The following is a 57,671-nucleotide window of genomic DNA, read 5'->3' as shown; positions in this document are numbered from 1 at the left end:
AAACTGATTAAAACTAGAATTAACCATAACTAAACAATTTGGACTATGGCTCGTTGGATTATAATGTTTATTATAGGACTTATATTTTTTGCTATCGGTTTGTATCTAAGAATATCAGGGGACATCGATGATAGCAAAGCATTCGTTACTGTTGGATTGTATTTAACCATTGTCTGGTTAATTGATTCTTCCATCAGTTTAAGAAAGGAGATAAAAAAACTTAAAGAGGAATTGGAAAAGTTGAAAAACAATAATTAGATGGAAAATTCCTATACTGGTACAAAGGTAAGAATGCATTTTTTGATCTTATTAGTAATGTCCCTACTTCTATTGTTTTTGAACAAAAGCTTTCTATTATCTGACTCGCTTTACTTTAATAGTCTTTCTGAGAAATTTAGTTATGAAGAGATAAGTGAGTTGATCAATAGAAGAAATCGATTAGAATTGCTAACCATTCCAATTGTGCTATTGGTTTGTATAATTAAGCTTACCTTATGTTCTTTGTGCTTGACCCTAGGTATTTTTTTTATAGCTGATAAGTTTGAATTTAAGAAAATTTTTGCAGTAACAGTGGCAGCGGAGTTTATATTTCTAGTTCCGTCTGCAATTAAGTTATTATGGTTTTTATTTTTCCAAACCACATACACCTTTCAAGATCTGCAATATTTTTATCCTCTATCTATTCTAAACATTTTTGAAGCAAATACACTCGAACCCTGGCTAATATACCCATTACAAGTCCTTAACATTTTTGAAGTTATCTATTGGATTGTGCTCGCTTATTTACTTACAAAGGAGTTGCCAGAACTGGATATGAATCGATCTATGACGGTGGTTATGGCCAGCTATGGTACCGGCCTTGTGATTTGGGTAGCTTTTGTAATGTTCCTGACTTTGACATACACTTAATTTTTGAGTATAAGCAAAATGAAAATTTTACTACGGACGCTTGGTATCGTTATCGTCATTTCCCTTTTAGGTTTTCTGAGTTACGGAATTTACAAAAAGAAAGAGGAGAAAGCGGATTTAAAGAAAAGGATCGAGTCTCTGCCTGCTTTTTCATTTAATTCATTGAAAGGTGAAAATGTAACCCGCAATGATATTACGGGTTCGCCGCTTTGGCTTATTTTCTTTCATTCCGATTGTGAATACTGCCAGATGCAAGCTGAAAATATTGGTAAAACCATAAATGCAAATGCCTTGCAGATTTGGATGGTATCGCCCGAGCCTGTCGATTCCTTATCTGCTTTTTTAAAAAAATACAAGTTGAATGGCTTATCACATGTCAAACTTTTAAACGACAAACATGATGCAGGTTATCACACTTTTGGTGTTACTTCTTCTCCGTCTTCTTTTTTATATAGTTCCGGCGGGACTTTAATTAAAAGTTATAAAGGCGTTGTAAAAATGGAGACAGTTTTGAAGGATCTTAAAACGGCTTCCTTTTAACTATTCCGACTTATTTTTCTGAATTTATTTACCCACTTTTGCTATGCTTAATCAACAAGCTATCAGGAAAACTTTTGTCCGCCAACAGGATTCTTCCGATTGTGGAGTCGCTTGTCTGGGCTCTGTTTTGTATTATTATGGAGGCGATATTTCACTCGAAAGATTGCGTGAACTCAGTGGTACGAGTATTCAGGGCACAACATTACTTGGGCTGTATGAGGCAGCCCATCAGATTGGTTTTGATGCGGAAGGCTGTGAAGCAGATCTCGCGGCACTTGTTGAACATGGCGAACCGACGATCCTGCATGTTATTATGGAAGGCGATCTGGAACATTATGTACTTTGGTATGGTGTGATGAATGCGGGTTCGAAAAGTGCGTATACAGTGAACCAGGACGGTTTTCGAAAACATATCATCGGAGATCCGGCCCAGGGAATAGTAGAATTAACGGATCAGGAACTATTGAAAATCTGGCAATCGGGAAAATGTCTAACATTAAAACCGAATAACCAGTTTATTAAATCAGATGACCAGTCCGGAAAAAAGTGGGCATGGTTTATAAATCTTATCCGGGAAGATATCAGTTTGTTAATGACGGCTTCCGGCCTGGGTTTGTTGATGGCAATTCTCGGTATGGTAATGGCAGTTTTTTCTCAGAAACTAATCGATGATATCCTGCCATCAAAAAATATGACGAAACTGGTTACCGGCATTTCCTTGGTTGCGTTTTTGCTTTTCGTGAGGATTGGACTGGAAATGCTGCGCACCTATATACTACTACGTCAGTCAAAAGATTTTAGTAATCGCATCATTTCTAAGTTTTATGAGAACCTGCTGAACTTGCCAAAAGCATTTTTTGACAAACGAAAAACAGGTGATATTGTCGCACGGATGAATGACACCTCCCGCATTCAGCGTGTAGTCAGTGAACTGGCCGGTCAGGTATTGATCGATATTTTGGTTGTTACGGTTTCCATAGGTTTTCTATTCTTTTATTCCTGGCAGATAAGTTTGGCTTTGCTTGTTTGTTTGCCTGCTTATTTCCTCCTGATTTTTAGATTTCACAAGCCAATCAGTGCCAATCAAAGGCAGGTGATGCAGCGGTACGCATTGAGCGAAAGTAATTTTATCAGCAGTATTTCCGGAATAAGGCCAATTAAAGCATTTAATCGTCAGGCGATTTTTGGTGAATTGAATAGGTCAATTTACGGTACTTATCAGGATGGAATCTGGGGGTTGGGAATTATCCAGCTTCGTTTAAATCTATATGCTTCCGTTTCCGGCGTGATTATTCTTGTCGGTATCCTTGCAGCTTCGTCTTATATGGTTTTGAACGGCAACCTTAAAACAGGAGAATTGATGGCGATTCTTGGTATGAGCTCATCACTGTTGCCTTCCGTAGCTGGCTTGGCCCTCTTGGCAATACCGTTAAATGAGGCAAAAATTGCTTTCGAGCGTATGTACGAATTTGCAGGTTTGCCATCTGAAAATTCATCAAATGGAGAAAAAACGGATTCTTTTTCTTTTCAAAATTTACAGGTGAAAAATATCACCTTCAGATTCCCGGGAAGACGGGCGATTTTGAATGAATTTTCACTGGAATTGAAAAGGGGAGAAATCCTGGGGCTTATTGGTGAAAGCGGATGCGGGAAAAGTACGCTTTTACAACTGATTGAACGATTTTATAAACCGGAATCCGGCCAGATTCTAATCAACGACGATACTAATCTAGAATCCATATCTCTGGAAGGCTGGCGGAAGATTGTAGCATGTGTGACACAGGATGTTCATATTTTCAATGGAACGGTGTTAGACAATGTAATTCTAGGGCTAAAACCGGATCGCGAAAACCTGGAACCTTTTTTTAATCAGGAACCTTACCTGACTTTCCTGAACACTTTGCCGCAGGGATTAATGACATTGGTTGGCGAAGAAGGATTAAATTTATCAGGTGGTCAAAAGCAGTGGATTGGCATTATGCGTGCCTTGTTTCAAAAGCCAGCACTGTTGCTTTTGGACGAAGCGACGTCTGCGATGGATGCACAAAGCGAACAAAAGGTCTTGAATTTATTAAATTGTCTCAAAACTGATATGGCCATTCTTTACGTATCACATCGTTTGCATACACTGGCCAATTTTTGCGATCGTATTTATATTTTGGATGAGGGAAAGTTAGTGACCTCCGGTTCGCATGGAAAATTACTTGAAACAGATAACATGTATAGCCGGTTCTGGAAACATCTGGAACCGGAATTATTGGTTAGGTAATTCTTTTGTTTGCCTTCAAATTGTCTTGAATTGCATGTTTATATTGTTTTAAATCAGGTGTTTAATCAAATATTGAATAAATTATATTGTTTGTATTCTTTTTGTTAATATTGATTTTAGTATGAAGGGTAATGATAACAGTGAAAGGAAAATAGGCAAAGAATAACCAACGTATTTTCTTTTGACCATTTCCAGAGCACTGTTCAATAAATCAAAAATTATATGGAACTGAAAGACCCACACGCGCGACTTTTTGTTTTTTCTGCTCTTGTAATTACAGAAATAGTGTTTCTTTACCTTATTCTCCAAAGGAATATTGACTTCACATCATTTGAGGATTGGATATCAAGCTTACTTTTATCCACTATTCTATTCTTAATAAATTTTGCCAAGCAATGGTGGGTAGCTTATAAAGAGGTTAAAGACCAGGAAATAAAAAATGACTAATAAACAACGATTCATACAAACATAGCCTTCTTTTTAAAATCGTATTCATTCAAGGTATGCCTATAACTCGGTTATTATTTCAAAAGTTATATCTCAGTCTTACTTAAATAATTCATCAAATGACGGAGCTCAGAAACCCTCAATCCAGAATGTTCCTTTACTGAGTTTTATCAATTGTATCTATCATCATTGTGATAAATGCATTAAGAAAGGACCTCGATTATTCCTCCTTCGGTGATTGGCTGGACAGTCAATTATTATTCGGTATTTTAACAATTATTGGTTTTCCTATTCAGGCTTGGAGAGCTTATAAGGAAACTAAAAAGATAAAAGAGGGAAAAGTCGAGTAAAAGTTGACCGGGATGAGTTCAATAAAAACGAGGCGCAAGTTTAAAGTTTGTGCCTCGTTTTTGTTATTTGTCATATTAATTTTTCCTGCCTCTATCTATCGGGGGTGGAATTAGTAGAGCTAATTTTGCCGATATTGGAAGCTCATTTAACAGTATAATGTCTGGAATTAAAAACGTTGATGGGAGAGGTAGCGAAATTAATAGAAGAAATAAAGCCATTCGAGTTAGCTAGGATAAGGCGAAAACGAGTGGGGCATTCAACCAGAGATAAAGCGAGATTTTTCGTGTAAGTTACTGAAATTGAGTCGATTTTAAACTTAATGGGGAAGGGAATTGAGATAGAAAATGTTTAAAATAGTGGTTCTTTAATTTGTTTATATAGCCTAAAAGGATTACGTTTATTTATGGATAAAACAACTTTTTTAATTGTAAAAAAAATGATAACAATGACGATTGAGTTGCCCGAAGAAGAAAGTTCCTTTTTTAAGGAATTTTTAAGTAAGATTCATGGTAAAATTATTTCAGAAGATAGAGTTCCTAACAAGGAAACTATTAGAGCGATGAAAGAGCTTAAAAATGGGAAAGGTAATAGGGTAGGGAGTGTTGAGGAATTTTTGAAATTAGTGTAGTTATGTTTGAAATACTATACTCTAGAAAATTTCTTAAAGATGCTAAATTATTGAAAAAGCGTAGTCCAAGGGATTTTGAAGAATTGGCGAATGTGCTTAGAGTATTAGCAGATAATGGGCACAGAGGGTTGGATAGAAAGCATAATGCTCATAAATTAAGTGGCTATTGGGAATGTCATGTTCGGCCAGATGTATTGCTTATTTGGGACGAAAACGAAAAACTTATGCTATTGGAATTGGTAAGAACAGGTACACATTCGGACCTATTTGATTAAGTAATGCGCAAATTAAATTTTGCGCATTACTTTTGCTTATCAGCAATATTTAATTCCTCCTCCCCGTATCACTCGTACTCGGTATCGGTGGCGGCCCAATTAAAAAGTCATCATCCGCACCGGCCGTTCCGGTACTGTCTCCGCCGACATCCAAAGTATCACTCCGGCTGGATTGGAAATAATTCGGACAGTTGTATTCCTTATCAATTTTGAAATTTGGTTTCGGAAATGGGCCGGGTTCTATGCCAATAGACTTATCACGATATATTTTTTCAAGGAAACTCCCGACAATAGGTAACGCTGTTTTCGCACCTTCTCCGAGATTTGTCGTCCGGAAGTGAATACTGCGGTCATCACCTCCAACCCATGCACCGATAACAAGATCACGTGTGATACACATAAACCAGCCATCCGAGTTGTTGGAAGTTGTACCGGTTTTCCCACCGATTTGATTATTATTTTTTGTTACATCAAATTTCCAGCGAATACTTCCTGACGTTCCTCCTGCTTCTTCCACACCACCACGTAACATATTGACCATTAAAAAAGCAGATTCCGGACTGATTGCCTGACGTGGTTCCGGAGCAAATTCCTGAACAATTTTTCCGTTTTGATCTTCAATTTTGGTCACCAGGATCGGCTCGGTGTATTGTCCGTTATTTACAAAAACACTGTAAGCTGCAACCATATCGTATAATGTAACGTCAAACGGTCCCAGGCCGATGGAAGGTACCGCTTTTAAAGGCGTTGTGATTCCCATCTTTTTGGCATAACGTACCACATTGGCAGCTCCAACGTCATCTGTTAACTGAGCCGTCACGGAGTTAATAGATTGTGCCAGTGCTCGGCGCAAAGTCATATTGGAATAAGTGAAATAGCCATTTGCATTTTTCGGCTTCCATTCTTTTTCCTCACCATCTTCCATGTATGTTTTTACAAATGGCTTATCCTCAATCTCATCACATGGCGACATGTTATAAGTTGAATCGTCGATTGCGGTTGTGTATACAAATGGCTTGAAAGTTGATCCAGGCTGACGTCTTCCCTGTTTTACGTGGTCATATTTGAAATAATTGTAATCCAGGCCGCCAACCCAGGCTTTGATATTTCCATTATGCGGATCCATCGCCATCATACCTGCACGCAGGATATGTTTGTAATAATCCAAAGAGTCCATGGAACTCCAGTATTTCTTGATTTCACCGCTCGTTTTCCAATCGTATACCATCATGCTGTCTTTTTTATTAAGATACCATGATACACTGTCTGGCTGGTTTGGGAATTTGGCTGCAAGTGATTTATAACGGCTGGTACGTTTTACAACAGAATTCAGGAAGTCAGGTATTTCCTTTCCATCTTCATCAATCCATGGATTTTGTTTTCCCCAGTGATCTTCAAAAACACGTTGTAACTGCTTCATTTTCTGCGTCATTGCTTCCTCTGCTTTTTCCTGCATACGGGAATCAATGGTGGTGTATATTTTCAGTCCGTCCGTATAAAGGTCATATCCATTTTCGTCACCCCATTTTTTTACAAAATCTACAACCGCATTTTTGAAATAGTTGGCGTTTCCGTCGTAAGGCGTTTCGAATTTTGTTTTCAGTTCAATCGGTAACGCACTGATAGAATCAGCTTGTTTGGCTGTTAAATAACCATATTTCTGCATCTGGCCGATAACCACATTACGTCGTTCCAGCGATCTTTTGATATTTCGTACCGGATTATAAGTCGTGGTTGCTTTTTGTAAACCAACCAAAACGGCAGCTTCCTGTACATTCAGACTATCCGGAGATTTGCTGAAATAGGATTTCGCTGCGGTATTGATACCGTAAGCATTATTTCCAAAATCAACCGTATTGAAATACATAGTAAGGATTTCCTGCTTCGTGAAATTCCTTTCCAGCTTAATCGCGGTAATCCATTCCTTCGTTTTATAAATCAGTGTGCTAACTCCCGGAACGTATCCAAGAAGTCCGCGTGCATCTCTTTTTCTTGTTTTGAAAAGTTTTTTCGCAAGCTGCTGCGTAACCGTACTTCCGCCACCCCGATCCGTTTCTCCTTTTGCTATACCAAAAGCGACACCAGCCATGGCACGGTAATCAATTCCTGAATGTTCGTAAAAACGAATATCCTCCGTCGCGATTAATGCTTTAACCAGATTAGGGGAAATTTGATCATAGGTAACCGGCGTTCTGTTTTCAGTATAAAACTTACCGATCATTACACCGTCAGAAGTATAGATCTCGGAAGATTGGGAAACTTTCGGATTTTGAAGATCTTCTACACTTGGCATACTTCCCATAAGCCACAGGAAGTTTGTTTCAATACAAAAAATGTAAAAGAAAAATCCTATAAATCCATATAGAAATAATTTCCATGTAAAAACGACCGGCCGGTAAAAAGCAGAGTTTTTATCAAGATTTTTGTCCCACCATCCATGATAAGCTTCCCGTTTTTGATGTACGGAAAGGAAGAATGCTTCTGTCTTTGTTTTACCAACAAAGAATGCAGAAATGCGGAATACTATACTTTTAATTATTGTTCGAAGCTGTGTTCCAATGAATTGAAACATTGCTTTCAGGTTCTTGTAGAAGGTCTTGATAACTTCCATCAAACGTTAAGTTTCATAAAGGTGTCAAAGATAAGAAAAGCCGGACACATCTCTGTATGTCCGGCTTTACGAGTGGCTAACACTAAGATTTTTTAACAAATTTAAGTGCCACACCATTCATGCAATAGCGCAATCCTGTTGGCTTTGGCCCGTCATTGAAAACGTGGCCCAAATGACCGCCGCAAGTTCTGCATATTACTTCGGTACGGCTCATTCCGTGACTTCGGTCAACGATTTCTTCCACGCTTTGTTCACCAATCGGTGTAAAGAAACTTGGCCAGCCAGATCCCGAATCATATTTGGTATCAGAGCTGAAAAGAGGTGTATCACAAGCTGCACAAATATAAATTCCCTCTTCCTTATTATCATTCAGCGGGCTGGTGAAAGGTCTTTCAGTACCTTTTTCACGCAAAACAAAACATTGTTGTCCTGTCAGTTCTTTTGACCATTCCTCTTCTGATTTTATTACCTCTCTCATTAATTTTTTCGGTTTAAGTTTTAAGCATTTGTCATCATAAACTGAGCGACTATGAAATGATCCTTTATTATTATAGGAACAATCAGCGCTTATGGAAAATTCGCCTGATCCAGGAATCTTCGGCTGGCCAGCATTTATTTGCTGATTCCGGCGGCCTTCTGAATAATCCTGCGGAAACTCCGAAATATAGATTAAAAGCTTTTGGATTTCCAACATTTAACAATCCAAGAATATGGTCTGTCCCAAACCAGACGGGCCCCGCACGGCCAGCCAGACCAATAGCAGGAGAGCTATACCGGTTCATGATCGATATAGGAACAGAAACTTCGTACCACTTGTGTTCATATCTTGGTGTAACAGAAAGCATCGATTCACTTTTCATTCCAAATGCACTTTGTGGGATCAAATTCTGTACCCAAAGCGCATTGATATACACATTTGGTTTAACATTATAATCACCGCTTAACTGAAAAGCCATTGGAAGCACCGTTGAAAAGTGTGCAGCCTGCGTTCCTGATACTCCAAAAGCACTATTTACTGCGTCAAAAGCGCCTTCCGAACCTTTTAACTTTTGAAAATCATCATAACGTAAAATCTTATTGGACGTAGAAACTTCCTGCTGCAACAAATAAGTAGGATTTCGCCATCGCACCCTGCCGATATCGGTTATGGAAGCAGAAATGCGATACAGGTATTTATTTTTACTATTATCTTTTTTTCGTTCGCCTTTCTCGGTGTATGAATATTTATTAATGTCGGGCCGGTATTCGTACACCGCGCCAAGATCAAAACCCCAACCACTTCCTGCCGGCGCATTTCCCAAAAGCCAGGAAACACTTGGTTTGAAATTTTGAAAAGCTTCGTCACGTGTTATACCATATTTAACATTAACCTGATCGGCAACAATCAACTGTCTCCTGTTTTGCCAGGCAGGATCCGGTTGTATGGAGTAAGATGAATTATCAACTTCTACATGGGCATTGTATAGCCCTATGAGCCGTTTTATTGTAACGCCGACTTTAAGATAATCGGTTTCATTATCGATTACTGTGCCGCCCACTGTCATGGCCAGTTCCCCTAATCCATTTACATTCAGGCGTCCTGACTGATTTTCAAAATGCTGATTTTGCAGATCCGTTTCCCGGGTAGTTTTACTTAGTAAGCGTGCAAGAGGTTCAGTAATGTTGGATCCGTTGATGTATACCCGTGTACGGGCAGCAAGTCCCACACCAATCCTATTTTTAAAAAGTCCGAACATAATCGATGGAAGACGTATATCTACACCTGCATTCAGCCATTTATCACGGCCGTTCAATCTTTCTTTCAGATAAGCCCGGGGAAATAAAACTGCGCCTTTTTCATTCCGATATTCACTTGAAACCTGATTTGTGATAAGGCTTAGAAAAGAATAGGGAGCATTGTAACGAACACCGCTGTTTGCAGTATACAATCCAGCTCCTGCAAAATTGACATAAATGCTGTAACGACTATCGGCCACAAAGGCGGGATTATGATATAATGCCTGCGTCCCGGAATAATTTCCCATGGCTATGCCTTGCATAAACTGCGCCCAGCCAACGGTAGATAATCCCAATAAAATTCCTGCAACAAGTAGACTTTTCCTATACATGTGTGTAAAACGGTAAACCTTCGGATTCATTATTCCCGGTGCAAATAAAACAGGAAGCTGACTGACTTGCAAAGTTTGTTTAGTTAAGGGAATAATAATTGTTCAGACGGGGAGATAGTGGTCATTTTTTATGAATATATTGCATATCCCGAAATTTCAACTCGATTTCAAATTCCGTAATTATTTCTTTAAATCATTAAAAGCGAAACTTTTGATTATTGTTAAAAGCGGGATTTAAACTTTCGGAAATAATTTTAGTGATCTTGCAATGAGTATATGTTTTGCAAATTGAAACATATACCATATATTGTTCTGTAAATAATAGAAGTATACTTATTCAAATTTTGTATTGTATGAATTTTTCATTCTCTGATTATCAATGCGAGGAGTTCTTTGACGAGATGTTTACGCCTGATGGCCAGATTCGTCCGGGTTATGAGCATCTTAAAAATAAATTTGAAAATCTGACCAATGAAGATCTCACCAACAGGCAGTTAGCTACTGAGCGTGCGTTGCTTTCCATGGGTATTACTTTCAATGTTTATTCCGAAGGTGAGGGTACAGAACGGATTATGCCGATTGATATCATTCCAAGGGTGCTGCCAAATGCGGAATGGGAATGGCTTGAAAAAGGTCTGAAACAACGCATCAAGGCGTTAAACATGTTTATACATGATGTTTATAATGAACAAAATATTTTAAACGACGGAGTAGTTCCGCGGGATCTGATAGAATCCAGCAAATGTTTTTTAAAACCTTGTATTGGTTTAAATCCTCCAAAAGGAATCTGGTGTCACATTACAGGGACTGATTTAATTAAAGGAGACGACGGTACTTTCATGGTTTTGGAAGATAATTTGCGTTGTCCTTCAGGTGTGTCTTATATGATAGAAAACAGGGAATTGTCAAAACAGATTTTTCCTGATGTATTAGCGCGTACCGGAGTTCGCCCGGTTTCGGATTATCCGACAAGATTGTTGCAAATGTTACAGCATCTGGCTGACCGGCCAAATCCTACGGTTGCCGTTTTGACACCTGGGATTTATAATTCAGCTTATTTTGAGCACTCTTATCTTGCTCAGCAAATGGGTGTTGAGCTGGTTGATGCGCGTGATCTTGTTGTTTCTGATGGATATGTAAAAATGCGTACGACGAGCGGTCTTCAAATTGTTGACGTAATTTATCGCCGTATCGATGATACTTTCCTGGATCCGGAAGCATTCAATCTTGATTCTTTAATTGGTATTCCCGGTATTTTTGAAGTTTACAAAAAGGGTCGTGTTGCTTTGGCAAATGCACCAGGGACCGGTGTTGCTGATGATAAGGTGGTATATGCCTATGTACCGCGCATCATTGAATATTATTTGAAAGAAGAAGCAATTATTCCAAACGTAAAAACATACATCTGCCGTGAGCCGGAAGATTTTGAATACGTACTTGAAAATATTCATGAGCTTGTTGTAAAAGAAGCCAACGAAGCAGGTGGTTACGGTATGATGATCGGGCCAAAAGCGACGGAAGAAGAGCACGAAATATTCAGACAAAAAATACGTGACAATCCACGTAATTATGTAGCGCAGCCAACGATTTCCCTTTCGCGGGTTCCGTGTATGGTTGATGGACACGCAGAAGGTCGGCACGTTGACCTTCGTCCTTACATTTTATATGGTGATGAAATCAGTGTAATTCCGGGTGGACTTACGCGTGTAGCATTAAGAAAAGGGTCTCTTGTTGTAAATTCATCTCAGGGAGGTGGAGGAAAAGATACCTGGGTTCTTTATTAAGTTGTATTGATCAGGTTTTTGGTAAACAGTTTTAAAAAAACGTGTACAAAGTGCGGACTTCAGGCACTGGCATTAAATTTTTAGTGTTAGCCCTATACGTGAAACTGTTTACTAAAAACAATATCAACTACACTTAAATTGGAAACGAAATGCAACGTGAAGTAACCGGCTGGTATAGTCCGTCGCTTAATAAACAAATGGATATAGCCGTTTACGGTCACTACGGTATCGCATTGTTACTAATCCCGACGGCGGCGTCTGATTACCTTGAATATGAGCAAAATGGATTGATAGAAAGTATTGCTCCTTACATCAATTCAGGAAAAGTAAAGGTTTACTGCATTAATAGCATCAACGGTGAAAGCTGGCTTAATCCATACATGCATGGGTACGATAAAGGGGTTCGTCACCAACACTTCAACGACTATGTAATAAAGGAAGTTATACCTTTTATTAAAGAAAATTCCAGTCCTAAAAACGAAATTATAACCGTAGGAGCATCACTTGGTGCATTTCATGCGGCGAATCTGTTTTTCAGATATCCGGATTTTATCAATGGAGTTATCGGAATGAGTGGGTGTTATGATCTGAGTGTTTATACAGATGGGTATTATGACGATAACGTATACTTCAATTCGCCAATTCAATATCTGTCTCAGTTGAAAGCAGAATGGCAATTATCACTTTACCGCGAAAGTCGGCATATCCATTTTGTTACGGGTTCAGGACCTTTTGAAGTGCCTGAATATTCCCGGCAGATTTCATCGATATTAAGTTCAAAAAATGTTCCTCACGAACTTGACATATGGGGAGAAGATATTCCACACGAATGGTGGGCCTGGAAAAGAATGCTTCCTTATTATTTAGAAACAAGATTTTGAAATTTTCGAGTGGGAACTGTTGATGAGTAGTAATCTCACTCGAAAATTTCAATGTTTTTTGATTAATTAATTTTCAATTTAATTAATCAAATATATAGATCAGGCTCCTTCAAACTGCCTTAAAAATCTCACATCATTTTCAGTGAAAAGTCTTAAATCACTGATTCCGTATCTCAGCATCGTAATACGCTCAATACCCATTCCGAAGGCAAAACCGGTAAATTCTTCACTATCGATTCCTGCATTTGTCAAAACGTTTGGATCAACCATACCGGATCCTGCGATTTCCACCCAGCCGGTATGCTTGCAAATATTACATCCTTTTCCTTTACAAATGAAACAGGAAACGTCAATTTCCGCACTTGGTTCGGTAAAAGGAAAATAAGACGGACGCAAACGGATTCTTGAATCTTTATCAAACATTTCCTTGGCGAAATGATAAAGCGTATCCTTCAAATCACGGAAACTTACGTTTCTGTCAACATACAAACCTTCAACCTGATGAAAAACACAATGCGCACGAGCCGAAATGGCTTCATTACGAAAAACACGTCCTGGCATAATAGATCGGATCGGTGGTTTTTGCCTTTCCATCAAACGGATCTGAACGTTGGAAGTGTGTGTTCTTAGCAAAACATCATCCTTAACGGCTTCTTCGCTTTTTGAGATAAAAAAGGTATCCTGCATCTCACGTGCAGGATGATTATCAGCAAAATTTAATGCGCCGAAGTTATACCAGTCTGTTTCAATTTCCGGACCGTAAGATACATTGAAACCCATACGTTCAAAAATCTCGATAATACGGCGGCGGACAATTGTCAGCGGATGGATACTTCCCTGCAAATTCGGAGCTACCGGCAAGGTTAGATCGATCCGATTTCCTTCATTAATATCAGCTGTATTTTCAAGAGTACTACTAAATTCCTGAAACCGGGATTGAGCCAGATTTTTCAGGCTATTTAATTCCTGTCCAACAGCACGGCGATCTTCCTGTGGAATATTTTTTAGGCCGTCAAATAATTCTGTAACAGCGCCTTTTTTACTTATGTACTTTAAACGAAATGCTTCCAGTTGTTCTTTGTTTTCAACCAGGCTGCTTTCTATTTCATGAACTAATTCTTTTACTCGGTCAGTAATCATAAATTTTATTGGTTGGAAGGAATGGTGATGACCCGATAGAATCTGCATCGCTTAGCCGCCGCATTCCTGAAATTTTTTTATTTACGCCTGTATTTTGTGTTTCAACGTTGGGTTTAAACTGTTACAAAGATAGATAAAGTTAGACGCCTTGGAATGACATTTTTATCTACATCGTCATTTAACAGAAAAAGAGCCCGTTTTTGGTGATTTGGGCACTAGGTAAAATTACGTGTTTTACTAAGTTCAGTTACGTCATTTTATTTTTCAAAATTTCTTAAAAAATTGATTATCAGTATTTTGTGTCAAGATACCTATTTCCGGGTACTTTTCTTAAAGCATAAGAACAGCTAAATTTGATTCGTCAAACAACGTAGCTACAGCCAACCCCGAGCACTATGAAAACTTTAGGAGACTTTACCCATCAAACATTGTCAGATAATTCTTTTACTGACCGCGCCGTTCACATTTCTGTTCAGTCTATGGGCAGAACTATATTTCTCACACCAGATGTAATCACCTTTCTGGAAGGAGAAGGAAATTATACTTTCATCTATACAAATGCAGGCAAAAGGTATTTAGTTTCAAAAACGTTGAAATCGCTTGCGGAGTTACTGGACAGCAATTTTATCAGAGTTCACAAATCGTATCTGGTTAATTCAAATTACGTTGTTGAACGTATGGAAGACGATCGTATGCTTCGCATGTCTTGCGGCAAAGAAGTGATCGTATCACGTAGAAAAATAAAAGAAATTACAAGCATTCTTGATCATAATAATATGCGCATCAGCGCTTAAACCTGATTGCCTATACAAAAATATTTGCTTTTAAAATTAGTGGGTTATTCATATAGACAGCAGCTATCGCCAGATCGATGGCTGCATGTTTTTTTTTGGCCGTCGGCAATCGCTTTCGGCCTCAGATTGAGAAAAAGAAATTATTTATCCTTGTATGTAAAGTTTGGACTGCCGACCGCCTTCTTAAAATAACTTAATCCCCAAGGTTACCTGCCATGAAGTAATCTTTTGACGGACAGTAGCGCTATTGCCGTCAATGGGCTTATTGTTTAATTTGAAAGTCGCAAGATCTGTAAAGGTACCTTCCTTACGTACATCCAGACTGAAACTTCCTAAATCAAGGCCAGCTCCAAATTGGTAACCAACAACTGCGTTTGATAACGCACCATCTCTGTTGGACGAATATTGTTTAAAAGCGTCGCTTAATTTTTGATTATCACCTACACGGAAAGAAAATAACGGACCTGCCAAAACCCGGATCGGGCCGCCCTTTAATCCAATAAGAATAGGAACGTCAATGTTGCTATATTTTATTTTTACAGTTTGTGCCGTTGTAGAGCCATCAGGAATGATTTGGAAAGATCCGCCTTTTGTTGAAACCAGGACTTCGGGTTGTACAAAAATGGTTTTTCCAAACCTCATCCAGACCCCACCAACCATGCCTGTTTTTGTATCCAGACTTTGTTTTAGATTGTCCCGGACATCGGACCCGTCAAATTTTTTATAGGCGTTTCCATTTTCATCATAACGGGTCGTGAAAACATCACCCATTGTTAATTTGGACAAGTTAACACCGCCTTTTATACCAAATGCGAAACCTTTTGTTTGAGCCTGAGCAGAAATTATCGTCGTCAGGAATAAAAGCGTCACATAAATTGTTGTCTTATATACGTTCATACGGAAAATTGTTGATGACTAAAACCGATTGATAACGTCAGGAAATAAAAAACGATACGCAAACCTACTGTTTTTTGATTTAACGGAAAAAAGGTTTGCATATTTGGGTAAATTTTCGTGCCAGGATTTTTAACACTTTATACAACAACAAATTAAGAAAAATACCATATGGCCAAAGCCAAAACAGCATATTTTTGTCAGGAGTGCGGATATAATTCACCCAAATGGGTAGGTCGGTGTCCTTCGTGCGGAGAGTGGAATACGATGGTGCAGGAAGTGATCGAAAAGGAAGATAAAAAGACGGCAGTTGCCTGGAAATCGGTGAATCTGGCAAGTAAACCCAAAGCCATTGCAGAGATTGAATATGCTAATGAACCAAGAATTGTAACGAGTGATGGTGAATTAAACCGCGTTCTGGGCGGAGGAATTGTGCAGGGTTCGCTGGTGTTGATAGGAGGAGAGCCGGGAATTGGTAAGTCGACGCTGATGTTGCAAATTGCACTGACGCTTTCAAACAAAAAAGTTCTTTATGTTTCGGGAGAGGAGTCTGAGCAGCAGATAAAAATGCGTGCGGAGAGAATGGCTTCTCAAAGCGATAATTGCTTTATCCTGACAGAAACCCAGACTGCCAATATTTTTCGTCAGATTGAAGAATTTCAGCCGCAGATACTAATTATAGATTCGATTCAGACAATGCATTCGGCGTATATTGAATCCGGTGCTGGCAGTGTTTCCCAGGTTCGGGAATGTACGGCGGAGTTTATGAAGTATGCCAAGGAAACCGGTGTGCCTGTGTTTCTGATCGGACATATTACAAAAGACGGATCGCTCGCCGGTCCGAAAGTTCTGGAGCATATGGTGGATACTGTTTTGCAATTTGAAGGTGACCGACATACAACGTATAGGATACTTAGGACTATAAAAAACCGTTTTGGCAGTACATCAGAATTAGGAATTTATGAAATGCATAGTGCGGGATTAAGACAAGTTAGTAATCCTTCGGAAATATTGATCTCCCAAAGAGACGAACCGATCAGCGGGATTTCTATTGGTTCAATGATGGAGGGAAATCGCCCTCTTTTGATTGAAATTCAGTCACTTGTGAGCGTTGCTACCTATGGAACGCCGCAACGAAGCGGAACTGGTTTTGATGCGAAAAGATTACAAATGCTTCTGGCAGTTCTGGAAAAACGCGGAGGATTCAGGCTTGGTGTTCAGGATGTGTTTTTGAACGTTGCCGGTGGTTTGCGTGTGGAAGATCCTGCGATAGATCTTTCCGTTGTCGCTTCCATTGTTTCTTCCTATGAAGATGCGTTTATTCCACCTTCGGTTTGTTTCGCTGCGGAAGTTGGGTTGGGAGGGGAGGTGAGAGCTGTAAACCGAATAGAAAGCAGAATTTCGGAAGCAGAAAAGTTGGGGTTCAAAAAGATTTATATTTCAAAATATAATGGAAAGGGTCTTGATTTTAAGGATGCGAAGATTGAAGTTGTAACGGTAGCGCATCTGGATCAGCTTTTTATGGAGTTGTTTTTGAATAAGTAAAATTGGCTTATTTCAATTCTAACATTCATCGCTCCTTCGGAGCGTCCTGTTTATAGAAAAGCCGATGAGAGCCGCGGGTCACAACTCCATCGGAGTTTCCTGGAAATTTTAGGAGGCTCCAATGGAGCCGGAAACTTGGCAGCTCAAATTATTTCAATGAACAGGAATCTCCTATGGAGATGTTTTTCCAAACAATAATTACTTGGCCAATTCTAATTGCTCTTTCGGAGCGCCCTGTTTATAGAAATATTTAATATTTCGCATAATAACTCCGCAACCGATCTGTCAACCGATCATAAATTGGTTTGCTGAATTCTACAAAAAGTTGTTGAGGATCAGGTGGTAACAACTCCTGGCTTTTGCACATTTTTAGCTGTGCGTTTGTTAATGCTCGTTCATCTCCATTGAAATTTGCCCATTCGCAAACCCAGTTATATTCTCCGCCGAATTTTTGCTGATTCGCAAGTTTTTTCGAATTAAACTCCATAATCCGCATATCCAAAACACCGCTTGAATGAACCGTTTTGCGATTTTTGGTAAGACTTGCTTTTACTTTATCGTAAAATTCAATCTTTTTTCTATTTACCGTTTTCTCCCCGATTTTCACACTATCCTTACTAAAAACAGTTTCTGTATTTTTTTCAATCAGCGTTTGTCCGACGACGAAATCATCAAATTGCAGCGTTATCACATGATCTGGTTTTAATTTCCCATTGGTTGCTTCTTCCGGTGTATAAAACTGTACATATTTATTTAGACGTCGGTTGGTTTTTAAAAACTGGTTAATCTGATCCTGAAAATAAGCGTTGCTGAGCTGATATGCTTTTGAAGTAACCAAGACCTGTTCAACCACAACTTTAAAAGACGCAATGTTGTACGACTGATCCAGTTTATGCTGAACATCATTATAATTTGGTGAAAGCTCGTTGACGCGTTCAAATTGTTCATATGCCAGGCGTGCATTTTCGCGGCTTCCAAGTGAAAGCATTTTTAATCCTTCTGCATAATGCGTTTCAACTGCTTTTTGTCTCGAATTTCTTTCCTCCTCATAGTAACTTTTAGCCGAAACGGCATGCATACATGCATTACAAGGTTTAACAGACTCGTACAATCTATTCAAAATTTGATAAGAAGACAACAATTGTTCCCACCGCTGCATATCGGGTAAGGTTTCAGAAGAAGTAATATCTTCAAGATGTTGCTTTATGGCGTTTGGAAATGCTTGTTTTAGAATTTCCAAAGAAGAACTGTGCGTGGGATTATTTTTTAATTTATCAGCAGCACGGAAAACAGAGTCGTCATAATCTCCTCTTTTTAAGGATTTTTTGGCCGAATGACAACCGTCTGCGACAATGTAAAAAATGAGAATGAATAAGATTGCAGAAAGTTTTTTCATAGCATATTCGCTGATAGGGGTCAGCAAATTTCTACAAAAATTATCTCATTTTCGAATGCTTTACTAAATAGGCCATCAAAACGGGATCAAAACCCTGAGCAATATCTGCTTCAATGAAATCAATTTTATATTGACCGCATTTTAGTTTCAGCTTTTGATAAAATTCACCAACGAATTTTTGATAAGATTCACGAACCTGATCAGGCTGCACCTTAATTTTTTCACCGGATTCCAGATCAATGAATTCGTAGGGACGGTTTTCAAATGAAAAGGTTTCTTCCGTTTTTTTATCAGTAACATGGAAAAGAAGCACCTCATGCAGGTTATGTCTCAAATGCTGCAAAGCGGAAAATATCAAATCAGACTCTTCAATGTTTTCAAACATATCGCTGAAAATAACAACTAAAGAACGTTTGTGAATTTTTTCAGCCAAAAGGTGAAGAATACTCGCAACTGACGTTTTTTGTAATGGACGTGCTTTTTGTAAAAGTCCGTTAAGCTCCTGCATGATTTTGTGTACATGAGAAGGCGTGGATTTTACAGCTGTCTGAATTTCAATTGTATCTGAAAATGTACAAAGGCTTACTGCATCTTTTTGTCTTTGAAGCAAATAAGTAAGGCTGGCAGCAGCCATTAAGCTGAAAGTCATTTTGCCATAATTTTCTTCCGGATAATACATGGAAGAAGAAGTATCGAGTAAAATGTGGCAACGTAGATTTGTCTCTTCTTCGTAACGTTTTACGTAAAGCCGGTCTGTTTTGGCAAAAACTTTCCAGTCAATATTTCGGGTAGATTCTCCGGTGTTATATAGCTGATGCTCAGCGAATTCAACAGAAAACCCGTGAAAGGGAGATTTGTGCAGGCCTGTAATGAAACCTTCAACCAGCTGTTTGGCCAAAAATTCCAGGTTACCAAATTCTCTTACTTTTGCTAAATCCAGCTGCCTGATATTCATAAACCTGAAAAACGTTGTTAATCTTTCGTCCGCATGGAAATAATTTTGCCGGCTTTATGATCAATATCTTCATTGGAATCCAGCATGATCATGCCTTCCATACCAACAATACGCATGGAAACTTTGGCTACACCACTGGAAACGATTCCGATCAGGCGTGCAGCTTCTTTACTGATATCTACAATTCTGTTGTGTGCAAAAGGACCTCTGTCATTAACGCGTACTATAACTTTCTGATTGTTCGACAGATTTGTTATTTCCAGCATGGTATTAAGAGGCAATGAACGATGAGCTGCTGAGAGCTCGGTGCTTTGATGAATTTCTCCAAAAGAGGTTTTCCGGCCCTGAAAGCGGGAAGAATAGAAAGAAGCGCTGCCAACTTCTGTTTTGCCAAGGCTTATTTGTGCGTCTGCAGTGAATCCGGCCAGGGACAAAAACAATAGAATCAGAATCCGAGGATAAGTCATATCTGAGAGTTTAGGTGGAACATAATAAAGCCTAATGGGCCTTAATTCTTTACCAAAATCGCCTGTTTGTGACGGCCACAATAACCACGATTCGTCAAATGTAACGGATTCAACCCGAAAAATTGTACACTGTACCGATAAAGTGCAAGAGAAATGTAGAAAATTTAATTTTTCGGACGTTAAGGATTTGCTAATATATGCCGGTTTTTTTGTTCGCAGCAATAAACTTTCTATTTTAGCGTTTGCAAACCTATTAAAAACTAAACATAGTGGAAGACAGAGAGCAAATCTACTCCAAAAGGGTCAGGGCGGGAAAACGGACTTACTTCTTCGATGTTCGCTCAACGCGATCCAACGATTATTACCTAACCATTACCGAAAGTCGGCGTCATCCGCAAGGAGAAGGCTTTACGTATGAGAAACATAAAATGTTTTTGTACAAAGAGGACTTTGATAAGTTTGTAGAAGCTTTGAAAGATGCGGTAGATCACGTGAAAACGGAATTAATGCCAGAAGTTGATTTTTCTCAGTATGAGGCCAAAGCGGATGAAGTAGACGCCATTGGTGAGTCAGATTTGAAGTGGGAGTAAAAAAACTTTACGTTTTTAAAAAGGCCTTCGCAAATCATTGACGAAGGCTTTTAGTTTTTCTGTCCGGTAATTGGTAATTTTGCATTAAATTATCAGGGCTTGCTATTTAGGTATGGCCGTTTACCATTTTAATATGATGAGTTTTTGGCTTTAAAGGTCTTCTCATCTCATTTGTCTTAGTTTTTATGAGCCTTCAATGTGGAATTGTTGGATTGCCGAACGTTGGGAAATCCACTTTATTTAATGCTATCTCTACCGGTAAAGCCGAAGCAGCTAATTATCCTTTTTGTACAATCGAACCCAATGTAGGGGTTGTAACTGTTCCAGATGAGCGTATTGACGTATTGATCGGATTGGTAAAACCACAAAAGGTTATACCAACGATTATGGAATTCGTTGATATTGCCGGATTGGTAAAAGGAGCAAGCCAGGGTGCAGGTTTAGGAAATAAATTCCTTGCCAATATCCGTGAGGTAGATGCGATTGTTCACGTGGTTCGTTGTTTTCAGGATGAAAACGTAGTACACGTGGAAGGAAAAGTTGATCCTGTTTTTGATAAAGAAATTATCGATATCGAATTGCAGTTGAAAGATCTTGAATCGATCGAGAAAAAAATTCAGAAAACTGAAAAAGGTGCAAGAGCCGGTGATGCGAAAGCAAAAGCTGAACTTGAACTTTTGAAAAAATATAAAGAAACACTGGAAGCCGGCAAAAATGCCCGAAGCCTTGTTGTTGCTGACGCGGAATTGAAAGAAGCTGCAATTGGTGATTTGAAATTGCTGACGGATAAGCCTGTTCTTTATGTTGCCAATGTGGATGAAGATTCAATGCTTTCAGGAAATGAATACTCCGAAAAATTGAGAGAAGCCGTTGCCCATGAAGGTGCCGATGTGATCATTCTTTGTGCTGCTATTGAGTCTCAAATTTCTGAAATCGAAGACGAAGAAGAGCACGAAATGTTTCTTGGAGAATACGGTTTGAAAGAATCAGGACTTAGTAAGCTCATCAAAGCGTCTTACGCGCTTTTAAATCTGATCACTTATTTCACGGCAGGAGTTAAAGAAGTTCGTGCCTGGACTATCGTGAAAGGCTGGAAGGCACCGCAAGCTGCCGGTGTAATCCACAGTGATTTTGAAAAAGGTTTTATCCGTGCTGAGGTCATTAAACTGGCTGATTTTGAGCAGTATAAATCAGAAGCCGGCGTAAAAGAAGTTGGAAAAATGGCTGTTGAAGGAAAAGAATACGTCGTTGCGGATGGCGATATCATGCATTTCCGTTTTAACGTTTAATGAAGATAATAAATAATTGAAAACCATATTCGGTTTGAATATCAGAGACGTCAACTTTCGTTAGTTGACGTCTCTTTTTTGTGCTCTCTCGATAAAAAGAAATTCTTTCAATCTTCAATCTGATTCGCCAGATCTTTATGAATCATGGCCCGGAAAGTATCTGCCATACAAATGATATTATCAATCTGAAACTGTGCTTTTTGTAATACGCCGACGCTAAGTCCGTCTATAATTAATCTGTCGAAAAGCTGGTGAAGCAGAATCAGTTCATTGACATTGACGGAAAAGTCCCTTACCACATACATTTGAAATCCCCGGTCTTCTCTTTTTGAGAAATAAAGTACAAGAAACAGATCTGTTACGCTAAAAAAGGATATTACCTGATCTTCTTCAAATTTTACCGGCATTTCATGATGGTCTACAAGACAATCAATTATTTCAGTTTGATTACTTGTCAGATATAAGTTAGGTGTCAAATCCCAAGCCGGTGAGTTCGCTTTCATAAGAGGTGATTTATGAATAGGTGTCTTTTATATGCATAATATACTAATCTATTAAAAAATTAGATCATTTTAAGAAAAATAAATATTATCTTCTTCTGTTCCACTCAATAGTTTTATAACCTACTAATAAATCCGAACGGCCTGCCGGCGGACGGTGATAAATAAGAATGTCATAATCATTTTCTGTTACAGCATAATTTCCTTCAATATTCCCCTCATCCGGCTTTTGACCAACTCTGACTGTTGTGTAATCGTAATTGATGACACCTTGTTTAATTACGATTTGGCACTGATACGCTTTTGCATCAGTATTATATTCCATTTTATTGCGGTCATTAAGCTGCCATAGATTATACGCGCCGTTAACATAGAAGGTTGCGTCGGGATCTTCTGCAACCTTTAATGTGAAAAGGACAGGCGTATAATCCGCTTCCACGCTTCCACGACCGGATTCTTTTTGATCAACTATATATTGACCATTCAAATCTTCAATCTGTAAATAACCATTATCCGAGCGGGATTTGTCGGGCGTAATAGCAAGACTTGTCTGATCTGCTGCACGATCAATTTCATAAACACCATAACCCCGTCCGGATAAAGTACGGCTGTCGAAATACCGGAATTCATTACCACCTGGAAATGTATTTTCCAGATTGAAAAAAGTGTATTCCAAAAGCTGGTCAAAAGGCTGGACGTTGGTTGGCTTAAAACCGGTTTTTACCTGATCCCAGCGAAAATTCTTGCGAATAAATACTTTAAGGTCCTGTTGGGGGGAAATCAGATTATAGCCTTTGTAACTAATACTGAAATCAATCTGCTGATCTGTAAATTGTTGCTGAATTCCCTGCGAAAAACGTGCCTCTGCGGTAATACCGACCTTTGTATCATAAATCATAAATTTCCTCGTCAGAAGCGTTTTTTTGCCTCTGTCGGTATATACCATCAGAACATAATTTCCTGAAAGCTTCAATTTTGGCACTTCAAATCTGTAATGTGTGTACGGGACTTTTGTACTGAATGATTGCTCGTATGTGGTGATTGGATAGTCATTAAACTCATAAGTGAACTCGATATCATTTAGATTTGATTTGGTCCAATCCGCATTACAGGAAAATATTTTTGCCCGTAATCCAGTCATATTGGTTGTCATGTCGTCAAATTCAAGAACTAGTGGGAAAGTGCTTTGAATTGGAATTACAGGAGGTGCAACCAACCTTGTAGGATTTTCTTTGTCCTCAATTCCGGGATATAATAATACCGTTTTAATGTCATCATTATAAATGAAATCTTCCAAACGCATGTCCGTAAATTGAGCATTGGAAGTAAAAAAACTCAGACTGAAAAGTGTAAAAAGTATATAACGCATAAATTGGTTTGAGACAAAAATGTAACTTTTAAACAAAGACAACGTATTAAAGACAACGATGTTTTTTAACATAATTAACTATTTTTGCTGTAGAACCGAAACAATATGACTGCACAACCTCAAAAATACTATTCAGAAGGGGAATATCTGGATATAGAACGTGACGCCGGTTATAAAAGCGAATATTATAACGGGGAGATTTTTGCTATGGCCGGAGCTGGTCATAACCATAATCGGATTGTAGAAAACTTATCCATTGAAATTGGAGGTTTTTTCAAAGGGAAGTCATGTCGAACTTATTCCAGTGACCAAAGGATTCATATCCCGGAAACATTTCTTTATACTTATCCGGATTTGCTGATTGTTTGTGATAAAAATCAATATCTGGATGATAAAAAAGATACCATTCTTAACCCAACTGTCATTATTGAGGTACTTTCTGAAAGTACCGAAGCTTATGACAGGGGGCAGAAGTTTCACTTTTACCGTAGTATTGCTTCCTTACAGGAATATGTTTTGATTAATTCCCGTTCTTTTGCAGCAGAAGTTTTTCGAAAAAATGAAGAAGGACTTTGGGTGCTGGCTTCGGAGGCATACAACTTGAATGATCCATTAGAAATTGCAAGTGTTGGGCTTAAGCTCCCTATGACAGATATTTATGCACAGACAGAAGATTTAATTTAACTGTTTGATGAACAATAAAAAATGGCCATTTCAGCATTATACTGAAATGGCCATTTTTATTATTTTCGATTGAAAAACGTATCAACCAAGTTCTTCAACCTCCATCATAGCGGTTTCCCATGATTCGGTTGCTTGTTCGAGTTTCTTTCTGACATCTGCGTAAAACTTATTCAGTTCGGACAATTTAGCTGAATCATTATAAACCGCAGGTTGAGCTAATTTTGCTTCGGTTTCAGATTTTTTCGCTTCAAGATTATTAATCGTAGCTTCCAGTTCTACCACCTGCTTTTTCGCTTTTTTTAATTTTTGCGCGTCTTCTGGGGAAGTGCCTTTATTTCCATTATTTTTTTGAGCGTTTCCGTTATTGTTAGCAGGCTGGTTGCTCTTAACTTGTGGTGGCGCACTGCTTACGACTGCTTTTTCACTTACAGCAGATTGCAATCCACGCTCATCAATCCATCTTTCGTATTCCGCATAAGTGCCAGGATATTCCTTAATCTGGTGATCTTCGATATACCAGATCTTGTTCGCAATGGATTCAACAAAATACCTATCGTGAGAAACTACGATATAACTTCCTTCATACTGCTGCAAAGCCTGGATCAAAATGTTCACCGACTGCATGTCCAAGTGGTTGGTAGGCTCATCGAGTAACAGGAAGTTTGCTTGTGAAAGCAAAACTTTTGCTAACGCAACGCGAGATTTTTCTCCTCCTGAAAGTACCTTGATCTTTTTAAATACATCGTCTCCCGAGAAAAGGAAACAACCCAAAACGGTACGTAATTCTGTTTCAGTTTTTGTTGAATTGGCGTATTTAAGTTCTTCTAAAAGATTGTGGTTAACGTTCAAAGATTCCAGCTGATGCTGTGCATAGAACGTAAACATCACATTATGGCCTAATCTTCTTTTTCCTTCAATTGGTTCTGTTCCTGCCACAACGCGTAAAGCGGTTGATTTACCACGTCCGTTAGCACCGATCAACGCAATTTTATCGCCACGTTCCATGGTAATATTGGTATGAGAAAGAATTACTTTATCGCCATACGCTTTCGATGCGTCTTCCAATTGGAAAACGTGACGGCCGGGCTGAGTTGTAAACTGGAAGCGGAAATGAACCTTTGCGTTTTCGTCAACAACCTGATCCACAACTTCCATTTTGTCAAGCGCTTTAACACGACTTTGAACTTGCTTGGATTTTGTTGCTTTGGCTTTAAAACGTTCGATAAAACGTTCTGTTTGTTTAATTTTCGCCTGCTGATTTTCAAAAGCTCCACGTTGAATATCATTACGCAGCGCTTTTTCTTCCATATAGTAAGAATAATTCCCGGAATATAAATTCAATTTACCTCCCGAAACTTCCACAATCGTATCAACGGTATTATCAAGAAATGCTCTATCGTGAGAAACCACGATCACCGCGCCTTCATAACTCTGAACATATTTTTCCACCCACTGAATAGACGGTAAGTCCAAGTGGTTGGTAGGTTCATCCAGCATCAAAAGAGACGGTTTTTGCAAAAGCAATTTTGCCAGCATAACCCGCATTCTCCATCCCCCTGAAAACAATCTTAACGGTCTGTGTAAATCATCTGTGACAAAACCAAGACCTTCAAGAATTGCTTCTGCTTTGGATTGAATTGTGTAACCATCCAGTGCTTCAAATTCATCCTGAACCTTCGCAAGTTTGTCCACGAGTTCATCGCGGTAGTTGTGCTCCATTTCATGCAGGATTTTATCAATCTGCACCTGAAGCTGATTCTGGCGCTCAAAAGCCTGCATGGCAACGGCCAAAATAGATTCGTCGCTTTGGTAAGAAAGCAAATCCTGGTTCAGGAAGCCAATCGTGCAATCTCCTGATTTAGAGATGCGCCCTTCGTCCGGTTGGTATTCCCCATCGATCATCCGAAGCAGGGTAGACTTCCCCGTTCCGTTTAAACCGATAAGGCCAATTTTCATTTTTGGCTTAATATGAAGCGACGCGCTATCGTATAGTGCGCGGTCGCCAAGAAAATAACTGAGGTTCGTAATCGCGATCATGCCGCAAAGGTACGGATAAGATAGAGATTGTAAAAATGCTAATTGTTGGAATAGTTATAAAATCAAATAGTTAATCCGAAATATGACATTAATCTTGTAAATTTGTGTTAGAAAATTACACAGAGTTTCACTGAGGTGAGAAGAGAACCACTGAGACAACGCAATTTGCTCTGTGGACCTCTTTTAAACTCTGCGGATGTCTGTGTAACCTCAGAACTTGATAATCCATATCCTAATATATTGCAGACATGAACTATACATACAAATTGAGGTTGGTACCGGAAGCCGATGGCGGTTATACAGTTTTTGTTCCGGCTCTTCCTGGTTGCATAACTTATGGTGAAAGTGTAGAGGAGGCAATAGAAATGGCAAAGGAGGCAGTTTCTTTGTATGTTGAAGATTTAACTGAGAGAGGAGAAACAGTTCCTGATGACAGCAATACGCTGGAATATTCTCTTAGTCTTGTTGCATGAATCTTTCACCGAAATATTTAATAAAACTGTTAGAATCTAATGGTTTTGTTTTTAAAAGAGCAAAGGGATCGCATCAGGTTTTTTATAATTTGGATTCTAACAAAACGGCAATCGTTCCTTTTCATGGAGGAAAAGATCTCAAAAAAGGCACATTTCTGTCTATTCTTAAACAAGCAGGAATTGATATTAACAATTAATAAAAGCAGATTTTGAATAACCTATTTCCCATATTCCTGAAACTTGAAAATCTCCATACCCTTATCGTTGGTGGTGGTTATGTTGGTCTGGAAAAAATCACTGCGGTTTTAGATAATTCGCCTGAGGCAACTGTAACGCTGGTTTCGCCGGAAATAAGACTGGAAATTTGTGAAATTGCTGCGGCTAATGCGAGGATTGCTTTAATCAAAAGGAAGTTCGAGGATGGCGATTTAACAGAAAAAGATCTGGTTATTGTCGCAACGAACGATAAGGAAGAAAATAAGCGAATTAAATCAGTTGCCCGGGCAAAACATATGCTTTGTAATGTGGCTGATACACCGCCTTTGTGCGATTTTTATCTTTCTTCTGTGGTTAGAAAAGGTAATTTGAAGGTGGCGATTTCGACAAACGGAATGTCGCCAACCATGGCAAAACGGCTTAAAGAAGTTTTGAATGAAGCGCTGCCTGATAATCTGGAAACGGCTATGGAGCAGTTGAAAGCGGTTAGGGATATGCTGAAAGGTGATTTTGCTTTTAAAGTGGATGAGTTGAACCGGATAACTTCGGTATTGGTTGAAAAATCGGATATCAAAGAATAAGAGTTTAGCAAATACCGAATTCCTGTATAGCTCTTGGGAAATTCTTTCCTTCATGTCCTGATCTGCTTAATTTTACAAGGGCAAAACGTTGAAGCGTATCAAGTTCAATCCATTGTTTTTGGGCCAAAGCCGGACAATTCCACTCCGCTGCTTTTGTCTGCACTTCTTCGGGAATTTCGTTCAGAATATTCCAGGAATCGTCAACAGAAGCCAGTAAGCTTGCTTCATGATTTGCATACTTCCAAACCAGTTTATTTACAAATTCGCCGTACTGATCAATTTCTGAATCGAGATAACAAGGTAAAAATGCGAGCTGGTTTTTTTCTTCAACACTTATCTTTACCCATTCCGGAAGTTTTAATTTAATGCCGCAGCTATCCAGTTTGTATCGGACAATCATCGGGATACAGCGTAGCGACTCAACAAAATCACTTTCAAAATCGAAGAAAAACGGAGCAATGGTTTCAGTTTTCATTTTGGTTTCAGATTAAATTGGTAGCCGGTAGTTCAATCTCAACGAGTTCGTCTTTTTCTGTGCCGCAGGTCGAGCAGTAATATTCTTCGGGCAAAGATTCAAAGAAAGTGCCGGCTGGAATATTGTTAAGTTCATCTCCATAAGCGGGATGATAAATCGTCATGCAATTCGGACATTGATAAGCCAAAACAGTGAGAGATAATTCGTCTTTAACTTCTTCTTCGATGTGAATTATTTCAGCATTTTCGAAGTTTCGGCGATTGTTGAATTGACGGCACAAACGTTCAAGCTGCCAGGGAAGGTGAATCTTGAACAATCCTTTTTGGAAAAGAATATGTTTTCTGCTGTTGGGGTTGAAATTTTCAGTGTAATAAATGTCATAAACACTTAATAGTGAAAGTTGTGCAAAACTGATGACTGATCTTTTTCGTACTAAAACAGAACCGAAAACTTCTGATTTTTTTCGTGTCTGAATTCCAAAGCAAAGGCCAAAAGTTCTAGTATCATTTTTTTCAATATATCGTATCAGGTAATCTTTAAGCTGGGTTCCTTCTACGGTGTGATCCTCTGTTTGCCAGGCTAATTCATTTGCGGCGTGGCGTACATTGATATTGTGTTTGCCAAGAATATTGCTCCATAAAGTACGGTGAGAATCTTCAATACCTTTGATAATCAACGATCGCCATGGTGTTACACAGAGTTCTCCAACCCGGGTTTTTAGACATAACAGACACAAATCAATCAGGAATTCAACTGAAAATAATTCATCACGACGGTATAGTCCCAGCCACGTTCTTGATTCATACCGGTTAAATCCTTCGTAATAGGGAAGCGAAAAGGATGGTAATTCCAGTTCTTGCGTCGCTGGAATTGATATATAAGTTGTTTCATTTTTTACCGCTTCGTACAAACTTTCAGCGCTTTGGCATTGCTGATGGATCATGCAGTTTTCCAGGACTTTTGCCAGCCGACCAACTTCATTTGTATAAATTAATTCTGGCCAGCGAAAGAGATTGTTGCTTTCTTTTAATCGTATATACAGGTACCAGTATTGTGGCTCTGGTGATGAAACGAAGTTTAGGTTTCCAGTGAAAAATGGCGTAAAACTTTGGTTCGAATCGGATATGTTAATTTTTAATTCGGGCTGATAATCAAAACTGTCTAATACAGAATGATATTCGTTATTGCCCAGCCATTGTCCGGTTCTGAAAACTTCTTCTCCGCAGTAGGAGCTGATGATGTTTGGGTGTTTCTCTGTATTTAATTCGTAATTAATATTGAGTTTTTGAAGGTCTTTTTCAATAAAACGCACCACCTCGTAATGAACAGTCAATAGTAATTGCTGACGTGCTCCAAACCTGACTTTCCGGATACCGGATGACCATGCGGCCGTGAGAATATCTTTGAGATATCCCGGCGATACGATGCCTCCGGGGAGGTTGATTTTTATGGTGTAATAATCGCGCATGGTTGTTTTGGTAATGTATTGATAATCATTCAATTTTTTTCAATTGGTCGATGGGGTTTCGGTGCGATTTCACATCGGGATTCCGCGGCGCGATTTCCCGGCGCGATAGATAGGGCGTTGCCCCATCCTAAAATATGACGCCCTTTCAGGGCTGGGCGGCCATCATAGCCCTGAAAGGGCATCATATTTTAGCGTTGGGCAACGCCCATCGGATTTGTGCCATCGTTATCGTATTTGGGTGTTTGGGATAATTCATTCATCACACCGCCACCATCTCCATCCGTTCCAAAATTGCCCGAACCTCTGGCCTGCATGATCCGCAGCCCGTTCCGGCACCTGTTTTCTGGCAAAGTTTATGAAAATCATTATAACCATCCAGAATTGCTTTTTCCAGATTTCCCTGTCCAACGCTGTTACAAGAACAAACCAATTTTCCCTCCATAGGGTCCACACTCTGGCTGGCTCTTAGTAATTGAAGCCTTTTTTCAGAAAGTTCAGTGCCTTTTGCGATCAAATCCCGGAATTCCAGGAATTCATTTTTATCACCGATCAAAATGGCGCCAACCAGTCTATCCTGATGGACGATGCACTTTTTATAATATCTTTTTGACTTATCAATAAAGACAATCTCTTCATAAGTCGGATCATTGGCAGGTGCTTCTGTCATACCGATACTGCTCATGTGCAGGCCTTCCATTTTTAGAATATTCATGGAAACACTGCCCTGGTACGGCTGTGAAATATCTCCTGCTATAAAATGAGCTGCTACTTCCGCCTGCTGTTCCGCCGCCAGCGTTATTCCCCACATTTGTCCCCGCCACTCGGCAATTTCTCCAGCTGTGAAAATGGATTCGTCCGAAGTTTGCATGTAATCATTTACAAGAATTCCACGCTTATGTTCAATCCCTGCCTCCCTTGCAAGTTCAATCGTTGGAACAGTTCCAATAGCCAGCACAACCACCTGACAAGCTATTTTTCTTCCCGATTTTAATAATATTCCTTCAACTTTGGCATTTCCGTTATAGGTTGACACTTCATCATTAAAGTAAATTTCAATACCGCGATCTGTTAAATCCTGATATAGTAATTCACTCGCCAACGGATCCAGCTGTCTTTCCATCAGTCTTCCGCTTCTCTGGATAACCGTTACCCGAATATTCATTTTGCGGAAAGACGCAGCCAGCTCCAGTCCCAAAATTCCGCCGCCGACTATTACTGCATGTGCATCCGTCTGATTTACAAAAGGTAAAAGTTTGTCAGCATCCATTCGTGAACGCATATTGAAAATACCGGGAAGTTCCGGAACGCCCTTCGGCATAAAAGATCTGCTTCCCATACCCAGGATCAACTTATCATAGGTATGTTCGTTGCCTGCACTATCGGTCAGGATTTTATTTTTCCGGTCAATGTGGACAATGCTTATTCCTTTGTGCACAATAATATTGGCGTCAGAAAACTGATCTTCTCTCAATTTTACAAGCTGCTCCCAGCTTTGTTCGCCGCTGATATAATCCGGTAGCAGGACACGGTTGTAGAATGGATAAATTTCTTTTGAAAAAACATGAATTTCGTCATCCTGATTAAGTGCCCGGTACGTATTGATAAAACCCAAACCGGCAGAACCCGCACCGATAATTATTATTTTTTCAAAAGGTTTTTTGAACAACAATACTTCAACCGCCGAGAATTTGAAATCCGGTTCTTTCGAGCGAGGGTCAACCAAATTATTCGTAAGATTATTCGCTCTCCCTAAATTACTTCCCAGTATTTTCCCCCAGTGCATGGGCAAAAAACACAATCCCTCCCGTACGTCTTCGGTCAATTGCGCCTTCACACGAACTTTCCCGCGACGGCCCTGTACTACGACCAGTTTTCCTTCTGTTATGTTTCTTGCTTCTGCATCCTTTGGGTGAATCTGCAAAAATGGCTGCGGTATATGTTGTTTAAGTTTTGTGACCCTGCCGGTTTTAGTCATCGTATGCCATTGGTCACGGATACGGCCGGTGGTTAGTACCAGAGGGAAATTCTCGTCCGTTGGTTCGGACGTGTTTTCGTCTGCAATGGCGAAAATTTGAGCTCTTTTGTTAGGGGTGTAAAAGCTGTGATCCGTAAAAAGCCGTTTCGTTCCGATTGTTGACGAATCGGTTATTTCATGATTTTCGGGAGTTATTGCCGTTTCGCTATCGGCTGATTTTTTTGCTGCCAAAGGCCATTGAACACTACGTTTACTTTTTAGTAAATCATAATTTACTCCCGAAACGTCAACATTTGTATTGGCTGTAATTTTGACATATTCGTCATAAACCTCCGAAGTGTTTTTGTAGTTAAAAGCTTCTGAAAAACCCATTTTTTGTGCAAACTTCCAGATGATTTCTGAATCAGGTAAAGCTTCTCCGGGAGCTTCCAGAGCTTTTGGGAGATAAGTTATACGTCTTTCCGCATTGGTCATCGTTCCTTCTTTTTCCAGCCACGCAGCTGCCGGCAAAACGACATCGGCGAAATGAACCGTATCAGCCAGATTTGAGACATCCTGAACAACCACAAACCGCGAATTTTTCAACGCTTTTTCCGCCATGTTGATATCCGGCATACTCACCAATGGATTTGTATTGATAATCCAGATCGCTTTCAAACGATCATCAGCCAGCGCTTCAAACATTTCCGTCGCCGTAAATCCTGGTTTGTGCGCAATTTTTACCGGACTATCCCAAAATGACTCCATTTCTTCCCGGTGTATAGCATTGGTCACATCACGGTGTGCAGGAAGAATATTGGCAAGTCCGCCCGTTTCGCGGCCACCCATGGCATTTGGTTGTCCGGTAAGAGAAAATGGCCCGTTTCCGGGAGAACCGATCTTGCCCGTAATCAAATGCAGATTGATCAGCGAAAGATTTTTATTTACACCGATAACAGACTGATTCAAACCCATTGTCCAAAGAGAAAGAAAACCCTCAGACGCACCAATCCAGTCGGCAGCTTGGAAAATATCTTTTGCTTCAATCCCACAAATTTCCGCAGCTTCCTCAATTGTTCTTTCAAAAACCTTTTCCTGGAAATTTGAAAATCCGTCCGTGTGGTTTTCTATAAAATCCTGGTTGATGTAGTTTTTTTCAATCAGGATACGCCCGATGGCATTGTTCAAAACAATATCAGTTCCGGGGATTATTCCCAGATGAAGATCGGACGAGCGCGCCGTATCGGTTTTACGCGGATCAACACAAATAATTTTTACATTCGGATTTGCGGCTTTATGCGCTTCAATCCGCCGCCATAAAATCGGATGGCACCAGGCCGGATTTGCTCCTGTTACATAAAAAACATCAGCTTCTTCAATGTCGTCATAACAAACAGGAACACAATCTTCGCCCAGCGAAAGTTTATAACCCACTACCGCAGAGCTCATGCAAAGCCGGGAATTGGTATCAATATTATTGGAACCGATAAAACCTTTGATCAGCTTGTTGACCAGATAATATTCTTCCGTCAGACATTGTCCTGATACGTAAAATGCAACCGAATCAGGGCCGAATTTTTTAATAAATGTTTTAAAAACCGCCGCTGTTCTGTCCAGGGCTTCATCCCAGGTAACACGTTGCAGAGGCATCGAGCGGTTTAGCCGCATTTGCGGATACAACAAGCGGTCCGACTGATCCATTACGGTGTAATGCAAATTCATCCCTTTGGAACAAAGCATACCTTTGCTGGAGGGATGTTCTTTATCTCCCTCCAGACTCAGTTGGCCGTTAGCTTCCTTCGTCACAACTACGCCGCAACCCACGCCGCAATAGCAACAGGTAGATTTGAAGGTATCAGAGGAAGTTTTCATAACAGCCGGTTTATTTTTTTGTTGTAATTACTAACAGGAAATTAATATTACAATTCCCTCTTTTATCTTGGTGAATTCAAGGCTAATAGCCAAATGCTAATAGCTACTTAATTAAGAATTCGCAGTTTCCAATGTATTCGCTTCGGGTATCGCTGTTCTTATTTTATCAAAATTGACCAAAGCGACAATCGCAGCCACGCAGGCAATCGCAACACCGATGTAGACAAATGCCTGGGAGTAAGAAATTGAGCTTGATTTAAACAAGAATCCCGCCAACACAGCACCTACATTTCCGCCGGCACCCACAATTCCGCTTACGGAGCCAATAGCTTTTTGATTAACAAAAGGGACGATGGCATAAGTAACACCATTCGCCATTTTCAAAAACATAGCGAAACATAACATGGTGATCACGGCGATCGTCAATGTTGAGCTTTGTGCGAAAAGTGCGATACCAATCCCTTCCATCGCCAGCAAAAGTGCCAATAAGCGGCCTTTGCCCAGCATTCCATATTTCAAACCCACTTTATCTGCTACAATTCCACCCAAAGCACGGGCAAATAAATTCATGAAACCAAAGGTTCCGGCAAGGATTCCGGCTACGGCCAGAGTTGCATGGAAATTTTCGAAGAAGTATAAAGCGGCAATATTATCAAAGGTAATTTCAATACCAAAACAAGCTCCATAAGCAAGGAAAAGTGCCCAGGTACGAGGGTCTTTCATCGCCATCGTCATCGTGCCTTTTACTTTGACAGTAGAATTTCGGATGGATTCAGGAAGCTCATCAAAGTTTCCGGCTGGTGTATCTTTCGTGTAGAAATAATAAACAAAAGCAAAAATCAATAAAGCAACACCCGGTACGATCATCGCCAGACGCCATGCCGATTCAGGCAAATAACCAGCGCCAATAAAACCAGCGAAAATCAAAGGCATAACCATGTTGGTAACACCGCCGCCTAAATTTCCCCAGCCACCAGCCACCGCATTAGCTGTTCCTACAATTTTCTTATCAAACATCACCGATGTATGATATTGTGTTATGACAAACGATGCGCCGATCACACCAATGGCTAATCTAAAAAGTAAAAAGCCTTCATAGGAATGTACTAGGCCAACCGTCATAACCGGAATGGAACAGATCCCTAAAAGTGCTGTATATGTTTTTCGTGGTCCCCAGGAATCGCAAAGTTTACCAACCGCGATCCGGGCAATTACCGTTGCGGCTACGGAAGCAATGATGATATTTCCGATTTGTCCTTTTGTTAAACCCAAATCTGTTTTGACAACCGTCATCAACGGAGCTAATCCAAACCAGCCGAAAAAGCAAAGGAAAAATGCCATCCATGTCAGGTGGAACGTCCGCATTTGCACGCCTTTCGCGCTGAAAATATTTAATTTCTGTAACGGTTTATTTGTCGTTTCCATAGTTCAATGCTTTTAAACTTTTGATAATAAGAGTGATGTAAAGTTCAGTATCTATATTATTCGGGTTATTTTAGGAAATCTGGTTTGATGCTGATCATCAGGTAAGCCCAGTGGGCCATTTTTTGAGGATCCGTTACAGCCTTTGCTTGTGCCAGTGAATTTGTTGGTAAAAAAGTGCAGTATCCTCCCTGGAAACTTATTGTTTTGGTCAAATTGTACGTAGCAATAATGTCCAGTTCCTCTCCAAAATTACTGCTCAGTTTCCCATCTTTTACACTGCTGATCTGTGCGGCACTTGAAAACTGGTGCAAATCAGCTTGTACAGAAAGTTTAGGAGATGCTTTGATTGTGCTGCTCAAGAAAAGATCCGATAATCCGCCTTTTCCAAAACCGTTGGCAGCATAGAAATAATCCATTTGTCCCCAAAACTTATGCGGTGTTCCATATAAAGGGTCAAAACTTCTGTTTTTTGAACTGCCGGAACCGCTTCCTGATGTATAATCAAAACCAGGTCCGATCGAAATAAATCTGTTCACTTCATAAAGTCCTTTGATCGAATACATGTAAGCAGACAAATTGGCACCATCTTTATCTTTTCCTGTTTGCAAATAGGCGCTGGCTATAAGATTAATACTTTTGCCGAGTTTTGTCTGAATATAAGGTCCCAAAGTTACCCGACTATTTACTCCTTTTTCAAGCGTTTTGGTACCCGTTGATGTCAGGCTGTATTTTTGGAAATCATCTTTTAAAATCAAAAATGAAGCAATTCCCTGATTCAGTTTTTTGCTTACATATCCAAATTGCATCGATTTGTACATGGTGCCAATTCCGTTCGTTCCGGCGGCATATCCATTAGGAACTCCGTTGTATAAAGTGCCGGTTTTTACCTCACTATTCTGGTTATACGCAAAGCCTAAATGTGCGGTAAAACCTTTGTTGCTATACTTGATCAATGCAGCATCATGACGTCTCGCCTGTTGCAGCCAGTCAAGGTTTCCAAGTAAGCGGCTGTCATCATAAAGTAATTCCTGACGGCCGATCTTTATTGAAAATTCTTTTCCAAGTTTGGTCTGATTTGTATCCAGCAAACTTATTTCTCCCCAGGCTTCATGCAGCATAAAACCATTTAAACCGGCATTTGTTACCCTATTATTCGTTGAAGCATCCTGTCCCCAAACCCTTACATCCTGCGCCGAAATGTAAAAATTTGTGCGGTAACCTTTGTATCCAACATTTAACCTGGTGCGCTGGGAGGTAAAAAAGGCTGGTTTATTGCCTTTGGAAAGAGGAGAACCTTGCCCATCCAAAAGTTCAGAGCGTGTACGAAGCTGGCCGGAAATACTTAACTGAGCCCTGGATTCGGAGGGCAGTAGTAACGAAATTCCCAATGCCGCCGCGATGAATAGGTAGCGAATTGTTTTCATGTGGATAAGTGGATAAAATGAAAAAGAGGATAGCGTCAATGAGTTGACATCATTTGTTCTTAACAGCCACCTGGTGTAGTTAAGCAAACCCGGAATTTGGTTTATGTTCTTTTTTCCATTTTATTTGATCTGTTTGTGTGAAACATAAACAACATCCCCTGGTTTGAATAGCCCCGTTGGGATAATACATAAGCCGATTTTGGTGTCCCCACACCGGATCGGCTTTTTTTGCTAAAATGCCAGATTGGCGCTCTGCAAATACTCCATCGCATAGGATGGATGCAATCCTACAACCTCTCCAAGCACAATGATTGCCGGTGTGCCCAGTTTATTTTCCTTCACCAGTTGTGGCATTTCCCAAACCTGACCCATCACACTTTTTTCATCCGGGCGCGTTCCGTTCTGGATCACCGCCATAGGCAAATGCCCGCGGCCAAAATATTTATATAAGTCACAGATTTCGTTCAGCTTATTCATTCCCATCAAAACCACAACGGTTGCTTTGGATTGAGCGGCCAGTCGCATGTCATCAGATAGTTCTCCGTTTCTGGTCGTTCCGGTAATGACCCAGAAACTTTCACTTACACCGCGGCGGGTTACCGGAATTTCCAGGGAAGCCGGAACGGCTATACAGCTTGAAACACCTGGAATTACTTCGCAGATAATATCATGATCGCGGGCATATTCCATTTCTTCATGACCACGTCCAAAAACAAAAGAATCACCGCCTTTCAAACGAACAACATGTCCGCGTTTCCGTGCAAGCTTCACGATCAGCCCGTTGATCTCGTCTTGAGAAAAAGAGGCTTCACCCACTTTTTTCCCTACATATATTTTTAATGCTGCTTCTGGTGCAAAATCAAGAATTTCTGTACTCACCAGTTCGTCGTATAAAACGACATCGGCTGATTTTAAAACTTTGATTCCTTTTAAAGTAATCAGCTCTCCGTTTCCCGGACCAGCTCCCACGAGTGTAAGTTTCGCCTCCATCTCTTTTATATATGTTCTGGTGAATATTAGAAATGTACTATAAGTAGTGAATAGTAACTATATCTATTTGTTGGTTCAAAATTAGTATCAATATTTTATAAAACAATACTTTTGCCAAAAAATAAGTATCAATTTTACATATATTTAGAATAAAAAGTTAGGAAAATAGAAAAACACCTTTTAATTTTGACATGTACTAAAAGGTAATTAAAGTAGTTAAATATTTGAATAGTACAATAAAACAACAGGGTTATTCAAAAATAATAGTTAATTATAACTATGAAAACAAACACAAACACGCATATCGTTGTCATTGGAAATGGTATGGTTGGCTACAAATTCTGCGAGAAATTGCTGGCCAAAAGAAAAAATGATCAGGAATTCACGCTGACGGTTTTTGGGGAAGAACCTCGCGTGGCTTATGATCGTGTGCATTTGAGCGAATATTTTGCAGGTAAAACGGCCGAAGACCTTACGATGGCCAGTAAAGAATGGTATGAGGAAAATAACATCAGATTATTCCTTTCAGATCCTGTTGTTGATATCGACAGAGAAGAAAAACTGGTACGATCTCATCATGGCCATGTAGTACATTACGACTATCTGGTGATGGCAACAGGCTCCGGTGCGTTTGTTCCGTCTATTCCCGGTGTGGAAAAAGATGGTGTTTTTGTTTACCGTACTATTGAAGATTTGGAGCTTATTCAGGCCTATGCCCGTAAGGCAAAAAGAGGTGCTGTTTTGGGTGGTGGTCTGCTTGGTCTTGAAGCGGCAAAAGCATTATTGGATTTAGGTTTGGAAGAAGCCCATGTGGTAGAATTCGCCTCCCGTTTAATGCCAAGACAAATTGATGACGCAGGTTCGAGAATTCTGCAAAGTCAGCTGGAATCGCTTGGTTTGAATATTCATCTGGCAAAAAGTACACAGGAAATCGTTGGCGACGACTGTATCAAAGGAATGCAGTTTGTTGATAATTCTTTCCTGGATGTGGATATGCTGGTGATTTCCGCCGGTATTCGTCCGCGTGATGAACTGGCGAAAATTGCCGGACTCGAAACACATCCCCGAGGCGGAATTATCGTTGATAATGGCTTGAAAACATCGGATCCCTACATTTTTGCAATCGGAGAATGTGCGCTGGCACATCACATGATCTATGGTTTGATCGCTCCCGGTTATGAAATGGCTGATGTTGTAGCCAATGCCCTGACCGGTATTGATAAGGAATTTTTGCCTTACGATATGTCTACAAAACTGAAACTGATCGGAACGGATGTTGCAAGTTTCGGTGATCCGTTTATTGAAGAACCGGCGTGTAAAACAATCCGTTACGAGAATAAGGCAAAAGGTATATACAAAAGAATTAACGTTTCACCGGATGGTAAGGAATTGCTGGGTGGAATTCTGGTAGGTGATGCTGAGCAATATAACATGCTTCTGCAAACCTGTAAAAATAAAACGATTTTGCCTCCTGATTCTGAGGATCTTATTTTAGGATCAAGAGGTGGAGAAGAAACGGGTGCAGGTGTGATGAGCTTGCCTGATGACGCCTTGATCTGTTCTTGCGAAGCGATTACCAAAGGTATGCTTTGCGAGGAAATTGGCGAAAAAGGAAATACGTCGATCGATGCATTGAAAAAATCCTGCAAAGCCGGAACCGGATGCGGTGGTTGTGTGCCGATGGTAAAAGATATTATTCAGGGCGTGATGAAGCAAAACGGCCAATATATCAAAACGGTTGTTTGTGAACATTTCGATCACTCCCGCCAGGAGTTACTTGATCTGGTGAAAATGAATGGGTTGAAAACCTATGGCGAAGTACTGAATGAATATGGAAAAGGAGATGGCTGCGAAGTTTGTAAGCCGGTTGTTGCATCCTTGCTGGCAAGTCTTTGGAATGAAAATGTACTGACAAAAGACCGTGCGCCGATTCAGGATTCTAATGACCGTTATCTTGCTAACATACAAAAAGGAGGTACATATTCGGTTGTTCCGAGAATTCCGGGTGGAGAAATTACGCCGGATAAATTGATCGTGATCGGACAGGTTGCTAAAAAATATAATTTATATACCAAAATTACGGGCGGACAAAGAATAGATCTTTTCGGTGCGCACGTAAATGATCTGCCTTTGATCTGGGAAGAATTGATTGATGCCGGTTTTGAAAGCGGACATGCGTATGGAAAAGCATTAAGAACTGTAAAGAGCTGTGTAGGATCCACATGGTGCCGTTTTGGTGTGCAGGATTCCGTTTCTTTCGCTATTGAAATTGAAGACCGGTATAAAGGAATCCGGGCGCCGCATAAGTTCAAATCTGCGGTTTCTGGCTGTGTTCGCGAATGTGCAGAAGCGCAAAGCAAGGATTTTGGTATCATCGCAACGGAGAAAGGCTGGAATTTATATGTCTGCGGAAATGGCGGTTCCAAGCCACAGCACGCACAAATGCTGGCTTCTGATGTTGATAAGGAAACCTGCGTAAAATTGATCGACAGATTCCTTATGTTTTACATAAAAACAGCCGATCCGTTGACAAGAACGGCGACTTGGCTGAATAAAATGGAAGGCGGAATGTCCTATCTGAAAGCAGTGGTGGTGGATGATTTATTGGGATTAACTTCCGCATTTGAGGAAGAAATGCAGACTTTGATCAATAACTACAAATGCGAATGGAAAGAAGTTGTGGATAGTCCTGAGTTACGTCAACGTTACAACCATTTTGTAAACGTCCCTGACAAAGACCCAATGATAGCATTCGAAGAAATGCGTACGCAAAAACGAGCCAAAGAATGGGTATAGTCTAGGCCTGAAAGGTCGACATATTTCTGCATCGGGCACCGCCCGATGGTGCGGGGATGTGTGCTAATCTAATCATTCAAAACATTCAAAATCAACATGGAACCAACACATAATACAAAAGACAGAATAACCTGGCACCTCGCCTGTAACGTCAACGATATCCCCGAAGACGGCGGAGGCTGTGCGTTAATAGAAGGCAAACAAATCGCTATCTTTAACTTCGCACGGAGAGGCGAGTGGTACGCAACGGATAACGAATGTCCACACCGCCAGCAAATGGCTATAGGTCGCGGCATGATCGGAAGCCAGGGAGAGGAACCAAAAGTTGCCTGTCCGTTTCACAAAAAAACTTTTTCTTTAAAAACTGGTCAATGCCTGACTGATGACGACTATAAAATCAATACCTTCCCGGTTATCATCAAAGAAAATCAGGTGTACATTGGTTTATAAATAAAAATGGAGAAACTCGAAAGTCAGGTTGCGGATCGCCTTACCCGATATTATATTGTCGCGCTGACTTTGGTAGCCGTGCTCACGGTCAGCGGACTTTTTTTAATCCGAAGAACGATTAATAATCTCAATCATGACAGCCGGGTAGTGAATGTGGCCGGCCGCCAGCGCATGTTAAGCCAGCGGCTGACGAAACTTGCTATTTTACAAACCGAGAAAATTCCGACCAGTGATTCTGTTAAAATCGACTCATTGCTTAATATCTGGAAAGTGAGCCACGAACAATTGCTTCGGGGCCGGATCAAGATGGAAAGTGAATTTGTGGTTTTAAAAAGTGATTCGATTAAAAACATGTACAGAAACCTGGAACCTGTTTTTCAGACAATCTATACCAATCTTCTGATCGTAATTAATACATCGGTTCCGGAAGAAGAAAAAAGAAATGCACTCCGGATTATTTTGACGGCAGAACCTGTTTTTCTAAGACAAATGGACGCGATTGTCTTTCAATTTGACAGGGAAAGTTATGGCCGTATAAAGATACTGGAACAAATTGAATGGATTTTAGACATCCTGACACTGATAGTCCTTTTGGCAGAAGGTATTTTAATTTTTCGGCCCGTTGTCAATACAACACGACGGATCGTTCGTTTGTTGGCTGCATCCGAAGATGCGGTAAGAGTTGTGAATAAAAAATTAAAGGTGGCAAATAGCCAACTGATCCGTGCACAGAACGATTTGATCAGAAGTGAAGAAGAAAAATACCAGTTACAACTAGCCGAAAATCGAATCCGGGCTGCCGCATTAATTGAAGGGCAGGAAGAAGAGAGAAAACGTTTTGCCCTCGAATTGCACGATGGTATTGGGCAAATGCTGACCGGATTAAAACTTCAGGCCGAAAAACTTAAACAAATGCAGTTTGATGACGAAAAACAGCGACTTCGTTTTGACAGACTGGTTTCGTTAATTCAGGATACGATCCAAACCACCCGGCAGGTTTCTTTCAACCTTATGCCATCTGTTTTAAACGATTTTGGTTTAAGTGCTGCATTGAATCTGCTTTGCGCACAAACTTCGGAATTGTCGGAGATAAAAATAAAATATGAAGGTAAAAAAGATCGCATTGCACTGGCCGGACCTGTGGAAATCGGGCTGTATAGAATCGCGCAAGAAGCTTTGAATAACGCAGTTAAGCACTCCGAATCGGATAATATAAAGATAAAATTAGAACAAACAGAGAATCAGATAGTTTTGGAGATTGAAGATGATGGGAAAGGATTTTTAATTAGTAATTTGAAAAATAAAAGCGAATCTTTTTTAACACAAAACGGAATTGAAAATATCCGGACGCGTACGCAATTGCTCAACGGTGAAATGAAAATTATATCGAAAGTGGATACCGGCACGAGGCTGGTTATTAATATCCCTGTGCAATCATAACTTTGAGCGATATGCCAATACGTATACTAGTCGTTGATGATCATTCGGTGGTGAGACAAGGTATCATAACCTTGATTGAAGATGAGGACGATATTCTCATCGTGGGGGAGGCGTCGGATGGCGATGAAGTGTTGGAAAGTGTTTCAAAATTAAAACCAGATGTGGTTTTGCTTGATCTGACGATGCCGCGCATGTCGGGACTGGAAGCAATTAAATTATTAGTGCCGGTTTTTCCTGATGTCAAAGTGCTGGTTTTCAGTATGCATAACAATCCGGATTATATTCTGTCGGCTGTAACCAGTGGAGCGGCCGGATATCTTCAGAAGGATACTGGCAGGGATGAAATCCTGAAAGCGGTCCGTAGCGTGGCTGCCGGAGAATTATATTATCCTCCCAATGCATCGTCAATAATTATACGGAATCTTATTCTTCCCAAAAAAGAAACGGAAATTACAGAAGTCAAAAGTGTAAGTACAGCTTCTGTATGGAACAAAATGACACCTAGAGAGCAGCAGATCCTGCAATGTCTTACCGAAGGAATGAGCAGTAAGGATATTGCTGAGCATTTTACAATAAGCTCCAACACAGTTGCCAATCAGCGCGCAAGCATTATGCGAAAGGCAAATGTGAAAAACACGGCTGAACTGATCGGGCTGGCACTGAGAGATCGATAAAAGTATAAAATTCACGTTAAGAAATGTCACCGATAATGGGAAAAGAATTTTTTTTTCTTACATTTATTACCAGGCACCCCTCTCCATACATATCTTGTATTATTAAAGTCACTTGCTGACACAAATTTGGCATTTTGGCTTATCCTAAAAATATTATTGTCTAAAAAAGTATTTAGGGTTAGAATACATCTATCCCGGGAAATAATCGTTTATTAGATTGTTTATCCGTATAATTGAGTTCCATTAAAATTTGAGACCTATTTAATATAGAAATTTACTACAATTCAAGTATGAAGATTTTTTATCGGACCAGTGGTTTTCGACCATTCTTTGTGTTCTTGTCAGGTATCTTTTTGTGTGCCGTTTTGACAATAAGCCCAAAGCAGGTAGCAGCTGCAAATATTGAAGTCCGTGGCGTGGTGAAAAGTAAAACCGGTGAATTACTGATCGGGGCCACAATACGGATAAAAGGTGTTCAAAAAGGGACAGTTACAAATGAAAAGGGAGAATTTGTACTGCCCGATATTAACGAAGGAGCTACGCTGGTTGTGACCATGATCGGCTTTTTAGCTACTGAATTTCCCGCTGCAAAATTTGTTACAATAGAACTGAATGAAGATGCTGTGGGTCTTCAGGATGTGGTTGTGACTGGCTTTCAGCAGATTGATAAAAGTAAATTTACGGGATCCGCGGTAACATTAAAAACAGACGATATCCGTATTGACGGACTTCCGGACGTTAGCCGTATGCTTGAAGGCCGGGCAGCCGGGGTTTCAATCCAGAACGTTTCCGGAACTTTTGGTGCTGCTCCAAAAATCCGTATTCGCGGCGCAACTTCTTTAAATGGTGATAACAAACCGCTTTGGGTAGTGGATGGCGTTGTTTTGGAAGATATCGTAAATATTTCCAACGATCAGCTTTCCAGCGGTGATCCGACTACTTTACTTGGTTCCGCAGTTGCCGGACTGAACCCGAATGACATTGAAACTTTTGACATCCTGAAAGATGCTGCGGCAGCTGCTTTGTACGGTGCGCGTGCGATGAATGGTGTAATTGTAATTACAACTAAAAAAGGAAAAGCCGGAAAACCTGTCATCAGTTATTCAGGTAATTTTAGTACGCAGTTAAAACCTTCTTACAAAAATTTCAACATCATGAATTCTGCCGAACAGATGTCGGTTTTGGGAGAATTGGAAAGAAAGGGATATTTGAATACCAGCGTTCTGGACAATCCTGATTATGGTGTTTATGGCAAATATTACAGTTTATTAAATGCAGATGCGAGTGGTAATTTTGGTATTTCCAACACACCGGAAGCTAAAAAAGCATTCCTTTTACGATACGCTGGTGCTAATACGGATTGGTTTGATGTGTTATTCAAGAACAACTTTTTGCAGGAACATTCCCTAAGTGTTTCCTTTGGAACCGATAAATCTCAGTCTTATTTTTCTACCAGTTTTCTGAGCGATAACGGTTGGACGGTTGTGGATAAAGTGAAACGTTATACACTTAATTTTAGAAATACGTACAAGCTGTCCGACAAACTTACACTCGGATTTTCAACACTTTCTTCGGTTCGTCAGCAAAGAGCGCCTGGCTCTTTAACGCGCCAGAGCAATCCGGTGGATGGAACATATGGACGTGATTTTGATATCAATCCATTTAGTTATGCTTTAAATACCAGTCGTACACTGACTGCTTTTGACGAAAATGGAAACCGTGAATTTTTTAGAAGAAATTACGCTCCGTTTAATATTCTGACGGAACTTGAAAATAACTATATCGATCTGAATCTGATTGATATCAGGTTACAGGGAGATTTGGCGTATAAAATCACGCCGCATATTCAGTACGATTTTGTGGGTGCACTTCGCTACATACACACAGGCCAGGAACATCAGATCACCGAAAATTCCAACATGGCGAATGCGTACCGTGCAGCTGGGAATTCTACCATCGCTTTAAAAAATAAATTCTTGTACAGAGATCCGGATGATCCTGATGCTTATCCGGTTGTGGTTTTACCGCGTGGAGGTTTTTACAACCGCAACGAAGATGAAATGACTTTTTATAATGTCCGGAATAACCTTCGTTATAACAAAGTTTTTGGTGAAAGACATGCGGTGAATGCATTGGTTGGTCAGGAAATTAAATTTACAAACAGACAAAATTCAAATAATACAGGTTACGGTTATCAATATGACCAGGGTGGAGTTCCTTTTGTGGATTACCGGATATTGAAACAGACGATCGAAAGCAACTTCCAGTATTTTGGAATGACCAAAAGTTTTGACCGTTTCGCTGCATTTTATGCAAGTTTGGGTTACACTTTGGACGACAAATATAACTTCACCGCTTATGCCCGTTACGATGGTTCAAACCGTTTCGGGAAATCGGCAATCGGTCGCTGGCTGCCTACCTGGACGGTTGCGGGATCATGGAATCTGGATCATGAAGAGTTTATCAAAAGCCTTTCATGGATCAGTTATGCCAAATTACGCGGAAGTTACGGATTGACTGCCAGTACAGGGCCGGCAACAAACTCGGCGGTATTGTTAAAAAGTATTATCACAAATCGTCCATACACGGATGAAAAAGAATCGGCGATTGATCTTGCCTCTCTTGCCAATTTACAACTGACCTGGGAAAAATTGTACAGTGGAAATATTGGTCTTGATCTGGGACTTTTGGGAAACCGTTTCAACATCACAGCAGACGTTTATCTGAGAAACAGTTTTGATCTGATTGACAAAATAAAAACTTCCGGTATTGGGGGACAAACGTATAAAATCGCCAACTACGCGGATATGCAGTCAAAAGGAATTGACCTTTCGCTGGAAGCGGTAATTCTCAAAACGAAGGATTTCTCATGGCGTTCCCGTTTTACTGCCGGTTATGCACATACCCAGATTACAAGCGTGGATAACCTGCCTACGATTTTTGATATGGTGAAGGCAGAAGGAGCCAATATTCAGGGGCATCCGGTAAGAAGTTTATTCTCTGTTGATTATAGAGGTCTGGATCCAAAAACCGGCGTGCCGACATTTTTGAATGAAAAAGGAGAAGTTAGCAAAGACGTTTATCTTCAGGATTTAAACACTTCTTATCTGAAATATGAAGGCCCTGTTGATCCGCCGCTAACGGGTGGTTTGAACAATACTTTTATTTACCGCAACCTGACCATGAATGTTTTTCTTACGGGACAGGCCGGTAATAAAATCCGGTTGAATCCGCTTTACAAGGGAACATCCGGTTCACGACCTGCATTCAGTGATCTTGATGCTACACCAAGAGAGTTAAACGACCGTTGGGAAAAGCCGGGTGACGAAAAAATTACGAATATTCCGTCAATTCCTGACATTTTGGAAAATCAGTATCTGGCCGGAATTTATCCTTACACAACTTACAATTATTCCAGCCAGCGTGTGGCCAGTGGGAATTTCGTTCGCCTGAAATCTGTATCGCTTGCTTATCGCCTTCCTTTGACTATGATTAAAAGACTTGGTATGACGGCCGCTTCGATTCAGGTATCGACAATTAACCCATGGCTTATTTATTCCGACAAAAAACTGAAAGGACAAGATCCGGAATTCTTTAATACCGGTGGTGTGGCACAGCCGATTCAAAAGCAGTTTACGGTAGCCATCAAGTTCACTTTATAATGATGAAATTGAAAATGGAAAACAGATATATAACCAGAATTTTTGTTTTACTGCCGTTATTGATGCTGATGGGCTGTGATGATTTTTTGTCAAAAGAACCCGACAGCACAAGAGCGACACTGGAAACACCGGAACAGGTATCTCAACTGTTGACAACTGCCTATCCGCAAGGAGGATATGTATCTTTCGGTGAGGCTATGAGCGATAATGTGGGAGACAAAGGTGTTGGGCAGGATGACCGTGTAAACCGTGGCTCTTATCGTTTTGAAGTGGTGGATGCGCCGGTTAATATTGAAGATTCGCCGGATATGTACTGGGCAAAAGCTTATAGAGCCATAGCAGCGACAAATCTGGCTCTACAGGTTATTGGCGAAGCAAAAGATCCTTCAATTTTTTCAGCTCAAAAAGGGGAGGCTTTGGTCGCAAGGGCTTATGCACATTTTATGCTGGTAAGTTTCTTTTCAAAATTTTATAATCCTGCCACAGCAGCAACGGATCCGGGAATACCTTACGTGACCGAGCCGGAAGATGTTGTGATCAAACAATATGAAAGAAAAACGGTTGCTTATGTATATGAAATGATTGAAAAAGATTTATTGGAGGGGCTTCCCTTGATTAAGGATGTTTCATATACTGTTCCAAAATATCATTTCAATATTGCTGCTGCCAACGCATTTGCCAGCCGTTTTTATCTGGTAAAAAAGGATTACGCTAAAACGCTCTCTTACGCCAATGCCGTTTTTCCATCAGGTGATATTGCCGGTAATTTACGCCCGTGGAATACGGAATATTTGCCTTTGACATACGATGCTTTATACAAAAGATATACAAGAGCCAGTGAGCCGGCCAATTTATTACTGGTAGAAACCAGCTCGGTATATGGCCGCTATGTGGCTCAATACCGGTATGGCCTTACCAATGCAAAATGGGCAGAAATAAATCAGATCAGTGCGCTGTCAAGTAATTCGGCCAACTGGGCTTTCCCGGTTTACACACAGGGGGATGGCAACCTGCTTATCCCAAAATTGTCGGAATATTTTGTCAAACAATCTGTAAATGCAGAAATCGGGGATCCGTATGTTATGGTTCCATTGTTTACGGCGGAGGAAGTCCTTTTCAATCGCGCAGAAGCGAATCTTTATTTAGGAAACAGTACCGGCACACTTTCGGACATCAATTTGTTTATGAGCAAGCGATTGAGAAATTATGATGTAACGACACATATAGTAACTCTGGCAAAAATCAGAACTTATTACGGTCTGAGCAATACAACGGCAAATAATACGGCGGGACTTTTATCGTCTATCAAAGACCTGCGGAGAATTGAATTTACACAGGAAGGTATGCGTTGGTTTGATATGCTTCGTTATGGAATCAATGTGGTGCATACAACCAGAGAAGGTGAAACTATTTCTGTCAATAGCGACGATCCAAAAAGAGTGCTGCAATTGCCACAATCTGTGGTTCAGTCGGGTATTCAGTTAAACCCGAGATAAGTAAATTGAAATATTTGGCTATCGGAAAAATATATTAAAGATCTTTATAAAATGAATATTAAAATTACTTATAACTATATCTTTTCTCTTCTTGCACTGGCTTTTCTGATGAGCTCATGTAAGGAAGATTCGATTGGAGACGTGGCCGAAATTGCAGATCTCGGTGGTCCTGTTATACCGCCAACTGTTATTGATAAGTATATTAAAGACAGCCTGACAACTCCTTACAATATTCAAATGAAATACCGTTGGGATCAGTTTGAGTTTGGGGATGTTACAAAAACACTGGTTCCGCCGAAAGAGGAGAAAATTATTCCCTTGTCCAGGGTTGTAAAAAGCGCCTGGATCACGCCTTATGTTCAGCAAAAAAGCCTTACGTTTTTCAATATGTATTCTCCCAAAACTTTCATCCTTTCAGGAAGTGTGCAATACTTGTCGAACGGTGGCGTAGTACTTGGACAGGCAGAAGGCGGAAGGAAAATTGTCCTTTTTGACGTAAATAATTTTAAAACGCGCGGCACAGCAGACTACGTGGCTGCTACGGATTCTAACAAAGTGAAAGAGTTTGTTCATACATTACAGCACGAATTCGGACATATTTTACATCAGAATATTCTTTACCCGGTTGAATTTAAAACGGTTTGCAAAGGATTGTTTCAGGGAGAAAACTGGATTAATATTAGCGATGCCGAAGCCCGCCAGGATGGATTTGTTACAGCTTATTCAAGTTCAGGTTTTGATGATGATTTTGTTGAAACCATTGCGATACTGCTTATTGAAGGAAAAGGCGGCTGGGAAAAAATTATAAATTCAATCCCGGCAGGTTTTAGTGCAAACGGTACAAGCCAGGCCGATGCACAGGCGAAATTGAGGAGAAAAGAGGCGCTCGTGGTAAGTTATTACAAAACTGCCTGGGGTATCGATTTCTATGAGTTGCAGAAGAAAACCCGCGCTGCGCTGGTTCCGTTGTTATAAGAAACTGTTCGTTCAAAAAGATTTCCAATGAAAAATAAGTATCTGTCCTATCTGTTATTATTTCTTCTTGCCGGACTTTGGTCATGCAGTGATGACAATGATGTTTTTGAACAAACAGCAGATGAACGTGTCAATGCAGCGCTGGCCGCTTATCAGAAACAATTATCCGGCGCGCCCTATGGATGGAAGGGAATTATTTATCCGGACGGCGGAGGTGTGTATAGTTTTTATTTCAAATTTAACGATCAAAATCGTGTCGTGATGTATTCTGATTTTGCCGCTGAATCTGCCGCAACACCAAAGGAAAGCAGTTACCGCGTAAAAGCGATGCAAACGCCGTCGCTTATTTTTGATACCTATTCTTACCTGCACGTGCTGGCAGATCCGGATGCGGCGGTTAATGGAGGAAGTTATGGTGACGGTTTAAAATCCGATTATGAATTTTCCTTTTCCGGGGATTCACTCAGTACAGGAAATATTACTTTAACAGGCACTAAAAATCAAAGCAAGCTTATTTTAATTAAAGCGACGCAGGAAGAGGCTACTGCCTATGGAAATGGAGGATTAGCGAAAAGTTTGCTATTCAGTAATATTTCCAAATACCTGACCTACTTCAAACGTTTCGTTTCGGGTGGAGTTACCTATGAAATAGCGGTTAATCAAAATGCACGAACGATTACCTTAAACTGGCTGACAGGAACCACCGTTAATACCTTCACTACCGATTATTATTACAGCTCGACTGGCGTATCCTTTATAACTCCGTTTGTCAATGGCTCAACAACACTGAATGGTTTTACAAATATCACCTGGGACGCTGCGAATCTTGTTTTGGGCGTTACAGCTTCCGGAACAAAAACAACAATTGTTGAAGCCGCAAAACCTATAAAGGTGGATGTAGCCGCCGCGAAAAGGTGGTATCAGGCAGCGTTGTCGCAAGATAGCTATTGGGTGTCTGAAAATGGATTTCATGTTAATGGAGTTGACGACGCTTTTAATGTAAATTCCTTAGTTAGTGGAGCAGCCAAATATTACTTTTACTTGTACTGGCCGGGATATGGATCAAATTATGATGCATTTGCTCCGATCTTTGTACAGGACAATAACGCAACATTTATATATCTGGACGCAGCAAAAGCGCCAACTTTCTCTACGGACGGGCGGGCTATTTTCTCTGGATTAGGTGTGGTAGGAGATGGATATCCTACGGACGGACCCGCTATTGCTTCTAAGAATTATTTATATGATACGAATGGTTTCTATCTAATACAGCTTTCTGATAATGCTTACGACATGGTGAGTGCGAAAGATGGGAAGGGCTGGATTAGCTGGATAAAGTAAACAGTACTCCAATTTTTTTACAAGAAACATTCAAAAGAGTGACGAAATAGTTTTTCTGAGTATAAAGGAAAATTATTACTCACACTTATGTTTACAAATCGCGAGAAGGAAATTATTATTTTGATATCCAAGGGATTAACTTCTATTGAAATCGCTGAGGTGCTATTTATAAGTATTGAGACTGTAAAGACACACCGAAAGAATATAAAGCAAAAAATAAATTTAGAAGAGGTAGATTCTGGCTCTTTACTAAAATTCGCTATTAACTTTGCTATTAAAAGGGATGAAAATACCCACTAAATGGGTATTTTCATGTAATAAAACTATTACTACATTTGAAATGTATTATCAACCATCTAAATGTAGAATGTATGTCAAAGTTATTCAAGTCCGGGTTTTATTTAATGGTTTTATTGTCTTCGGCAATTTCCTGTAAAGAAGATGAAAAATCTTCTTCATTATCTATCCCCACAGAAAAAGTTGTTAATGTAAACGGGGATCTAACTATTTCTGAAATAAAAGACTCCCAGCTAGCCAGTGATTTAAAAAAAATCTACAACGGTTACGTAGAAGAAGTTGCTTTTACTAATAGTGAGGAGTTAAATTTAAATGGCTTAGATTTTGAATCTGTTCTCAAAACAAAGATTAAAGACTTAGACGCTGTTTCGTATAGTGTCTCGTATAAAAAAGATGGAAATAATTTAGATAACGATTATGCGTTTATAGTTTATAAAAGTAGTCAAGGGTATTTTAATCCCACGATTGTTAAAACTACTAGAGGCGAAGTACAGTATGTGAATCTAAATTCTTTGGTTAAAGTTTCTTATAATATCAATAAAATTAGCAAACCTGAAATTGTGGATATGGGATTAAAAGCAGGCCCTAGTGCTAGCAGTTTAAGAACTGATGGTTGCGGACAGGCAGTAATAAACTGTATGACTGATGCTTATTCTAATCACGGTTGGATCTCTGTTTATGCATGGGTACAGAGTGCATACATACCAGCGACTGCTGCTGCATTAGCTGCTGCGTGTGCTGCCAGAGTATGTCTAATACTTGTAACTCCTGAAAACAGTCCTATGGGACCGTTAAATAAGGAGGATTTTACTCTTAATTACACCCCATATAATTGAATTGTTAATGGATTATTTTTTTAAATCACTCTGCTAAATAAAAGTGAATTATGAAAATTCGTAATATTTTTATCTATTATGTGGCGATATTTATTCCGTTAGCTTTGTTGGCATTAAGTTTAAAGTTAAATTATATTAATCCAAACGTTTTTGTATTTTTTCTTTCTATTTATGTTTTCCTTTATCACCCATTTATAAGTGGATTGAGGCTAATAGTATTAAATAAGCTCGAGAAAAATAATTTTTGGAAAATATTTATTCCATTTAGAGAAATAAAATATTTTAAGATATTATTCTTTGGATTGGAATAATATCTTAAAGAGAATTTGCAAAATGGTAGGTTATTTTAATAATAACTTACCATTTTTATTATAAGAGCCAAAATATGACTGTTTGAGCAATATGTGACCAAATCAGGATTTTCTCGTATCACCAGAGTACAAAAGTTAACTAAACTCTTCATTATGAAAACAAAGAATATTCTTGTCTATTACGGATTGATTTTTATTCCCCTTGGAGTGTTAGCATTATGCTCAAAAAATAATTTAATCAGCCCGATAGTATTCGTCATCGGATTACAGATTTACGCTTTTTTATATCATCCCTACGTAAGTGGTCTGCGACTGTTAGCATTGAACATGCTGGAAAAGAAAGATTTCTGGCGGATGTTTATTCCCTTTTGGGGTACCAAATTTTTTAAAAATTTATTTCTGGATTTCTAAAACCGACTGATTATGAAAAGGATCATATTAACTTTTTTAGTCGGCATATTGATCGTCTTGATCGGTTGTTTTCTTTTTATAAATTCTAATATGAAAATGACCGGAAGAATGGCCTTGTATCTCGGTTGGTTTATGGAAATCTCTGCTATTTTTTTAGTCATAAGATATTTCTGGAAAAAGGGAAAACAAAGTGTTTAGTCACCTCAATTCATTGCAGATATGAAACCGTACAAGAGGACATTGTTTTATCTGTTTCTAGCGATTATGGCTTTCGGCGCTGTAATCAATGTAATTTACGCTGTGGATGAAGAGCTTTATAAAACCTTACATCTTTACCTGAAATGGGCTTTGGTCATTGTGGCTCTTTTAATGATTGTCAATGAAATTAGAAACTGGAATAAACCGGAGGCAAATTTTGAAAATCAGGCTAAGGCAAATACAATAACTCTTGGCAGGAAGAAACTAATTTCTATGGTTGGTTTGGGTATCTCGTTAATTGGTCTTGTACTCTTTGCGACATTAGATTCTCCACTTCCGGGAAGTATTATCACAAGCAGCGGATTACTTATTCTATATTATACGCTTTATCTATTTGTCAAAAAGTAAGTTGGCAAGTGAAATGTTTCAGATCAATATAAAACTAAAAACCCTTCAACGAACTTGCCGTCAAAGGGTTTTCTTAAAAGATTATCAGTCAATTACATCGAGTCTTTATACAATCCGAATTCACTGATCGCTACACTAACCGGTGATTTTGTGATTCTTAATCTAAATTTTTGACCTGTTACCGGAGCGGATAATTTGATTAGACGTTTGGCCCCAACACTTGTTCCGGTTGCAACTTCTTTCCAGTCATTTCCTTCCCAGACGTCAACGGCGAAACCTTCAATTCTTTGTCCCAGTTTAATGTATTCCTGCAAACAAATAATATCAAAAGTTACAGGATTGCCAAGATCGATTGTTACTTCCGGAGTTTTGAAATCTTCATCCGTTGCCCAGTAAGATTCCGGTTTGCCGTCAAGGATATTTTTGGCGCTGTAAACTGAATTATAACCACGCACGTTGACGGCCTTCGAGCTTGCACGAGCAATCAGGTTTGTAGCAAAAGTATTTTTAACACGATCTCCAAAAGTTTTCAAGGCTGTCACGTCATCTTCATGAAGCTGACCTCGGGTATCAGGAGCAAGTCCTAAATCCAGTCCTGCGCCGCGTCCTACGCTTTTTAAATACAATTCAAAAAGTTTTTCGGGCGTTTTTGGTTTCTGATCCGGATGGTAGAACCAGCCTTTGCGAAGCGGAACGTCGCATTCAGCAGGTATCCAGAATTTACCATTTCTTGTTCCGCCCGGATTTTCATCTGCATTTGCCTGACCTGGAACCGCTACATTCTGTCCTTTGGAAGGAACCGGTGTTAACGTTGCCCAGGAAGTTTCAGCTGCTTCACCGTCTTCATTTCCAACCCAGCGAACATCCCAGCCCACATCACTGAAAATGTTAGCCGACGGTTGCAATTTGCGCGTCAGGTTGGTCCAGGTAGAATCCCATTGATAGTAAGTGGTATTGTCAATAGAGCGTTTTTCTTTGGCTCCGCCATAATATCCGTCGCCGCCATTGGCGCCATCATGCCATGACATGAACAACGGACCATAATTTGTGTAAAGTTCTTTAAGTTGTTCACGGTAAATGGCCAGGTATTCGGCTGTTCCGTATTTGGCATTATTTCTGTCCCAGGGAGAGCAATAAACACCAAACTTCAGGCCGTGTTTACGTGCTGCGTCTGCAATTTCTTTAACCATATCGCCTTTTCCATCACGGAACGGACTTTTTGAAATATTGTATTCCGTCGTTTTAGTTGGCCAAAGCGCGAATCCATCATGATGTTTTGCCACGAAAACAATTCCTCTTAGTCCACCCGCTTTTGCAGCCAGTACGATTTGTTCGGCATTAAAATCTTTTGGATTAAATGATTTTGGATCCGCATCACCAAAACCCCATTCCTTATTCTCGAACGTCGTAGGAGTGAAGTGCATGATTCCATAAACCTCTGTTTCGTGCCATGCAATCTGTCTTGGTGCAGGCAAAGCACCGTAAGGTTTTGGAGGAGTTTGTGCGAAGGTATTAATGGCCGTTAACAAAAGTAACGCGGCTATTGATTTTATCATTTTGGATTAAAGGTTTCTTATATACTTTAATTTATTTTGAATCGTAAACTGATACTAACAAATATAAGATTACTTCTGTATAGTCGGTAATTTAACTTTAAAGCGGGCCTTATTTAACCGCAATGGGCGCAATAGGTTTCGCAATGGATGCAAGCATTAACCATTGTGTCCATTGCGAAAACCATTGCGTCTATTGCGGTTAAAAAAGTTAGTTAATCACGAACAAATAAGCAGGCTGCTTACCAACTTCTGCAATCGTTTTCGCTGGAACTTCAATCATTCCATTTTTAAGACGTAAAACTTTTTTATTCCCCGCAATTGTAATTTTTGCTGACGCAGGGATTGTAAGTCCTTCCGGTTTCAAACTTGCAGGAATAGTTTCTCCTTTTTCAGCAAGATAAAATGCGTAGGTCGTGTTTCCTTTTTTAGTGTAAGCCCATTTCCCCTGACGATATGGCGCCGCAGGTTTGGTTTCATAAATCCCAACGCCATTTACATTCATCCATTTTCCAATTTCATCCAGGCGCTGGTATGCTTCTTCATGCCATTCTCCGTCTGGACCCGGAGCAATATTCAGCAATAGATTTCCTCCTTTGGCAACTATATCAATCAAAGTATGAACCAGTTTTTCTGTCGATTTGAAATTTTCTTTTGGAATGTAAGACCAGGAATCACCCATTGTCAAACATGATTCCCATGGAATGGACATATAATGATCAGGAATCGACTGTTCGGGTGTGACATAATTTTCAAATTCGCCTGTAACGGTACGGTCTACAACCAATAATCCAGGCTGATGCGAACGTGCCATTTTAGCGATTTTCGCCATATCAATATCCTGGTCGTAAGGAATACTTTTCTGCCAGCTGATATTTGGGTCAATTGTACTTTTCGGACGAATCCAGCCCCCATCCAGCCAAAGAATATCAACAGAGCCATAATCTGACATCAGCTCTTCGATCTGATTGTAAGTGAATTCTTTAAATTTATTCCACTGGTCAGGATATTTTTTAGGATCGTAAGAAACGTTACGATCTTTTGGCGGGAAATATTTCCACCAGTAAGATGGCGTATTCCAGTCAGGTTTTGAGAAGTAAGTTCCTGTCATGAATCCCTGATTACGGAATGCCGACAAAACTTCTTTGGTAACGTTAGCTTTCGGGTTAGATTTGAAAGGTGTGTTTGTGATCTTGTAGTCGGTATACTTTGAGTCAAACATCGCAAATCCGTCATGATGTTTTGTTGTAAAAACAACATATTTCATCCCGGCATTTTTAGCCGCCAAAGCCCATCTTTCCGGATTGAATTTTACAGGATTGAATGTTTTGCCAATTTCTTCATACGCTTTTTTGTACTCAAACCAGTCGTGCGAATGTGGTCCGCGACGTTCACACCAGCCTTCATCTTCAGGACAAAGTGACCAGGATTCCACGATTCCCCACTGGCTGTAAGTTCCCCAGTGCATTAATAAGCCAAATTTGACATCTTGCCATTTGCTTAGTTTTTGTTGAACCAAAGGATCCGTCGGAGCGATATAGTTGGAGTGATTTTGCTCAGAATGCTGCTGAGCAAAACTAACCGTCGTTAATAATAGGAGTAGATAAGGAAGGATCTTGTTCAATTTCATTTTGATAATACTATGGTTCAATTTTAATAAATAGTTTATGAATGCTATCAGCTTTTTTTAGTATAAATCTGATAGCCGATTGCAGATTGCTAAAAATCAGGCAAAATGACTTTTTGCATTGATTACTTTTCCTTTGCCACCTTTTTCTGTTACGGTATAATTAAATCCTTTCTGAACAGAATAAGCACCAACTTCACCTTGTTTGTTAATGGCAATAAATCCAACCTGAAAAGTTTTGGCACGTTCCGGATTTGGTTTTACAATTCTCTCTACCGCTTTTTTACAAGCTTCATAAGGAGAAAGTCCGTTCCGCATAAATTCAACGACAAGGTGTGTTCCGCAAACCCGGATCACTTCTTCGCCTTGTCCGGATGACGTTGCCGCGCCCACTTCATTGTCTACAAACAAACCGGCTCCGATAATCGGCGTATCACCCACGCGACCACGCATTTTGAAACCCATTCCACTCGTTGTACACATACCCGAAACATCACCATTGGCATCCAGAGCGATTGTCCCCATGGTGTCATGATTGAAAGAACCGTCGTCAAAACGGTTTGGCGCAAAAGGTCCGTGTTCGCCTTTTGGGTGCGCCTGCTGATGCTCGATATTGATAACAGGTTTGTATTCAGCCTTTACCAACCACTGTTTGTACGCTTTTGCGGCGTCGGGAGACAGCTCGCCTGATTCAAGCGGAAATCCGTTTGCTAATGCAAATTGTTGTGCGCCAACGCCAGCCAAAAATACGTGTGGCGTGGTTTCCATTAATTTTCTTGCAACTGAAATCGGGTGTTTAATTCTTTCCATAAAGGCCACTGAACCGCAATTTGCCTTTTCGTCCATGATACTTGCATCCAATGTAACATATCCGTCGCGATCTGGATTTCCACCCAGGCCAACGCAGCAATTGATATCGTTTTCAATGGCTATTGCAGCTTGTTCTACAGCATCCAGTGCTTTTCCGCCTTTTTCCAAAACCGGCCATGCGGCAGAATTAGCGATTTGTCCGCTGTCCCAGGTCGAAACGACAATAGGTTTGTTAACTGCGGTTGAGGCAAAAAGTTTGTTGACTTGCGTAAACGGAAGTGCCAATGCTGACAATCGTAAAAAAGAGCGACGGGTAGGTTTCATGGTGAAAATTTTCTTGTTATGAATAGGTTAAGGAATAACGTCTTTGAACTTTTTATAAAATGCCTTCAAGTTTGAAAACCCAGGCGGAGTTACACGGCAAAGTTTTAGGTGTGACAGTCGGTGCTGAAATGATCAATTTTCCTTTCGACTGACTGGAATTTATATTGCCTTTATAACCCAGCATTGTTACACGTTTCGGTTTTGATATACCGCTGATCGCCAGTTGGTCAGGCCATTCTGAACAGATAACGTATAAATCTTTTCCTTTTTTTGTAAAGAAAATGGTACTGTCTTTTGAAGCAGCCGCAGCATTATCCCAGCGTTCGGAGCCATAGATCGCATCACCATTTATTTTCAGCCATTTTCCAAGATCTTTTAATCTTTGCTGCATAATCACAGGAATACGCCCGTCAGCAGTTGGCCCAATATTTAATAGAAAATTACCGCCTTTTGAAACGATCTGAATAAGGGAATGAATCAGTTTATCACTGCTCATATAATCTTCCAGATTTTCATTCCGGTTATATCCAAAAGACTCGCCAATTCCACGGCATTCTTCCCACGGATGTGTATCTGAGGAAGTTCCCTGGCCATATTCTGTCGTGAAAAAACTGCCATGTTTCCCTTTGGTATCATTTCCCCAACGGTCGTTGACAACAATACTTTTGTTAACCGATTTATTATTAAAAAGCCAGGTCAGAAATTCCTTGCTTTTCCATGT

48 protein-coding genes (1 of these 48 only partly in view) are annotated in these 57,671 nt (G+C 40.0%); 27 read left to right on the top strand and 21 right to left on the bottom strand.

Features of this window, described 5'->3' with window-relative positions; all coding sequences use genetic code 11:
• Nucleotides 1–45 precede the first annotated feature (45 nt).
• From FDK13_RS30575 to FDK13_RS30550, 6 genes are all read left to right on the top strand, one after another.
• A complete protein-coding gene (locus FDK13_RS30575) occupies nt 46–258 on the top strand; it encodes a hypothetical protein (protein ID WP_137343818.1) in 213 nt (70 codons plus the stop codon).
• The gene (locus tag FDK13_RS30570) at nt 259–909 is read left to right on the top strand and encodes a hypothetical protein (RefSeq protein ID WP_229216286.1); all 651 of its coding nucleotides are present in this window, start codon (nt 259–261) and stop codon (nt 907–909) included.
• Between the two features lie 18 nt (nt 910–927).
• On the top strand, nt 928–1,449 hold the full coding sequence (locus FDK13_RS30565; RefSeq protein ID WP_137343817.1) for a peroxiredoxin family protein: 522 nt from the start codon (nt 928–930) through the stop codon (nt 1,447–1,449).
• Between the two features lie 43 nt (nt 1,450–1,492).
• On the top strand, nt 1,493–3,718 hold the full coding sequence (locus FDK13_RS30560) for a peptidase domain-containing ABC transporter (RefSeq protein WP_137343816.1): 2,226 nt from the start codon (nt 1,493–1,495) through the stop codon (nt 3,716–3,718).
• Nucleotides 3,719–4,919: 1,201 nt separating this feature from the next.
• Nucleotides 4,920–5,144 carry a hypothetical protein gene (locus FDK13_RS30555; RefSeq protein ID WP_137343815.1) on the top strand — a complete coding sequence of 75 codons (225 nt, stop codon included), beginning with the start codon at nt 4,920–4,922 and terminating at the stop codon, nt 5,142–5,144.
• A 2-nt stretch (nt 5,145–5,146) separates the two neighbouring features.
• Complete coding sequence (locus FDK13_RS30550; protein WP_137343814.1) at nt 5,147–5,419, top strand: type II toxin-antitoxin system RelE/ParE family toxin; 273 nt, start codon at nt 5,147–5,149, stop codon at nt 5,417–5,419.
• Between the two features lie 49 nt (nt 5,420–5,468).
• On the opposite strand, the gene FDK13_RS30545 is transcribed toward FDK13_RS30550, so the two are convergent.
• From FDK13_RS30545 to FDK13_RS30535, 3 genes are all read right to left on the bottom strand, one after another.
• On the bottom strand, nt 5,469–8,030 hold the full coding sequence (locus FDK13_RS30545) for a penicillin-binding protein 1A (RefSeq protein WP_137343813.1): 2,562 nt from the start codon (nt 8,028–8,030) through the stop codon (nt 5,469–5,471).
• Between the two features lie 82 nt (nt 8,031–8,112).
• A complete protein-coding gene (msrB, locus tag FDK13_RS30540) occupies nt 8,113–8,508 on the bottom strand; it encodes a peptide-methionine (R)-S-oxide reductase MsrB (RefSeq protein WP_137343812.1) in 396 nt (131 codons plus the stop codon).
• An 82-nt stretch (nt 8,509–8,590) separates the two neighbouring features.
• A complete protein-coding gene (locus tag FDK13_RS30535) occupies nt 8,591–10,138 on the bottom strand; it encodes a DUF5723 family protein (RefSeq protein WP_137343811.1) in 1,548 nt (515 codons plus the stop codon).
• A 353-nt stretch (nt 10,139–10,491) separates the two neighbouring features.
• On the opposite strand from FDK13_RS30535, the gene FDK13_RS30530 reads away from it, so the two are divergent.
• Both FDK13_RS30530 and FDK13_RS30525 read left to right on the top strand, forming a co-directional pair.
• Nucleotides 10,492–11,922: a circularly permuted type 2 ATP-grasp protein gene (locus FDK13_RS30530; protein WP_137343810.1), complete on the top strand. Its 1,431-nt coding sequence runs from the start codon at nt 10,492–10,494 to the stop codon at nt 11,920–11,922.
• A 149-nt stretch (nt 11,923–12,071) separates the two neighbouring features.
• Nucleotides 12,072–12,803 carry an esterase family protein gene (locus tag FDK13_RS30525; RefSeq protein ID WP_137343809.1) on the top strand — a complete coding sequence of 244 codons (732 nt, stop codon included), beginning with the start codon at nt 12,072–12,074 and terminating at the stop codon, nt 12,801–12,803.
• 99 nt (nt 12,804–12,902) lie between these two features.
• Here the strand turns inward: FDK13_RS30525 and pheS are convergent, their stop codons facing one another.
• Nucleotides 12,903–13,943 carry a phenylalanine--tRNA ligase subunit alpha gene (pheS, locus tag FDK13_RS30520; protein ID WP_137343808.1) on the bottom strand — a complete coding sequence of 347 codons (1,041 nt, stop codon included), beginning with the start codon at nt 13,941–13,943 and terminating at the stop codon, nt 12,903–12,905.
• 395 nt (nt 13,944–14,338) lie between these two features.
• On the opposite strand from pheS, the gene FDK13_RS30515 reads away from it, so the two are divergent.
• Nucleotides 14,339–14,737, top strand: coding sequence for a LytR/AlgR family response regulator transcription factor (locus FDK13_RS30515; protein ID WP_229216285.1), 399 nt, complete (start codon nt 14,339–14,341; stop codon nt 14,735–14,737).
• 183 nt (nt 14,738–14,920) lie between these two features.
• Here FDK13_RS30515 and FDK13_RS30510 read toward each other — a convergent pair whose 3' ends face one another.
• Nucleotides 14,921–15,634: a porin family protein gene (locus FDK13_RS30510; RefSeq protein ID WP_137343807.1), complete on the bottom strand. Its 714-nt coding sequence runs from the start codon at nt 15,632–15,634 to the stop codon at nt 14,921–14,923.
• A 168-nt stretch (nt 15,635–15,802) separates the two neighbouring features.
• Between FDK13_RS30510 and radA the strand changes: the two genes are divergently transcribed.
• A complete protein-coding gene (gene radA, locus FDK13_RS30505; protein WP_137343806.1) occupies nt 15,803–17,176 on the top strand; it encodes a DNA repair protein RadA in 1,374 nt (457 codons plus the stop codon).
• A gap of 250 nt (nt 17,177–17,426) precedes the next feature.
• On the opposite strand, the gene FDK13_RS30500 is transcribed toward radA, so the two are convergent.
• Genes FDK13_RS30500 through FDK13_RS30490 form a run of 3 tightly spaced genes read right to left on the bottom strand, consistent with a single transcriptional unit; the run spans nt 17,427 to nt 19,994 of the window.
• The gene (locus FDK13_RS30500) at nt 17,427–18,572 is read right to left on the bottom strand and encodes a hypothetical protein (protein WP_137343805.1); all 1,146 of its coding nucleotides are present in this window, start codon (nt 18,570–18,572) and stop codon (nt 17,427–17,429) included.
• Between the two features lie 40 nt (nt 18,573–18,612).
• On the bottom strand, nt 18,613–19,527 hold the full coding sequence (locus FDK13_RS30495) for a DUF58 domain-containing protein (RefSeq protein ID WP_137343804.1): 915 nt from the start codon (nt 19,525–19,527) through the stop codon (nt 18,613–18,615).
• Between the two features lie 17 nt (nt 19,528–19,544).
• A complete protein-coding gene (locus tag FDK13_RS30490; protein ID WP_137343803.1) occupies nt 19,545–19,994 on the bottom strand; it encodes a septal ring lytic transglycosylase RlpA family protein in 450 nt (149 codons plus the stop codon).
• Nucleotides 19,995–20,263: 269 nt separating this feature from the next.
• Here FDK13_RS30490 and FDK13_RS30485 point away from each other — a divergent pair, with 269 nt between their 5' ends.
• The gene (locus FDK13_RS30485) at nt 20,264–20,584 is read left to right on the top strand and encodes a DUF3276 family protein (RefSeq protein ID WP_090335433.1); all 321 of its coding nucleotides are present in this window, start codon (nt 20,264–20,266) and stop codon (nt 20,582–20,584) included.
• A 185-nt stretch (nt 20,585–20,769) separates the two neighbouring features.
• On the top strand, nt 20,770–21,873 hold the full coding sequence (gene ychF, locus FDK13_RS30480) for a redox-regulated ATPase YchF (RefSeq protein ID WP_137343802.1): 1,104 nt from the start codon (nt 20,770–20,772) through the stop codon (nt 21,871–21,873).
• Between the two features lie 107 nt (nt 21,874–21,980).
• Here the strand turns inward: ychF and FDK13_RS30475 are convergent, their stop codons facing one another.
• Both FDK13_RS30475 and FDK13_RS30470 read right to left on the bottom strand, forming a co-directional pair.
• Nucleotides 21,981–22,376 carry a hypothetical protein gene (locus tag FDK13_RS30475; RefSeq protein ID WP_137343801.1) on the bottom strand — a complete coding sequence of 132 codons (396 nt, stop codon included), beginning with the start codon at nt 22,374–22,376 and terminating at the stop codon, nt 21,981–21,983.
• 85 nt (nt 22,377–22,461) lie between these two features.
• Nucleotides 22,462–23,742 carry a type IX secretion system plug protein gene (locus tag FDK13_RS30470; protein ID WP_137343800.1) on the bottom strand — a complete coding sequence of 427 codons (1,281 nt, stop codon included), beginning with the start codon at nt 23,740–23,742 and terminating at the stop codon, nt 22,462–22,464.
• Nucleotides 23,743–23,847: 105 nt separating this feature from the next.
• On the opposite strand from FDK13_RS30470, the gene FDK13_RS30465 reads away from it, so the two are divergent.
• Complete coding sequence (locus FDK13_RS30465; RefSeq protein ID WP_137343799.1) at nt 23,848–24,426, top strand: Uma2 family endonuclease; 579 nt, start codon at nt 23,848–23,850, stop codon at nt 24,424–24,426.
• Nucleotides 24,427–24,507: 81 nt separating this feature from the next.
• Here FDK13_RS30465 and FDK13_RS30460 read toward each other — a convergent pair whose 3' ends face one another.
• A complete protein-coding gene (locus FDK13_RS30460) occupies nt 24,508–26,463 on the bottom strand; it encodes an ABC-F family ATP-binding cassette domain-containing protein (protein WP_137343798.1) in 1,956 nt (651 codons plus the stop codon).
• Between the two features lie 248 nt (nt 26,464–26,711).
• Here FDK13_RS30460 and FDK13_RS30455 point away from each other — a divergent pair, with 248 nt between their 5' ends.
• The 3 genes from FDK13_RS30455 to FDK13_RS30445 are packed head-to-tail and all read left to right on the top strand — an operon-like array spanning nt 26,712 to nt 27,733.
• Nucleotides 26,712–26,936: a type II toxin-antitoxin system HicB family antitoxin gene (locus FDK13_RS30455; protein ID WP_137343797.1), complete on the top strand. Its 225-nt coding sequence runs from the start codon at nt 26,712–26,714 to the stop codon at nt 26,934–26,936.
• Complete coding sequence (locus FDK13_RS30450; protein ID WP_137343796.1) at nt 26,933–27,133, top strand: type II toxin-antitoxin system HicA family toxin; 201 nt, start codon at nt 26,933–26,935, stop codon at nt 27,131–27,133. The genes FDK13_RS30455 and FDK13_RS30450 overlap by 4 nt, the downstream gene beginning before the upstream one ends.
• Nucleotides 27,134–27,145: 12 nt before the next feature.
• Nucleotides 27,146–27,733 (top strand): precorrin-2 dehydrogenase/sirohydrochlorin ferrochelatase family protein, encoded by a 588-nt coding sequence (locus FDK13_RS30445; RefSeq protein ID WP_137343795.1) that lies wholly within the window; start codon nt 27,146–27,148, stop codon nt 27,731–27,733.
• 4 nt (nt 27,734–27,737) lie between these two features.
• Here the strand turns inward: FDK13_RS30445 and FDK13_RS30440 are convergent, their stop codons facing one another.
• The 6 genes from FDK13_RS30440 to cobA all read right to left on the bottom strand — a co-directional run bounded on the left by FDK13_RS30440 (nt 27,738) and on the right by cobA (nt 37,341).
• Nucleotides 27,738–28,208: a nitrate reductase associated protein gene (locus FDK13_RS30440; protein ID WP_137343794.1), complete on the bottom strand. Its 471-nt coding sequence runs from the start codon at nt 28,206–28,208 to the stop codon at nt 27,738–27,740.
• Nucleotides 28,209–28,215: 7 nt separating this feature from the next.
• A complete protein-coding gene (locus tag FDK13_RS30435; RefSeq protein WP_137343835.1) occupies nt 28,216–29,676 on the bottom strand; it encodes a rubredoxin in 1,461 nt (486 codons plus the stop codon).
• A gap of 259 nt (nt 29,677–29,935) precedes the next feature.
• Nucleotides 29,936–33,502, bottom strand: a complete 3,567-nt coding sequence (locus tag FDK13_RS30430) for a nitrate reductase (RefSeq protein WP_137343793.1) — start codon at nt 33,500–33,502, stop codon at nt 29,936–29,938.
• Nucleotides 33,503–33,613: 111 nt separating this feature from the next.
• Nucleotides 33,614–34,927, bottom strand: coding sequence for an MFS transporter (locus FDK13_RS30425; RefSeq protein ID WP_137343792.1), 1,314 nt, complete (start codon nt 34,925–34,927; stop codon nt 33,614–33,616).
• A 65-nt stretch (nt 34,928–34,992) separates the two neighbouring features.
• Nucleotides 34,993–36,351: an alginate export family protein gene (locus FDK13_RS30420; RefSeq protein ID WP_137343791.1), complete on the bottom strand. Its 1,359-nt coding sequence runs from the start codon at nt 36,349–36,351 to the stop codon at nt 34,993–34,995.
• A 231-nt stretch (nt 36,352–36,582) separates the two neighbouring features.
• Complete coding sequence (gene cobA, locus FDK13_RS30415; protein ID WP_137343790.1) at nt 36,583–37,341, bottom strand: uroporphyrinogen-III C-methyltransferase; 759 nt, start codon at nt 37,339–37,341, stop codon at nt 36,583–36,585.
• Nucleotides 37,342–37,620: 279 nt separating this feature from the next.
• Here cobA and nirB point away from each other — a divergent pair, with 279 nt between their 5' ends.
• The 11 genes from nirB to FDK13_RS30360 all read left to right on the top strand — a co-directional run bounded on the left by nirB (nt 37,621) and on the right by FDK13_RS30360 (nt 52,636).
• Nucleotides 37,621–40,137 (top strand): nitrite reductase large subunit NirB, encoded by a 2,517-nt coding sequence (gene nirB / locus FDK13_RS30410; RefSeq protein WP_137343789.1) that lies wholly within the window; start codon nt 37,621–37,623, stop codon nt 40,135–40,137.
• Between the two features lie 96 nt (nt 40,138–40,233).
• Nucleotides 40,234–40,587 carry a nitrite reductase small subunit NirD gene (nirD, locus tag FDK13_RS30405; protein ID WP_137343788.1) on the top strand — a complete coding sequence of 118 codons (354 nt, stop codon included), beginning with the start codon at nt 40,234–40,236 and terminating at the stop codon, nt 40,585–40,587.
• Nucleotides 40,588–40,593: 6 nt separating this feature from the next.
• Nucleotides 40,594–42,027, top strand: a complete 1,434-nt coding sequence (locus FDK13_RS30400; RefSeq protein WP_137343787.1) for a sensor histidine kinase — start codon at nt 40,594–40,596, stop codon at nt 42,025–42,027.
• An 11-nt stretch (nt 42,028–42,038) separates the two neighbouring features.
• Nucleotides 42,039–42,701 (top strand): response regulator transcription factor, encoded by a 663-nt coding sequence (locus tag FDK13_RS30395; protein WP_137343786.1) that lies wholly within the window; start codon nt 42,039–42,041, stop codon nt 42,699–42,701.
• A gap of 338 nt (nt 42,702–43,039) precedes the next feature.
• Entirely contained in the window at nt 43,040–46,363 is a 3,324-nt protein-coding gene (locus FDK13_RS30390) for a SusC/RagA family TonB-linked outer membrane protein (protein ID WP_374756119.1), read from the top strand.
• 14 nt (nt 46,364–46,377) lie between these two features.
• Complete coding sequence (locus FDK13_RS30385) at nt 46,378–47,859, top strand: RagB/SusD family nutrient uptake outer membrane protein (RefSeq protein WP_137343784.1); 1,482 nt, start codon at nt 46,378–46,380, stop codon at nt 47,857–47,859.
• A gap of 51 nt (nt 47,860–47,910) precedes the next feature.
• Nucleotides 47,911–48,834 carry a substrate import-associated zinc metallohydrolase lipoprotein gene (locus tag FDK13_RS30380; RefSeq protein WP_137343783.1) on the top strand — a complete coding sequence of 308 codons (924 nt, stop codon included), beginning with the start codon at nt 47,911–47,913 and terminating at the stop codon, nt 48,832–48,834.
• A 27-nt stretch (nt 48,835–48,861) separates the two neighbouring features.
• Nucleotides 48,862–50,175, top strand: a complete 1,314-nt coding sequence (locus FDK13_RS30375) for a DUF4302 domain-containing protein (protein ID WP_137343782.1) — start codon at nt 48,862–48,864, stop codon at nt 50,173–50,175.
• 87 nt (nt 50,176–50,262) lie between these two features.
• Nucleotides 50,263–50,475, top strand: coding sequence for a response regulator transcription factor (locus FDK13_RS30370; protein WP_137343781.1), 213 nt, complete (start codon nt 50,263–50,265; stop codon nt 50,473–50,475).
• A gap of 71 nt (nt 50,476–50,546) precedes the next feature.
• On the top strand, nt 50,547–51,308 hold the full coding sequence (locus FDK13_RS30365) for a hypothetical protein (protein ID WP_137343780.1): 762 nt from the start codon (nt 50,547–50,549) through the stop codon (nt 51,306–51,308).
• 941 nt (nt 51,309–52,249) lie between these two features.
• Entirely contained in the window at nt 52,250–52,636 is a 387-nt protein-coding gene (locus FDK13_RS30360) for a hypothetical protein (RefSeq protein WP_137343779.1), read from the top strand.
• A gap of 92 nt (nt 52,637–52,728) precedes the next feature.
• Here the strand turns inward: FDK13_RS30360 and FDK13_RS30355 are convergent, their stop codons facing one another.
• The 4 genes from FDK13_RS30355 to FDK13_RS30340 all read right to left on the bottom strand — a co-directional run.
• Nucleotides 52,729–54,192 carry an alpha-L-fucosidase gene (locus tag FDK13_RS30355; RefSeq protein ID WP_137343778.1) on the bottom strand — a complete coding sequence of 488 codons (1,464 nt, stop codon included), beginning with the start codon at nt 54,190–54,192 and terminating at the stop codon, nt 52,729–52,731.
• A 208-nt stretch (nt 54,193–54,400) separates the two neighbouring features.
• Nucleotides 54,401–55,819: an alpha-L-fucosidase gene (locus tag FDK13_RS30350; protein ID WP_137343777.1), complete on the bottom strand. Its 1,419-nt coding sequence runs from the start codon at nt 55,817–55,819 to the stop codon at nt 54,401–54,403.
• A 96-nt stretch (nt 55,820–55,915) separates the two neighbouring features.
• Nucleotides 55,916–56,950, bottom strand: a complete 1,035-nt coding sequence (locus FDK13_RS30345; protein ID WP_137343776.1) for an isoaspartyl peptidase/L-asparaginase family protein — start codon at nt 56,948–56,950, stop codon at nt 55,916–55,918.
• Nucleotides 56,951–57,002: 52 nt separating this feature from the next.
• On the bottom strand, nt 57,003–57,671 hold the 3' end of the coding sequence (locus FDK13_RS30340) for an alpha-L-fucosidase (RefSeq protein ID WP_137343775.1). The gene runs 696 nt beyond the window's last position; the window shows 669 of its 1,365 coding nt (coding positions 697–1,365); its start codon lies off the right edge, out of view; the stop codon is at nt 57,003–57,005.

The sequence above is a fragment of the Dyadobacter frigoris genome (assembly GCF_005280585.1).
Classification (GTDB): domain Bacteria; phylum Bacteroidota; class Bacteroidia; order Cytophagales; family Spirosomataceae; genus Dyadobacter; species Dyadobacter frigoris.
The sequence above is the reverse complement of the archived record's forward strand: the minus strand, read 5'-3'. Positions and strand labels throughout refer to the sequence as shown.

Coding starts and splice junctions, on each gene's coding strand:
- FDK13_RS30575 (WP_137343818.1), top strand. CDS start 46: ATGGCTCGTTGGATTATAATGTTTATTATAGGACTTATATTTTTTGCT.
- FDK13_RS30570 (WP_229216286.1), top strand. CDS start 259: ATGGAAAATTCCTATACTGGTACAAAGGTAAGAATGCATTTTTTGATC.
- FDK13_RS30565 (WP_137343817.1), top strand. CDS start 928: ATGAAAATTTTACTACGGACGCTTGGTATCGTTATCGTCATTTCCCTT.
- FDK13_RS30560 (WP_137343816.1), top strand. CDS start 1,493: ATGCTTAATCAACAAGCTATCAGGAAAACTTTTGTCCGCCAACAGGAT.
- FDK13_RS30555 (WP_137343815.1), top strand. CDS start 4,920: ATGGATAAAACAACTTTTTTAATTGTAAAAAAAATGATAACAATGACG.
- FDK13_RS30550 (WP_137343814.1), top strand. CDS start 5,147: ATGTTTGAAATACTATACTCTAGAAAATTTCTTAAAGATGCTAAATTA.
- FDK13_RS30545 (WP_137343813.1), bottom strand. CDS start 8,030: ATGGAAGTTATCAAGACCTTCTACAAGAACCTGAAAGCAATGTTTCAA.
- msrB (WP_137343812.1), bottom strand. CDS start 8,508: ATGAGAGAGGTAATAAAATCAGAAGAGGAATGGTCAAAAGAACTGACA.
- FDK13_RS30535 (WP_137343811.1), bottom strand. CDS start 10,138: ATGTATAGGAAAAGTCTACTTGTTGCAGGAATTTTATTGGGATTATCT.
- FDK13_RS30530 (WP_137343810.1), top strand. CDS start 10,492: ATGAATTTTTCATTCTCTGATTATCAATGCGAGGAGTTCTTTGACGAG.
- FDK13_RS30525 (WP_137343809.1), top strand. CDS start 12,072: ATGCAACGTGAAGTAACCGGCTGGTATAGTCCGTCGCTTAATAAACAA.
- pheS (WP_137343808.1), bottom strand. CDS start 13,943: ATGATTACTGACCGAGTAAAAGAATTAGTTCATGAAATAGAAAGCAGC.
- FDK13_RS30515 (WP_229216285.1), top strand. CDS start 14,339: ATGAAAACTTTAGGAGACTTTACCCATCAAACATTGTCAGATAATTCT.
- FDK13_RS30510 (WP_137343807.1), bottom strand. CDS start 15,634: ATGAACGTATATAAGACAACAATTTATGTGACGCTTTTATTCCTGACG.
- radA (WP_137343806.1), top strand. CDS start 15,803: ATGGCCAAAGCCAAAACAGCATATTTTTGTCAGGAGTGCGGATATAAT.
- FDK13_RS30500 (WP_137343805.1), bottom strand. CDS start 18,572: ATGAAAAAACTTTCTGCAATCTTATTCATTCTCATTTTTTACATTGTC.
- FDK13_RS30495 (WP_137343804.1), bottom strand. CDS start 19,527: ATGAATATCAGGCAGCTGGATTTAGCAAAAGTAAGAGAATTTGGTAAC.
- FDK13_RS30490 (WP_137343803.1), bottom strand. CDS start 19,994: ATGACTTATCCTCGGATTCTGATTCTATTGTTTTTGTCCCTGGCCGGA.
- ychF (WP_137343802.1), top strand. CDS start 20,770: ATGAGCCTTCAATGTGGAATTGTTGGATTGCCGAACGTTGGGAAATCC.
- FDK13_RS30475 (WP_137343801.1), bottom strand. CDS start 22,376: ATGAAAGCGAACTCACCGGCTTGGGATTTGACACCTAACTTATATCTG.
- FDK13_RS30470 (WP_137343800.1), bottom strand. CDS start 23,742: ATGCGTTATATACTTTTTACACTTTTCAGTCTGAGTTTTTTTACTTCC.
- FDK13_RS30465 (WP_137343799.1), top strand. CDS start 23,848: ATGACTGCACAACCTCAAAAATACTATTCAGAAGGGGAATATCTGGAT.
- FDK13_RS30460 (WP_137343798.1), bottom strand. CDS start 26,463: ATGATCGCGATTACGAACCTCAGTTATTTTCTTGGCGACCGCGCACTA.
- FDK13_RS30455 (WP_137343797.1), top strand. CDS start 26,712: ATGAACTATACATACAAATTGAGGTTGGTACCGGAAGCCGATGGCGGT.
- FDK13_RS30450 (WP_137343796.1), top strand. CDS start 26,933: ATGAATCTTTCACCGAAATATTTAATAAAACTGTTAGAATCTAATGGT.
- FDK13_RS30440 (WP_137343794.1), bottom strand. CDS start 28,208: ATGAAAACTGAAACCATTGCTCCGTTTTTCTTCGATTTTGAAAGTGAT.
- FDK13_RS30435 (WP_137343835.1), bottom strand. CDS start 29,676: ATGCGCGATTATTACACCATAAAAATCAACCTCCCCGGAGGCATCGTA.
- FDK13_RS30430 (WP_137343793.1), bottom strand. CDS start 33,502: ATGAAAACTTCCTCTGATACCTTCAAATCTACCTGTTGCTATTGCGGC.
- FDK13_RS30425 (WP_137343792.1), bottom strand. CDS start 34,927: ATGGAAACGACAAATAAACCGTTACAGAAATTAAATATTTTCAGCGCG.
- FDK13_RS30420 (WP_137343791.1), bottom strand. CDS start 36,351: ATGAAAACAATTCGCTACCTATTCATCGCGGCGGCATTGGGAATTTCG.
- cobA (WP_137343790.1), bottom strand. CDS start 37,341: ATGGAGGCGAAACTTACACTCGTGGGAGCTGGTCCGGGAAACGGAGAG.
- nirB (WP_137343789.1), top strand. CDS start 37,621: ATGAAAACAAACACAAACACGCATATCGTTGTCATTGGAAATGGTATG.
- nirD (WP_137343788.1), top strand. CDS start 40,234: ATGGAACCAACACATAATACAAAAGACAGAATAACCTGGCACCTCGCC.
- FDK13_RS30400 (WP_137343787.1), top strand. CDS start 40,594: ATGGAGAAACTCGAAAGTCAGGTTGCGGATCGCCTTACCCGATATTAT.
- FDK13_RS30395 (WP_137343786.1), top strand. CDS start 42,039: ATGCCAATACGTATACTAGTCGTTGATGATCATTCGGTGGTGAGACAA.
- FDK13_RS30385 (WP_137343784.1), top strand. CDS start 46,378: ATGGAAAACAGATATATAACCAGAATTTTTGTTTTACTGCCGTTATTG.
- FDK13_RS30380 (WP_137343783.1), top strand. CDS start 47,911: ATGAATATTAAAATTACTTATAACTATATCTTTTCTCTTCTTGCACTG.
- FDK13_RS30375 (WP_137343782.1), top strand. CDS start 48,862: ATGAAAAATAAGTATCTGTCCTATCTGTTATTATTTCTTCTTGCCGGA.
- FDK13_RS30370 (WP_137343781.1), top strand. CDS start 50,263: ATGTTTACAAATCGCGAGAAGGAAATTATTATTTTGATATCCAAGGGA.
- FDK13_RS30365 (WP_137343780.1), top strand. CDS start 50,547: ATGTCAAAGTTATTCAAGTCCGGGTTTTATTTAATGGTTTTATTGTCT.
- FDK13_RS30360 (WP_137343779.1), top strand. CDS start 52,250: ATGAAACCGTACAAGAGGACATTGTTTTATCTGTTTCTAGCGATTATG.
- FDK13_RS30355 (WP_137343778.1), bottom strand. CDS start 54,192: ATGATAAAATCAATAGCCGCGTTACTTTTGTTAACGGCCATTAATACC.
- FDK13_RS30350 (WP_137343777.1), bottom strand. CDS start 55,819: ATGAAATTGAACAAGATCCTTCCTTATCTACTCCTATTATTAACGACG.
- FDK13_RS30345 (WP_137343776.1), bottom strand. CDS start 56,950: ATGAAACCTACCCGTCGCTCTTTTTTACGATTGTCAGCATTGGCACTT.